Annotated in this window: 54 protein-coding genes and 2 pseudogenes (1 of these 56 cut by a window edge); 24 read left to right on the plus strand and 32 right to left on the minus strand. The window is 75.2% G+C overall.

Annotated features, from left to right (window positions below; genetic code table 11):
* The first annotated feature begins 61 nt into the window (after positions 1-61).
* The gene (locus tag BLT39_RS03335) at positions 62-1042 is read left to right on the plus strand and encodes a glucosyl-3-phosphoglycerate synthase (protein ID WP_091058480.1); all 981 of its coding nucleotides are present in this window, start codon (positions 62-64) and stop codon (positions 1040-1042) included.
* A 112-nt stretch (positions 1043-1154) separates the two neighbouring features.
* On the opposite strand, the gene BLT39_RS03340 is transcribed toward BLT39_RS03335, so the two are convergent.
* The gene (locus tag BLT39_RS03340) at positions 1155-1826 is read right to left on the minus strand and encodes an HAD family hydrolase (RefSeq protein ID WP_091059409.1); all 672 of its coding nucleotides are present in this window, start codon (positions 1824-1826) and stop codon (positions 1155-1157) included.
* Between the two features lie 81 nt (positions 1827-1907).
* Between BLT39_RS03340 and BLT39_RS03345 the strand changes: the two genes are divergently transcribed.
* Together BLT39_RS03345 and BLT39_RS22675 are read left to right on the plus strand one after the other, a co-directional pair.
* Positions 1908-2357: a DUF5946 family protein gene (locus BLT39_RS03345; RefSeq protein ID WP_091058485.1), complete on the plus strand. Its 450-nt coding sequence runs from the start codon at positions 1908-1910 to the stop codon at positions 2355-2357.
* A gap of 41 nt (positions 2358-2398) precedes the next feature.
* Positions 2399-3172 carry a TetR family transcriptional regulator gene (locus BLT39_RS22675; RefSeq protein WP_207507540.1) on the plus strand — a complete coding sequence of 258 codons (774 nt, stop codon included), beginning with the start codon at positions 2399-2401 and terminating at the stop codon, positions 3170-3172.
* Here BLT39_RS22675 and BLT39_RS03355 read toward each other — a convergent pair.
* The 3 genes from BLT39_RS03355 to BLT39_RS03365 form a co-directional block, all read right to left on the minus strand.
* Complete coding sequence (locus BLT39_RS03355; RefSeq protein ID WP_242658121.1) at positions 3156-3764, minus strand: TetR-like C-terminal domain-containing protein; 609 nt, start codon at positions 3762-3764, stop codon at positions 3156-3158. The two genes, BLT39_RS22675 and BLT39_RS03355, sit on opposite strands and share 17 nt — an antisense overlap.
* 116 nt (positions 3765-3880) lie before the next feature.
* Positions 3881-4771 (minus strand): 1,4-dihydroxy-2-naphthoyl-CoA synthase, encoded by an 891-nt coding sequence (locus BLT39_RS03360; protein WP_091058493.1) that lies wholly within the window; start codon positions 4769-4771, stop codon positions 3881-3883.
* A 10-nt stretch (positions 4772-4781) separates the two neighbouring features.
* Positions 4782-6608 carry a thiamine pyrophosphate-requiring protein gene (locus tag BLT39_RS03365; protein WP_091058497.1) on the minus strand — a complete coding sequence of 609 codons (1827 nt, stop codon included), beginning with the start codon at positions 6606-6608 and terminating at the stop codon, positions 4782-4784.
* A 78-nt stretch (positions 6609-6686) separates the two neighbouring features.
* Between BLT39_RS03365 and BLT39_RS03370 the strand changes: the two genes are divergently transcribed.
* Positions 6687-7463: an endonuclease/exonuclease/phosphatase family protein gene (locus BLT39_RS03370; RefSeq protein ID WP_242658122.1), complete on the plus strand. Its 777-nt coding sequence runs from the start codon at positions 6687-6689 to the stop codon at positions 7461-7463.
* Here the strand turns inward: BLT39_RS03370 and BLT39_RS03375 are convergent.
* Positions 7447-8136, minus strand: coding sequence for a Pr6Pr family membrane protein (locus BLT39_RS03375; protein WP_091058502.1), 690 nt, complete (start codon positions 8134-8136; stop codon positions 7447-7449). The genes BLT39_RS03370 and BLT39_RS03375 overlap by 17 nt on opposite strands.
* Before the next feature lie 906 nt (positions 8137-9042).
* Entirely contained in the window at positions 9043-9510 is a 468-nt protein-coding gene (locus BLT39_RS03380; protein WP_207507542.1) for an NUDIX domain-containing protein, read from the minus strand.
* A 196-nt stretch (positions 9511-9706) separates the two neighbouring features.
* On the opposite strand from BLT39_RS03380, the gene BLT39_RS03385 reads away from it, so the two are divergent.
* Positions 9707-10807 (plus strand): type IV toxin-antitoxin system AbiEi family antitoxin domain-containing protein, encoded by a 1101-nt coding sequence (locus tag BLT39_RS03385; protein WP_091058510.1) that lies wholly within the window; start codon positions 9707-9709, stop codon positions 10805-10807.
* 86 nt (positions 10808-10893) lie between these two features.
* Here the strand turns inward: BLT39_RS03385 and BLT39_RS03390 are convergent, their stop codons facing one another.
* A complete protein-coding gene (locus tag BLT39_RS03390) occupies positions 10894-11376 on the minus strand; it encodes a CoA-binding protein (RefSeq protein WP_091058514.1) in 483 nt (160 codons plus the stop codon).
* Positions 11373-12659 carry an O-acetylhomoserine aminocarboxypropyltransferase/cysteine synthase family protein gene (locus BLT39_RS03395; protein ID WP_091058516.1) on the minus strand — a complete coding sequence of 429 codons (1287 nt, stop codon included), beginning with the start codon at positions 12657-12659 and terminating at the stop codon, positions 11373-11375. The genes BLT39_RS03390 and BLT39_RS03395 overlap by 4 nt, the downstream gene beginning before the upstream one ends.
* 75 nt (positions 12660-12734) lie before the next feature.
* Between BLT39_RS03395 and BLT39_RS03400 the strand changes: the two genes are divergently transcribed.
* A complete protein-coding gene (locus tag BLT39_RS03400) occupies positions 12735-13088 on the plus strand; it encodes a VOC family protein (RefSeq protein ID WP_165640122.1) in 354 nt (117 codons plus the stop codon).
* A gap of 44 nt (positions 13089-13132) precedes the next feature.
* On the plus strand, positions 13133-13432 hold the full coding sequence (locus tag BLT39_RS03405; RefSeq protein ID WP_091058519.1) for an NIPSNAP family protein: 300 nt from the start codon (positions 13133-13135) through the stop codon (positions 13430-13432).
* On the opposite strand, the gene BLT39_RS03410 is transcribed toward BLT39_RS03405, so the two are convergent.
* Positions 13404-14552: a hypothetical protein gene (locus BLT39_RS03410; protein ID WP_091058522.1), complete on the minus strand. Its 1149-nt coding sequence runs from the start codon at positions 14550-14552 to the stop codon at positions 13404-13406. The two genes, BLT39_RS03405 and BLT39_RS03410, sit on opposite strands and share 29 nt — an antisense overlap.
* Before the next feature lie 174 nt (positions 14553-14726).
* On the opposite strand from BLT39_RS03410, the gene BLT39_RS03415 reads away from it, so the two are divergent.
* Complete coding sequence (locus BLT39_RS03415; protein ID WP_242658123.1) at positions 14727-16292, plus strand: GGDEF domain-containing protein; 1566 nt, start codon at positions 14727-14729, stop codon at positions 16290-16292.
* Here the strand turns inward: BLT39_RS03415 and BLT39_RS03420 are convergent.
* From BLT39_RS03420 to BLT39_RS03435, 4 genes and pseudogenes are all read right to left on the minus strand, one after another.
* Positions 16270-17001 carry an IclR family transcriptional regulator gene (locus BLT39_RS03420; protein WP_091058529.1) on the minus strand — a complete coding sequence of 244 codons (732 nt, stop codon included), beginning with the start codon at positions 16999-17001 and terminating at the stop codon, positions 16270-16272. The genes BLT39_RS03415 and BLT39_RS03420 overlap by 23 nt on opposite strands.
* A 2-nt stretch (positions 17002-17003) precedes the next feature.
* Positions 17004-17933, minus strand: a pseudogene (locus BLT39_RS03425) (PDR/VanB family oxidoreductase); the annotation flags it as partial.
* Positions 17927-18217 (minus strand): hypothetical protein, encoded by a 291-nt coding sequence (locus BLT39_RS03430; RefSeq protein ID WP_091058535.1) that lies wholly within the window; start codon positions 18215-18217, stop codon positions 17927-17929. The gene BLT39_RS03430 and the pseudogene BLT39_RS03425, both read right to left, overlap by 7 nt.
* Complete coding sequence (locus BLT39_RS03435) at positions 18214-19290, minus strand: aromatic ring-hydroxylating oxygenase subunit alpha (protein WP_091058540.1); 1077 nt, start codon at positions 19288-19290, stop codon at positions 18214-18216. Before BLT39_RS03435 ends, BLT39_RS03430 begins: the two co-directional genes overlap by 4 nt.
* Positions 19291-19565: 275 nt before the next feature.
* Between BLT39_RS03435 and BLT39_RS03440 the strand changes: the two genes are divergently transcribed.
* Positions 19566-20663 (plus strand): type IV toxin-antitoxin system AbiEi family antitoxin domain-containing protein, encoded by a 1098-nt coding sequence (locus BLT39_RS03440; RefSeq protein WP_091058543.1) that lies wholly within the window; start codon positions 19566-19568, stop codon positions 20661-20663.
* 75 nt (positions 20664-20738) lie between these two features.
* Here the strand turns inward: BLT39_RS03440 and BLT39_RS03445 are convergent, their stop codons facing one another.
* From BLT39_RS03445 to BLT39_RS23565, 8 genes and pseudogenes are all read right to left on the minus strand, one after another.
* The gene (locus BLT39_RS03445; RefSeq protein WP_207507544.1) at positions 20739-21935 is read right to left on the minus strand and encodes a cytochrome P450; all 1197 of its coding nucleotides are present in this window, start codon (positions 21933-21935) and stop codon (positions 20739-20741) included.
* Between the two features lie 10 nt (positions 21936-21945).
* Positions 21946-22878: pseudogene (locus BLT39_RS03450) on the minus strand (PDR/VanB family oxidoreductase); the annotation flags it as partial.
* Between the two features lie 51 nt (positions 22879-22929).
* Entirely contained in the window at positions 22930-23670 is a 741-nt protein-coding gene (locus tag BLT39_RS03455; protein ID WP_207507546.1) for an IclR family transcriptional regulator, read from the minus strand.
* Entirely contained in the window at positions 23667-25166 is a 1500-nt protein-coding gene (locus BLT39_RS03460) for a class I adenylate-forming enzyme family protein (protein ID WP_091058550.1), read from the minus strand. The genes BLT39_RS03455 and BLT39_RS03460 overlap by 4 nt, the downstream gene beginning before the upstream one ends.
* Before the next feature lie 3 nt (positions 25167-25169).
* A complete protein-coding gene (locus tag BLT39_RS03465) occupies positions 25170-26423 on the minus strand; it encodes an ABC transporter substrate-binding protein (protein ID WP_091058554.1) in 1254 nt (417 codons plus the stop codon).
* A complete protein-coding gene (locus BLT39_RS03470) occupies positions 26420-27541 on the minus strand; it encodes a branched-chain amino acid ABC transporter permease (RefSeq protein ID WP_091058557.1) in 1122 nt (373 codons plus the stop codon). The genes BLT39_RS03465 and BLT39_RS03470 overlap by 4 nt, the downstream gene beginning before the upstream one ends.
* Complete coding sequence (locus BLT39_RS03475; RefSeq protein WP_091058560.1) at positions 27534-28427, minus strand: branched-chain amino acid ABC transporter permease; 894 nt, start codon at positions 28425-28427, stop codon at positions 27534-27536. The genes BLT39_RS03470 and BLT39_RS03475 overlap by 8 nt, the downstream gene beginning before the upstream one ends.
* Positions 28424-29986, minus strand: a complete 1563-nt coding sequence (locus tag BLT39_RS23565; RefSeq protein ID WP_091058563.1) for an ATP-binding cassette domain-containing protein — start codon at positions 29984-29986, stop codon at positions 28424-28426. The genes BLT39_RS03475 and BLT39_RS23565 overlap by 4 nt, the downstream gene beginning before the upstream one ends.
* 145 nt (positions 29987-30131) lie before the next feature.
* Between BLT39_RS23565 and BLT39_RS03485 the strand changes: the two genes are divergently transcribed.
* Positions 30132-30956: a PaaX family transcriptional regulator gene (locus BLT39_RS03485; protein WP_091058565.1), complete on the plus strand. Its 825-nt coding sequence runs from the start codon at positions 30132-30134 to the stop codon at positions 30954-30956.
* 118 nt (positions 30957-31074) lie between these two features.
* Here BLT39_RS03485 and BLT39_RS03490 read toward each other — a convergent pair whose 3' ends face one another.
* Positions 31075-31503, minus strand: coding sequence for a MarR family winged helix-turn-helix transcriptional regulator (locus BLT39_RS03490; RefSeq protein ID WP_207507547.1), 429 nt, complete (start codon positions 31501-31503; stop codon positions 31075-31077).
* A 76-nt stretch (positions 31504-31579) separates the two neighbouring features.
* On the opposite strand from BLT39_RS03490, the gene BLT39_RS03495 reads away from it, so the two are divergent.
* The 7 genes from BLT39_RS03495 to BLT39_RS03525 are packed head-to-tail and all read left to right on the plus strand — an operon-like array spanning position 31580 to position 38075.
* A complete protein-coding gene (locus tag BLT39_RS03495; protein WP_207507549.1) occupies positions 31580-32485 on the plus strand; it encodes a 3-oxoacyl-ACP reductase family protein in 906 nt (301 codons plus the stop codon).
* 13 nt (positions 32486-32498) lie between these two features.
* Positions 32499-33362 carry an amidohydrolase family protein gene (locus BLT39_RS03500; protein WP_091059427.1) on the plus strand — a complete coding sequence of 288 codons (864 nt, stop codon included), beginning with the start codon at positions 32499-32501 and terminating at the stop codon, positions 33360-33362.
* A complete protein-coding gene (locus BLT39_RS03505; RefSeq protein WP_091058570.1) occupies positions 33359-34903 on the plus strand; it encodes an acyl-CoA synthetase in 1545 nt (514 codons plus the stop codon). The genes BLT39_RS03500 and BLT39_RS03505 overlap by 4 nt, the downstream gene beginning before the upstream one ends.
* Entirely contained in the window at positions 34900-35367 is a 468-nt protein-coding gene (locus tag BLT39_RS03510; RefSeq protein WP_091058574.1) for a MaoC family dehydratase, read from the plus strand. Before BLT39_RS03505 ends, BLT39_RS03510 begins: the two co-directional genes overlap by 4 nt.
* 53 nt (positions 35368-35420) lie before the next feature.
* On the plus strand, positions 35421-35984 hold the full coding sequence (locus BLT39_RS03515; RefSeq protein WP_091058577.1) for an LOG family protein: 564 nt from the start codon (positions 35421-35423) through the stop codon (positions 35982-35984).
* A gap of 36 nt (positions 35985-36020) precedes the next feature.
* Positions 36021-36935, plus strand: a complete 915-nt coding sequence (locus BLT39_RS03520; protein ID WP_091058581.1) for an alpha/beta fold hydrolase — start codon at positions 36021-36023, stop codon at positions 36933-36935.
* 18 nt (positions 36936-36953) lie between these two features.
* The gene (locus tag BLT39_RS03525) at positions 36954-38075 is read left to right on the plus strand and encodes an NAD(P)/FAD-dependent oxidoreductase (RefSeq protein ID WP_091058585.1); all 1122 of its coding nucleotides are present in this window, start codon (positions 36954-36956) and stop codon (positions 38073-38075) included.
* Positions 38076-38085: 10 nt separating this feature from the next.
* Here BLT39_RS03525 and BLT39_RS03530 read toward each other — a convergent pair whose 3' ends face one another.
* The gene (locus tag BLT39_RS03530; protein ID WP_242658124.1) at positions 38086-39186 is read right to left on the minus strand and encodes a GGDEF domain-containing protein; all 1101 of its coding nucleotides are present in this window, start codon (positions 39184-39186) and stop codon (positions 38086-38088) included.
* Between the two features lie 217 nt (positions 39187-39403).
* On the opposite strand from BLT39_RS03530, the gene BLT39_RS03535 reads away from it, so the two are divergent.
* Entirely contained in the window at positions 39404-41311 is a 1908-nt protein-coding gene (locus tag BLT39_RS03535; RefSeq protein WP_242658125.1) for a helicase-related protein, read from the plus strand.
* A gap of 5 nt (positions 41312-41316) precedes the next feature.
* Here BLT39_RS03535 and BLT39_RS03540 read toward each other — a convergent pair whose 3' ends face one another.
* From BLT39_RS03540 to BLT39_RS03570, 7 genes are all read right to left on the minus strand, one after another.
* Positions 41317-41988 carry a hypothetical protein gene (locus BLT39_RS03540; RefSeq protein ID WP_091058595.1) on the minus strand — a complete coding sequence of 224 codons (672 nt, stop codon included), beginning with the start codon at positions 41986-41988 and terminating at the stop codon, positions 41317-41319.
* A gap of 38 nt (positions 41989-42026) precedes the next feature.
* The gene (locus BLT39_RS03545) at positions 42027-42743 is read right to left on the minus strand and encodes a dienelactone hydrolase family protein (RefSeq protein WP_207507551.1); all 717 of its coding nucleotides are present in this window, start codon (positions 42741-42743) and stop codon (positions 42027-42029) included.
* A gap of 67 nt (positions 42744-42810) precedes the next feature.
* Positions 42811-43776 (minus strand): glycine betaine ABC transporter substrate-binding protein, encoded by a 966-nt coding sequence (locus tag BLT39_RS03550; protein ID WP_242658126.1) that lies wholly within the window; start codon positions 43774-43776, stop codon positions 42811-42813.
* Positions 43777-43778: 2 nt separating this feature from the next.
* Positions 43779-44555, minus strand: a complete 777-nt coding sequence (locus BLT39_RS03555; RefSeq protein WP_091058605.1) for an ABC transporter permease — start codon at positions 44553-44555, stop codon at positions 43779-43781.
* Positions 44552-45715, minus strand: coding sequence for an ABC transporter ATP-binding protein (locus BLT39_RS23235; RefSeq protein WP_091058610.1), 1164 nt, complete (start codon positions 45713-45715; stop codon positions 44552-44554). Before BLT39_RS23235 ends, BLT39_RS03555 begins: the two co-directional genes overlap by 4 nt.
* Complete coding sequence (locus BLT39_RS03565; protein ID WP_242658127.1) at positions 45708-46361, minus strand: ABC transporter permease; 654 nt, start codon at positions 46359-46361, stop codon at positions 45708-45710. The genes BLT39_RS23235 and BLT39_RS03565 overlap by 8 nt, the downstream gene beginning before the upstream one ends.
* A gap of 102 nt (positions 46362-46463) precedes the next feature.
* Positions 46464-46715 carry a hypothetical protein gene (locus BLT39_RS03570; RefSeq protein WP_091058612.1) on the minus strand — a complete coding sequence of 84 codons (252 nt, stop codon included), beginning with the start codon at positions 46713-46715 and terminating at the stop codon, positions 46464-46466.
* Between the two features lie 297 nt (positions 46716-47012).
* On the opposite strand from BLT39_RS03570, the gene BLT39_RS03575 reads away from it, so the two are divergent.
* From BLT39_RS03575 to BLT39_RS03595, 5 genes are all read left to right on the plus strand, one after another.
* A complete protein-coding gene (locus BLT39_RS03575; protein ID WP_131801400.1) occupies positions 47013-48776 on the plus strand; it encodes a S8 family serine peptidase in 1764 nt (587 codons plus the stop codon).
* Between the two features lie 109 nt (positions 48777-48885).
* Positions 48886-51393, plus strand: coding sequence for a putative bifunctional diguanylate cyclase/phosphodiesterase (locus tag BLT39_RS03580; RefSeq protein WP_165640124.1), 2508 nt, complete (start codon positions 48886-48888; stop codon positions 51391-51393).
* Positions 51394-51611: 218 nt separating this feature from the next.
* Positions 51612-52442, plus strand: a complete 831-nt coding sequence (locus BLT39_RS03585; RefSeq protein ID WP_091058621.1) for a DUF2382 domain-containing protein — start codon at positions 51612-51614, stop codon at positions 52440-52442.
* Between the two features lie 114 nt (positions 52443-52556).
* Complete coding sequence (locus BLT39_RS03590; RefSeq protein ID WP_091058624.1) at positions 52557-53291, plus strand: mechanosensitive ion channel family protein; 735 nt, start codon at positions 52557-52559, stop codon at positions 53289-53291.
* A gap of 128 nt (positions 53292-53419) precedes the next feature.
* Complete coding sequence (locus BLT39_RS03595) at positions 53420-54298, plus strand: TetR/AcrR family transcriptional regulator (protein WP_091058628.1); 879 nt, start codon at positions 53420-53422, stop codon at positions 54296-54298.
* Positions 54299-54325: 27 nt separating this feature from the next.
* Here the strand turns inward: BLT39_RS03595 and BLT39_RS03600 are convergent, their stop codons facing one another.
* The gene (locus BLT39_RS03600; RefSeq protein ID WP_091058631.1) at positions 54326-55075 is read right to left on the minus strand and encodes an SDR family oxidoreductase; all 750 of its coding nucleotides are present in this window, start codon (positions 55073-55075) and stop codon (positions 54326-54328) included.
* Positions 55072-56277: an acetyl-CoA C-acyltransferase gene (locus BLT39_RS03605; RefSeq protein ID WP_091058634.1), complete on the minus strand. Its 1206-nt coding sequence runs from the start codon at positions 56275-56277 to the stop codon at positions 55072-55074. The genes BLT39_RS03600 and BLT39_RS03605 overlap by 4 nt, the downstream gene beginning before the upstream one ends.
* Before the next feature lie 88 nt (positions 56278-56365).
* Here BLT39_RS03605 and BLT39_RS03610 point away from each other — a divergent pair, with 88 nt between their 5' ends.
* Positions 56366-56452, plus strand: the 5' end (the start) of a protein-coding gene (locus BLT39_RS03610; protein WP_165640125.1) for a TetR/AcrR family transcriptional regulator. The gene runs 558 nt beyond the window's last position; 87 of the gene's 645 nt are visible here — the first part of the coding sequence; its start codon is at positions 56366-56368; the stop codon falls past the right edge of the window.

Consider the following 56452-nt stretch of genomic DNA (forward strand, 5'->3'; position numbering starts at 1 on the left):
TCACGTGAACCCGGTCCCACCAGCGCGACACGACGCGCATGCGTGGCCGACAGTGGTGCCCATGCGACCCGACGCCCGCGCCTGGTTCGAGCACCGCACCACGTCGGCCACCTCGGTGGCCGAGATCGACGCCGACGCCCTGCTGACCGCCAAGCGTGCCGGCGGGCACCGGGTCAGCGTCGTGCTGCCCGCACGCAACGAGGCCGCCACCGTCGGGGGCCTGGTCACCGACCTGGTCGCCCGCTGGGTGGACGACGTCCCGCTGGTCGACGAGCTGGTCGTCATGGACTCCGACTCCACCGACGACACCGCCGCGGTCGCGCGGGCCGCCGGCGCCACCGTGGTGGCCACCGCCGACGTGCTGCCCGCGCTCGGCTCGCGCCCCGGCAAGGGCGAGGCGCTGTGGAAGTCGCTGGCCGCCACCACCGGCGACCTGGTCGTGTTCATGGACTCCGACCTGCTCAACGACACCGCGCACTACGTCCCCGGCCTGCTCACCCCGCTGCTCACCGAGCCCCGCGTGTCCTACGTCAAGGGCTGCTACACCCGCCCGCTCACCGTCGACGGCCAGGTCCGCCCGGCCGGCGGCGGACGGGTCACCGAGCTCACCGCCCGCCCGCTGCTCAACGCGCTGTGGCCCGAGCTGGCCGGCTTCGTGCAGCCCCTCGGCGGGGAGTACGCCGGACGGCGCTCGGCGCTGGAGCAGGTGCCCTTCGTGTCCGGCTACGGCGTGGAGGTGGGCCTGCTGGTCGACCTGCTGCAGGTGTGCGGGCTCCCCGGGCTGGCCCAGGTCGACCTCGGCACCCGCGTGCACTCGCACCAGACCGACGAGGCGCTGGGCGTGATGGCCGGGCAGATCGTGTCCACCGTGCTGTCCCGGGCCTCGCGCGGCAGCAGCGACCGGCACCGCAGCGCCCCCGGCGGGCTGCTCACCCAGTTCGCCCACGACGGCGAGGGCTTCGTCCCCACCAGCGTGCCGGTGGCGGTGGACCAGCGCCCGCCGATGGTCGCCGTCCGGGAGTACGTGGAGCGCGCCGCCTAGCTCCCCGCCGCTGCCCCCGCCCGTGCGCAGCGTTGATCAGGGGAGTTGATCGACGTCCGTCCTGGTTCACCGGATCTCGTGAGCCAGGACGGAGTTGGATCAACCTCCCTGATCAACGCTGGCGGCCCAGCGGGGTGGAGTCGAGGGCGGCGGTGAGGTCGGCGGGGGTGTCGTAGAGCTCCACGGCGCCCGCCGCGCGCAGCTCGTCGTCCCCGAACCCGCCGGACCGGACGACGTAGGCGGGCATCCCCGCCCGCTTCGCCGCCTCCACGTCGTAGACCGAGTCGCCGACGACGACGGCCGGTGCGTCCTCGGGCTCGCCGAGCTTGGTCAGCGCGGTCCGCAGCAGGTCCGGCGCGGGCTTGGAGGCCTCGACGTCGTCGCTGGTGGTCCAGGCCTCGGCCAGGTTCCGGGCGTCCAGGAGGTCCAGGTAGTGGTCGACCTGGTCGGACTTGCCCGAGCTGGCCAGCACCAGGCGGTGCCCGGCCTCCCGGACGGCGACGAGCAGGTCCCGGGCGCCGGGCAGCGGGGACAGCTCGCCGAGCAGGGGCTGCACCTCCTGCTCCCACCGGTCGCGGGCGGCGTCGCCGAGCCGCTCCTCCAGCTCGTCGCCCCCCACCGCGGCGACCAGCTGGTCCCCGCCCATGCCGATCAGCCGGTGCAGCCGCCACACCGGCACGGTCTCCCCGAGCGACCGGAAAGCCCGGTACCAGGCCAGGGCGTGGTGGTAGTTGGAGTCGACGAGGGTGCCGTCGACGTCGAGGACGGCGATGCGCGGAGCCATCCGCACCCGGTGCCCGGACACCCCGGTGGCGTAACCCCCTGCCTCCAGCGCGGCACCGGTCCGTGCGGAAGGATGACCGAGGTGACCCCCGCCAGCCCCACCGACGGGTCCTCCACCCTCCCGCAGCCGCCCACCGTGGTGTCGCGGTGCCCCGGGTGCGGCGCCGTGCTGGCCGCCGTCCCCGGCCTGGAGGTCCGGCACGGGGGTGCCTCCCCCAGCTGCACCCGGCTGTTCGACGTCACGGTCCGGGGACTGCGCGACGAGGCGCCCAGCGACGTGCGCGCCGCCGGGCTGGTCGAGCTCGCGACGGCTGCCTACGACGCCCAGCACGGCGGCGGGCCGGACGCCCTCGCGCGGCTGCGGGCCCAGCTCGGGGAGGGCGCCCGCCGCCCCGTGCTCGACGCCCCGCCCACGCAGTGGCGCTCCACGGTGGCCGACATCGCCGCCGACCTGGACGTGGTCGACCTGCCGGTGCTGCTCCGCTCCTGGGCGCAGGCGGTGTCGGCGGACTGGGCCGGCGACCGGGCCTGACGCCGCACCGTGTGACCGCTCCCACTTTAGGATCACAAGCCATGGGGGACGCACCCGTCGACCGCCGGGCACGGAAGAAGGCGCGCACGCACGACGAGCTGCGGGTCGTGGCCCAGCGGCTGTTCGCCGAGCGGGGCTTCGACGCGGTGACCGTGGCCGACGTGGCCGATGCCGCCGACGTGGCCGTGCAGACCGTCTTCAACCACTACCCGACCAAGGAGGACCTCTACTTCGCCGGCCGCGCGCCGTGGGTGGCCGGCCCCGCCCGGGCCGTGGCGCACCGCGCCCCCGGCACCGGGGCGGTGGCCACCGCGCACGCGTGGATCAGCCGGCACGTGCTCGCCGTCCCCGGGCTGCTGCGCCGTCCCGACGGCGGTGCGTTCGCCGCCGCCACCATCGCCACCCCGGCCCTCCGCGTGCACCAGCGCGAACTGCTGCGCGACGGCGAGGACCGGCTGGCCCGGGCGCTGCGGGAGACCTGGGTGGCCCAGCTCGGGGACCTGGCCGACCTGCGGCTGGTGGCCGCGCTGACCAGCGCCCTGCTGCTGACCAGCGGTCGGGTCGCCCTGGCCGAGCAGGTGGCGGTCATCCGCGAGGCCGACCAGGGGTTGCGCGGCACCCGCGCGGTGGCCGAGGAGGCCCGGCGGCGCAGCCGACCGGCCCTGGACGCGGTGGGCACCGGGTTCGCCCAGCTGACCGACCGGCCCGACACCCCGGCGGCGTTCCGGCGGGTGGCCGAGCTCGAGCGCGGTCTGCCCGCCGACCTGCGGGTGGCCCGCCGGACCGACCCGGGGACGGTCAGACGGGAGCCGTGACCGCCGGCAGCAGGACGGAGTCGACCAGCGCGGCCACCTCGGCCTCGGGCAGCGGCGTGGAGAACGCGGTGTAGCGCTCCCACCACAGGGCCTGCACCAGGGTGCGCAGCAGGGCCAGCCGCTCGGGGTCGACCGGCTCGCCGCGGGCACCGGCGCGCCGGGCCAGCTCGTCCAGGACGGCGCCGAGCGGCTGCACCACCGCGGTGTCCAGCCCGGCCCGCAGCTCGTCGTCGTGCCGGGCCGCGCCGACCAGACCGGCAGCGGCGCGCTCCTCGCGGGACAGCTCCTGGGTCCACGGCTGCAGCAGCGCCACCAGGTCCCCGCGCAGCGAGCCGGTGTCCTCGGGGCAGACGACCAGGTCGAAGCCGCTGACCGCGTGCCGCACCAGCGCCGACATCGTGGGCCAGCGCCGGTAGATGCCGGCCTTGCCGGCCCGGGCGCGGGCGGCGACCCGGTCGCTGTTGAGCCGGCCCCAGCCCTCGTCGGCCAGGATGTCGACGGCGACCGCCACCAGCTGCTCGGACAGCTCGGGGCTCAGCGGCCGGCCCGGGGATCGGTGCGGGGCGCTGGCGGGCAGGTCGGTGCTCGTCACGGGGTCCATCGTGCACGACTGAGTGGAGTCACCACAACGACCGACACCGTCCAGCGTCTGCGCGTCACACGTAACACGGTAAGCCACTACGGCCCGTGAGCGTCCGGAAGATCAGGTCAGACGTGCCAGGGGAAACGCGAGAAGTCGGCGGGCCGCTTCTCCAGGAAGGAGTCGCGGCCCTCGACGGCCTCCTCGGCCATGTAGGCCAGCCGGGTGGTCTCGCCGGCGAACAGCTGCTGGCCGACCAGGCCGTCGTCGACCAGGTTGAAGGAGTACTTCAGCATCCGCTGCGCGGTGGGGCTCTTGGTCACGATCGTGCGCGCCCACTCCAGCGCCCGGGTCTCCAGCTCCGCGTGCGGGACGACGGCGTTGACCATGCCCATCCGGTGCGCGTCGGCCGCGGAGTACTCGCTGCCCAGGAAGAAGATCTCGCGGGCGAACTTCTGCCCCACCTGGCGGGCCAGGTAGGCCGAGCCGTAGCCCCCGTCGAAGCTGCCCACGTCGGCGTCGGTCTGCTTGAACCGGGCGTGCTCCTCGCTGGCCAGCGTCAGGTCGGCCACCACGTGCAGGCTGTGCCCGCCGCCGGCCGCCCACCCGGGGACGACGCACACCACGACCTTGGGCATGAAGCGGATCAGCCGCTGCACCTCCAGGATGTGCAGCCGCCCGGCCACCCCGGCACCGGCCTCGTAGCCGTACCGGCCACGCACCCGCTGGTCACCGCCGGAGCAGAACGCCCAGCCGCCGTCCCGCGGGCTGGGGCCGTTGCCGGTGAGCAGCACGCAGCCCACCGAGGTGTCCAGCCGGGCGTGCTCGAGGACCTGCAGCAGCTGGTCGACCGTCTGCGGCCGGAAGGCGTTGCGCACCTCGGGCCGGTCGAACGCGACGCGCACGACGCCGGCGTCGACGGCCCGGTGGTAGGTGAGGTCGGTCAGGCCCTCGAAGCCGGGCACCTGCTCCCACGCCGCGGGGTCGAAGGTCTCCGAGACGCCGTCCAGTGCACTCACGGGCCGGACGCTACCCGCCGGTGATCGCGTCCTTGGCCCGGTGCCACAGGCCCTTCGCCGGTGCCCCCACCGCCTCGCGCAACCCGTCGGCGATGACCAGCGGGGCGCTCGGGTCGCCCTTCAGCTGGGACTTCGCGGTGTTCACCACCTGCTCCAGGGTCAGGTGCGGCGGGATGAGCGGCACGTTCGCGTCGACCACGGCGTCCACCACGAACGGTCGGTCGGCCGCCAGCGCCTCCTCCCACAGCCCGGCCACCTCGCCGGGCTCGCTGATCCGCCGTCCGCCCAGGCCGAGCAGGTGCGCCCAGTCCGCGTAGGGCACGTCGGGCAGGTCCTGGCTCTCCGCGAAGGGGACGTCGCCGACCATCGCCCGCATCTCCCAGGTCACGAACGACAGGTCGCGGTTGTTCAGCACCAGGACGACGAAGGTCGGGTCGGCCCAGGTGCGCCAGTACCGGCTGACCGTGATGAGCTCGTTGACGCCGTTCATCTGCATGGCGCCGTCGCCGACGAGGGCGAACACCGGCCGGTCGGGGTGGGCGTTCTTCGCGGCGATGGCGTAGGGCAGCGCCCCGCCCATCGACAGCAGCGTGCCGCTCAGGCTGGCCAGCATGCCGGGGCGCAGGTCGACGTCCCGGGCGAAGTGGCTGGTCGCCGTCCCGCAGTCGACGGCCAGCATCGCGTCGTCGGGCAACCGGTCCGACAGCTCCCGGACGACGAACTCCGGGTTCAGCTCGTGGGTCTTCGCGGCGACCCGGGCGGCGGACTGCTCCCGCCAGGCGTGCGTCCACTGCCCCACCTGCTCGCGCCAGCTGCCGTCGCGGTCGGTGCGCAGCAGGGGCAGCAGCGCGGCCAGCGTCTCCTGGGCGTCACCGACCAGGTTGACCTCGGTGTCGTAGCGCAGCCCGCAGTTGGCGCCGTCGATGTCGATCTGCACCGCCCGCGCCTGCCCGGGGGCGGGGTAGAAGTCCGAGTACGGCATGGTCGACCCGACGATCAGCAGGCCGTCGCACTCGCGCATGAGGTCCCAGCTGGCCCGGGTGCCCAGCAGGCCGATCGCGCCGGTCACCCAGGGCAGCCGGTCGTCCAGCACGGCCTTGCCCAGCAGCGCCTTGGCCACCCCGGCGTCGAGCCGGTCGGCCACCGCGGTCAGCTCGCTGGTCGCACCCAGGCAGCCGGCCCCGGCGAGGATCGCCACCTTCTCGCAGCCGTCGAGCAGGGCGGCCGCCTCGCGCAGCGCGGCCGCCGGCGGCACGGTCGCGGTCGTGCTGGGGACGGCGCTGGTGTGGGCGTAGCCGTGGGCGTCCGGCGGCTCCAGGACGGCGTCCTCGACGAGCACGTCGCTGGGCAGCACCACGGCGGTGACCGTGCGGTGGGCCAGCGCGATCCGGGCCGCGCGGTCGACGACGTGCCGCACCTGGCTGGGCTCGCTCACCTGGGCGACGTAGGCCCCGGCGACGTCCTTGACCAGGTTGAGCAGGTCGACCTCCTGGTAGTAGCCGCTGCCCTGGGCGTTGCGCGCGGTGTGCCCGAGCAGCGCCACCACCGGGACGTGGTCGAGCTTGGCGTCGTAGAGGCCGTTGAGCGCGTGCACCGCACCCGGGCCGCTGGTGACCACCGCGCAGCCGATCGGCGAGCCGCCGTACTTGACGTCGGCGCAGGCCGCGAAGGCCGCGGTCTCCTCGTGCCGGACCTGCACGAACTCCGCGTCGCCGGCGTCCACCGCCCTGCGGAGGGCGCTCATCACCCCGCCGATCCCGTCGCCGGGGTAGCCGTAGAAGCGCCGCACGCCCCACTCCCCCAGCCGTGCCACCACGTGCTCGCCGACCGTCGTCATGCCCGGGCCCTACCCCGCTCGCCGCCGCGCAGACGCGACCGGCGTGCCGGACCTGCGCGGAACCTGCACCCTGTGCCGGTGCGCGTCGGCTCCCTCAACCTGGCCTCGGGACGGGACGCGTCCGGCCGCTCGGTCGAGGCCGCGACGCTCACCTCCGTCGTCGCGGAGCTGGGCGTCGACGTCCTCGCGCTGCAGGAGGTCGACGTCGACCAGCCGCGCTCGCACGGGGTGCACCAGCCCGCGGTGGTCGCCGAGGCGCTGGGGGCGGCCGACTGGCGGTTCGCCCCCACCCTGGCCGGCACGCCGGACCCCTTCGCGTCCTGGTCCCGGCTGCACCCGGTGCTCGACCAGGGCGCGCTGACCGGCCCGCACTACGGGATCGCGCTGGTCTCGCGGCTGCCGGTGCGCCGCTGGCACGTGCTGCACCTGGACCCGGGTCCGCTCAAGCTGCCGCTGGTCGCGCCCGACCCGCGCACCGGCGCCCGGAAGCTGTGGTGGTTCCCCGACGAGCCGCGGGCCGCCGTCGCCGCCGAGCTCGACGGGCTCACCGTCGTCGGCACCCACCTGTCCTTCTCCGCGCCCAGCGCGGCCCGGCAGCTGCGCCGGGTGCACCGCTGGGTCGCCGACCTGCCCGGGCCGGTCGTCGTCGCCGGGGACCTCAACCTGGGCGGGTCGCTGTCGGCGCTGGTCACCGGCGGCCGGCGGCTGGTCGCCGAGCGCACCTGGCCGGCGCCGGACCCCAAGGTGCAGTTCGACCACGTGCTGTCCCTGCACGGCGCCCGGGGCAGCGACCCGGAGGTCCGTCAGCTGCCGTTCGGGGACCACCGGCTGGTCGCGGTCACCGTCGGTCGGTGACCGGTGCCCCCGGGTCGGTGACCGCCGGCCGCGGGTCGGTGGCCGGCAGCCGCCGGTCCAGCAGGCGGAACAGCGACAGCAGGACCAGCGCCAGGACGGCGACGAGCCCGGTGTTGCGCAGCGCGACCGCGTAGCCCAGCTCGCCGACGTCCAGGAACGGGTAGGGGTACCAGCCGCTGACCGCGCCGTGGACCAGGGTGTAGGCGATCCAGGCCAGCGGCCAGACCATCGCCCAGCCGACCGTCGCCCACGTGGCCCGCGGGCGCGGGCCGAGCACCAGCCAGCCGAGCAGGGCCAGCGGCGGGGCGACGTAGTGCAGGCCCGCGTTGGTGACCGCGCCCAGGCCCGTGGGGTGCTGCAGCGGCGCCAGCACGACCGCGTAGACCAGCCCGGTGACGGTGATGCCCAGCAGCGCGGTCAGCCGCAGCGGCCGCCACCACCGCCCGTCGTGCTGCGGGTCGCGCACCAGCGGCAGCACCGACAACAGCACGAGCACGTTGCTCTGGATCGTGAAGTAGCTCCAGAACCGGACGACCCGGGTGCCGGTGCCCGGGTCCTCGGTCGGCACCAGCAGGTTCGCCCCGCTCAGCGACCGGCCGAACTCGGTGAGCACCGAGAGGACGACGACGGCGGCGAGGACACCCCAGAGGACCCGGGCGGCACGGTTGGTCACACGGCGATCATGCCGGAACGGAACGCCCGCGTGTCGCCAGCGAACTGCCAGGTCGGGCCCCTACGGTCAGCCCGCCCGCCGGGTGCCCGGCAGGTCGTGGAGGGGGTTGACCATGGCGCAGCAGGCGGACGGCGTGCGGAGGACCTCCGACTGGCCCGAGGACGCCGCGGTGGAAGCCGCCGCCCAGTGGGCCTCGGCCGTGCACCGTGCACCCGGGTCCCTCGCGAAGGTGCGCACCGCGCTGGGCGACGCCGCGGCCCGGGCCGGCCTGGCCGCCACGCTGCGGGTGCTGCGCAGCCTGCCCGTCGTCGACCTGCCGCTGGGCCGGGGCGCGACCGGCACCGAGCTGCGCCGCTGGTTCGGCGGTGACGCCCGGGTCGCCGTCTGGGACCGCGGCCCGGTCGCGGTGCTGCAGCTGCCCGCCACCACGGCGGAGTACCTGTCCGGGCGGCCGCGCCAGGCGCTGCGCACCAACGTGACGCGGGCGAGGAAGGCCGGGCTGACCTGCACCCTGGTCACCACGGACGCCGAGCGCCGCGCCTCCGTCGACGTCGTGGCCCGGCTGCGCCACCAGGACCCGGCGGCGATGGTGCTGGAGCTCGGCCTGGACGGCGTGTGCACGCGGATCCTGGTGGCCCGCACGGCCGAGGGCGAGGCGGTGGGCCTGGCCGAGCTGGTGCTCGACGGGCAGGTCGGCGGTCTGGCCACCCTGGTGACCGCCCCGGGCAACCCGGCCGGCGCGGCGCTGCGCTCGCTGCTGCACCTGGCCGTGGTCGAGCACCTGCTCGCCGAGGACGTGCGGACCCTGGTGGTCTCCGGCTCGATGCTGCTCACCGCGGCCGGCACCCGCTACCACCAGCGGCGCACCGGCTTCGTGCCCGCGCGGGTGCGGCTGGTGGAGACCGCTCAGCCGATCAGCGCCCGCAGCGAGGGCAGGCTGGCGGCCAGCCCGGGGTGGAGCACCACGCCCGGGTCGGCCAGCGGCAGCCAGGCGACCTCGGTGCTCTCCCGGTTGAGCACCAGGCCCGAGGGGTCCAGGTCGCCGGTCGGGACCGCCAGCACGGTGGTGTAGCTCCAGCCGCCGTGGTCGTCGACCGACTGCGCCCCCAGGGCGAGCTGGCCCGGCAGCAGGCCGAGCTCCTCCCGCGCCTCGCGCAGCGCGCCGTCGGCGGGGGTCTCGCCGAGGTCCAGCGCGCCGCCCGGCGTGCCCCACGTGCCGCCGTGGTGGCTCCACTCCACCCGGTGCTGCAGCAGCGCCTCGGTGCCCCCCGGTCCGGGCCGGTGCACCAGCAGTCCCGCGGCGCCGACCAGCCCCCAGTGCCGGTGGCCCAGGGCGCAGGTGGTCCACCCGTCGGTCGGTGAGGTGTGCGGCACGCCCCCATCCTCCCCCGCCCGGGGTCCCGCGGGGGTGGGAGGCGATCGTGCACGGTGGGAGGTGGTCGAGACGGCCTCCCACCGTCGGCGACGAACTCCCACCCCGCTGGCCAGCCAGCCCTCCACAGCCGCGCCCGCTGTCCACAGATCGCCCGGACAGGCCCCGCTGGCGCGTCCGGTCGGCGACCGTGGCGGCATGTCCCTCGTCCTGCCCCTCGAGACCCGCGAGGTCGCCCGCCAGCGGCTCGGCCTGCTGACCCGCCGGGGGCTCCTCGACCGCGGCATGACCGATCGCGAGATCGCGGCCGCCGTCCGCCGGGGCGAACTGCGCCGGGTCCGTCCGGGCTCCTACGTCTCCGCGGCCGACTGGGCCGAGGTGGAGCGCACCCGGCGCATCCCGGGCCTGCACGCGCTGGCGGTGTCCGAGTCCGTCGGCGCCGGGACGATGCCCCTCGCCGCCGACACCGCCGCCTGGGTGTGGGCGCTGCCGCGGCCACCGCGCGCACGGGACGGCGGCGACCCGGTGCACCTGGTCAACCCGTCGGGGCCGGGCGCGCGTGGCCGGGACTGGGTCCTCCACCGGGCCGCGGTCCCACCGGAGGACGTCACCACGCGCGGCGCCTACCTGCTCACCTCCGCTTCCCGGACCGTCGTCGACCTGGCACGACGATGGCGTGAGGTCGACGCCGTCGCCGCCGTGGACGCTGCGCTGCTGCGAGGCCTGACCACCACCGAGGACCTCCTGGCCGTGCTCGACCAGCACGCGACCGTGGCCGGGACGCCCGCCGTCCGGCGAGTCCTGGAGCTGGCCGACGGGCGGGCGGAGAGCTGGTTGGAGACGTGCGGCCGTCTCGCGTTCGCGGCCGGCGGGCTCCCACCCTTCCTGCCCCAGGTCGAGATCCTGCTGGACGGCGAGCTGCTCAAGGTCGTCGATGGCTGGTACCCGGAGGCAGCGCTGGCGGTCGAGTTCGACGGGCGCGCCAAGTACCTCGCGGCCACCCCGACCGACGTGTGGGAGGAGAAGCGCGTCGAGGACCTGCTCCGGTCCTTCGGCATCCGGTTCATCCGGGTCACCTACGAGATGCTCACCCGTGGGTGGTCGGCGCTGCGGGACCGCGTGCTGCGGGAGCTCGGCCGACCGGGTCCCTCCGCACGGGCGTTCGGCGAACGGCCGCGACGGGCCGGGAAGGTCCGGGGTGGGGTGGGTGCCGACGACGGGTGGCTGTGGCGGGCCTCCGACGCCGTCGGTGGTCCGGGCGGGCCCACGGGTCTCGTCGGCCCGGGGGGTGGGGGGTGATCGCCCACGGTGGGAGGCCGGTGCACCGACCTCCCACCGTCAGGGATGACCTCCCACCCCGCCTCGAGCCGCGGCCGCGGGCGGAGCTAGCGGCGCAGGGGGCGGCGGCGGGAGGTGATGACGCCGGTGTCGAAGCCGGCCAGGTGCAGGCCGCCGTGGAAGCGGGCGTGCTCGATCTTCAGGCAGCGGTCCATGACGACGTCCAGGCCCGCCGCCTCGCCCTTCACGGCCAGCGCGTCGTCGGACAGCCCCAGCTGCAGCCAGAAGGTGCGCGCCCCGACCGCGATGGTCTCGTCCAGCACCCCGGGCAGGTCGGCCGGCCGGCGGAAGACGTCGACCAGGTCGGGGACGCCGGGGCACTCCGCCAGCGAGGGGTACACCGGCCGGCCCAGGATCTCCGAGACCCGCGGGTTGACGAACCAGACCTCGAAGTCGGTGCTGGCCAGCAGGTAGGTGGCGACGAAGTAGGAGGCCCGGGACGGGTTGTCCGAGGCGCCCACCACCGCGACGGTGCGGGTGCGGTCGAGGATCTCCTGCCGCTGGCCCGCGGTGGGTCCGGGGCGGGTCACTTGGTCGCCGCCGTCAGCGCCTGGTCGAGGTCCCAGAGGATGTCCTCGACGTCCTCCAGGCCGACCGAGATGCGCACCAGGTCCGCCGACACCCCGCCGGTCTCCAGCTGCTCGGCCGACAGCTGCCCGTGGGTGGTCGACCCGGGGTGGATGACCAGGGTGCGGGCGTCGCCGATGTTGGCCAGGTGGCTGCACAGCTGCACGGCCTCGATGAACCGGCGCCCGCCCTCGCGGCCGCCGACCACGCCGAAGCTGAACACCGCACCCGGGCCCTCGGGCAGGTACCGCTCGGCCAGGGCGTGGGAGGGGTGCGAGGGCAGGCCGGAGTACCGCACCCAGGCCACCCGGTCGTCGGCCTCCAGCCACTCGGCGACCCGCCGGGCGTTGGCCACGTGCTCGCGCATCCGCTGCGGCAGCGTCTCCACCCCCTGCAGCAGCAGGAAGGCGCTGTGCGGGGACAGCGACGCCCCGATGTCGCGCAGCTGCTCGCTGCGCAGCTTGGTCAGGAAGCCGTACTCGGCGAAGTTGCCCCACCAGGACAGCCCGCCGTAGGAGGCCGTCGGCTCGGTCATCTGCGGGAACCGGCCGTTGGCCCACGGGAAGGTCCCGGCGTCGACCACCACGCCGCCGATCGTCGTCCCGTGGCCGCCGATGAACTTGGTGGCCGAGTGGATGACGATGTCCGCGCCGTGCTCGATGGGCCGGCACAGGTAGGGCGTGGCGGTGGTCGCGTCGACCACCAGCGGGATGCCCGCGGCGTGCGCCACGTCGGCCAGGCCGCGGATGTCGCTGACCTCGCTGCCGGGGTTGGCCACCACCTCGGCGAACAGCAGCTTGGTGCGGTCGGTGATCGCCGCGGCGTAGTCGGCCGGGTCGGTCCCCCGCACGAAGGTGGTGGACACCCCGAAGCGGCGCAGGGTGACGTCGAGCTGGGTGATGGTGCCGCCGTACAGGTTCGCCGACGCGACGATCTCGTCACCCGCCCCGGCCAGCGAGGCGAAGGTCAGGAACTCCGCCGACTGGCCCGACGACGTCGCGACCGCGCCCAGCCCGCCCTCCAGCGACGCCATCCGCTCCTCGAAGGCGGCCACGGTCGGGTTGCCGATCCGGGTGTAGACGTTACCGTACTTCTGCAGCGCGAACAGGGCCGCGGCGTCGTCCGCGCTCTCGAAGACGTAGCTCGTGGTCTGGAAGATCGGCACCGCGCGGGCACCGGTCACCGGGTCGGGCTGCCCGCCGGCGTGCAGCGCACGCGTGCGGAAACCCCAGTTGCGGTCGGCCATGCACCCAGTGAACCCGACGGTTGCGACCCCCACCCGGCGGGGCAGGTGCACCGGACGCGACGAGAGGAGCAGGTCATGGCCAGCGGAGTGGCGAGCGTGTGGGTGCCGGTCGACGACATGGAGCGCGCCCGCGCCTTCTACCGGGACACCCTCGGGCTCAGCGAGGGCAAGGTCACCGACGAGTGGAGCGAGTTCGACGCGGGCGGGCTGATGATCGGCCTCAACGCCCGCGAGGGGACGGCGCGGCACGCCGACGGCGGCGCCGTCATCACCTTCCAGCCCGACGGCGGCATCGACGGGGAGGTCGAGCGGCTGCGCGGCGCCGGGGTGGAGTTCACCGGCGGGATCAGCGACCACCCGTGGGGCCGGATCGCCCCATTCAAGGACTCCGAGGGCAACGACCTGCAGTTCTACGCACCGCCCGCCTGACCTGGTCCGCCGGGGCCCGCCCGGGCCCCGGCAGACTCGGCGGCGTGACCACCACCGTGCAGCTGCGCCGCTACGCCGTCGAACCGGGCCGGATGGCCGACTTCGTGGCCTGGTTCCCCGCGATCGTGCCCGTCCGGGAGCAGTACGGGTTCCGGGTGCTCGAGGCCTGGGTCGACGAGGCCAACGACGCCTTCGTCTGGTCGGTCGCCCTGGACGGCGACGAGGACCGCTTCCGCGAGGTCGAGGCGGTCTACAACGCCTCCCCGGAGCGGGCCGCCGCGTTCGAGACCTTCCCCCGGGTCATCACCAGCCAGCTCAACGCGTTCGTGCGCCCGGCGCGCTGACCTCCCGCTCGCCGTCCGGGGCCTCGCCCAGGACGTCGCGGCGGAACCGCCAGAGCAGACCGAGGGCGACGAGCTCGGTCACCGCGGCCCCCGACGCCACCCACTGGTCGGTGTAGAACAGCAGCACGTCGACCAGGGTGAGCGCCACGAGCAGGGCACCCTGGCCGAGCTCGACGCCGCGGCGGTCCCGGCCGCGCACCAGCTGCGCCGCCGCGACCAGCAGCACCACCCCGACCCCCACGTCGAGCACCACCCGGGCCAGCAGCAGCGCCGTCCCCAGGCCGTCCTCGATGCCCACCCGGGCGTAGTCGTTCGCGGCGTCGGCCAGGCCGGTCGTGCTGCCGTCGAGCAGGTCCAGTCCGATGAGGACCACGACGGCGAGGTCGGCGACCGCGGCGGCGCCGAGCAGGGCGAGCGCCCCCGCGGTGACCCGGCGCAGCCGGGTGCCGGACAGGTGCCGGGTGGTCCAGCGGTCGGCCCGGGTGACCAGCCGCCGCACCCGGCCCGGCTCGGTCACCCCGCCGTCCAGGGCGCCGCTGCGGGTGAGCTCGAGCAGGTCGCCGGCCAGCCGGGCGATGCGTTCGTGGTCCGAGCGGGCGGCCGCGGCCAGCCGGCGGTCCAGCTCGTGCCGGTCGGCCCGCGACAGGTCGCGGTCCACCACGTCGCCGAGCAGCTCCAGCGCCGCGTGCATCTCCGAGGCCGGCGAGGGGTCCCGGCGCCCACGCACCCGCAGGTACAGCCACAGCGCGAGCACGAAGACGGCGTAGGCGACCGGCGCGGCGGCGGGGAAGAAGTAGTCGTTGTCGACGGTGATGAACTTGCCGACCTCGTCGACGAACAGCCCGGCGCCGATGCCGGTGGCCCACGCCGCGACGAGCAGCGCCGAGCGGTGGGCCAGCGCGAGCGGGAGCAGGCCACCGACGAACAGCAGCAGCCCGCCCCACACCGCGTGCGCGATGTGCAGGGTGTCCCCGCCGACGGTCGGGTAGCCGGTCAGCTCCAGGTAGAGCCGGGTGAGCACCACCGAGCCGCCGAAGCCCAGCAGCACCACGAACAGGTAGCGGTCGGCGTCCAGCCGCCGCACCAGGTGGTCCAGGCGGCGGCGCAGTGCGGAGATCACACCGGCACCTGCCCGGCGGGTTCCCGGATCAACCCCGGACGGTGCAAGGTATCGACACCCACCCGTCCGGGTGGTGGCCGACGGCCCGGGCTCAACGCCCGGCCCCCTCCCGACGATGGTGACGACGTGGACCCCGGGCCCCTGCGACCAGCGAACGGGTCGTCCCGTGCCGCCGTGCAGGCAGCCGTGGACGAGCTCGAGGCCCTGTCGCGCTTCGACACCGACCTGGACGGCGTCGCGGCCTCCGCCGAGGGCGCCGCGATCGCCGCCCGCACGCTGGACCTGACCGAGCTCGCGCTGCGCGCCGACCTGGTCGCTGCCGACGTGCGCCGCCGCCGCGGCCACCTGGCCGACGCGGGGTCGACCGCCCAGGCCGTGCAGCGCTGGGCCACCGAGCACCAGGCCCGGTTCCTGCTCGCCCGCTCCCACCACCTGCTCGCCGCCGTCTTCCAGGAGCTGGGCGACCTGTCCCAGGCGCTGGAGCACGCCGTGCACTCGGTCGACCTGCTCGACGCCGACGTGCCGGTCGAGCTGCGGATCGACCACCGCAAGCGGCTGGCCGACTGCCTGGGCCTGCAGGGCGACGCCGGCGCGCAGGACCGCTACGCCGAGGTCCTCGTCCTCGCCGAGCAGCTCGGCGACGTCGGCCGGCTCTCCCAGATCCTCAACAACAGCGCCTACACCGCCTCGCTGGCCGGGCTGCACGAGACCGCGCAGGCCGCCGTCGCCCGGCTGCAGGCCCTCAGCGCCGAGCACGGCCTGACCACCGACCTGGCCACCACCGACACCGTCGGCCGGGTGCTCATGGGGCTGGGCCGGCTCGACGACGCCGAGGAGGCACTGCGCCCCGGCCTGGACCCGGCCGTGCTCGACGGCTCGCGGGACGGCGACGCCGGCGCGGACTTCCTGCTCACCCACGCCGAGGTGCAGCGCGCCCGCGGCCGGCTGGACGAGGCCCGCGCCTCGCTGCAGGAGTGCATCCGCCGCTGCGAGGAGCACGGGCTGACCTCCATCCGCATCCGCGCCCGCCGCGAGGAAGCCGCGCTGCACGCCGACGCCGGCGACTTCGAGGCCGCCTACGCCGAGCACGTGCGCTACGCCGACGCGGCGCTGGCCCTGCAGTCCGAGCAGCGCGACGCGCGCGCCCGCACGCTGCAGGCCATGTACGAGGCCACCGAGGCCCGCCAGCAGAGCCGCCGCTACCGGGAGCTGTCCCTGCGCGACGCGCTCACCGGGCTGTACAACCGCCGGCACCTGGACGAGCAGCTCCCCGGGCTGCTGGCCGCGGCCGCCGGCCGGCGCCCGGTGTCGGTCGGGCTGGTCGACCTCGACCACTTCAAGCGGATCAACGACACCTGCTCCCACGAGGTCGGCGACGAGGTGCTGCGCCAGGTCGCCCGGGTGCTGGAGGCGGTGGCCTCCACCGTCGGCGAGGAGGCCTTCGCGGCCCGCATGGGCGGCGAGGAGTTCCTGCTGGTCATGCCCGGCACCGACATCGACCGCGCGACCGCGGTGCTGGAGCAGCTGCGGCACGGCATCGCGCACAAGCAGTGGGACCACCTGGTCGGCGCGCTGCCGGTCACGGTCAGCATCGGCGCCGCGGTCAGCCCCGACCCGCTGCCGCTGGACACCCCCGAGCTGCTCGGCCGCGCCGACGCCCGCCTCTACGTCGCCAAGCGCACCGGCCGCGACCGGGTGATCGGGCCGCGCGACGCGCTCACTCCCCGAGCGACCGGCTGATCCCCCGCGCGGCGGCCATCACGCCGTTGGCGTAGGGCCGGACGACGGCCGCCGAGTCCCCGCGCACCACGATCGACAGGGCCGCCACCACCGCGCCCCCCTGCCGCACGGGCGCGGCCACCGACACCGCGTCGTCGGTGACCTGCCGGTCGCTGACCGCGTGCCCCGTCCGGCGCACCTCGGCCAGCACCCGGCGCAGCCGCACCGGGTCGGTGACGGTGTGCGGGGTGTACCGCTCCAGCGGGCCGGCCAGCACGGCGTCCTGCACCTGCGCGGGGGCGTGCGCGAGCAGGACCAGGCCCACCCCGGTCGGGGGGAGGGCGAACCGGCCGCCGACCTGGGTGAGCACGGTGACCGCGCCGCGGGCGGCGAACCGCTCCACGAACAGCACCTCGTGCCCCTCGCGCACGGCCAGCTGCACGTTCTCGTGGGTGACCTCGTACAGGTCCTCCATGAACGGCAGCGCCGCCTCCCGCAGGCCCGGCCCGCGCGGGGCCAGCGCGCCCAGCTCCCAGATCCGCAGGCCGACGCGGTAGCCGCCGTCCCCGTCGCGCTCCAGCCCGCCCCACGACGCGAGCTCGGCGACCAGCCGGTGCGCGGTGGACAGCGGGACGCCGGCCGCGCGGGCGATCTCGGACAGGGTCAGCCGCGGCCGCTCCCGGGTGAACGCGTTGAGGACGGCGAGCAGCTTGCCGTTCGCCGTCCGCATGCCTACAACTCCAGCACGAGCCTCGGGCAGGCCGCGCGGGAGACGCAGACGAACATGACGTCGTTGGCGGCCTGCTCGGCGGGGGTGAGCAGCGAGTCGCGGTGGTCGACCTCGCCCTCGAGCACCCCGGTCTCGCAGGTGCCGCAGGTGCCCTCCTCGCAGGAGCTGAGCATCTCCACGCCGTGGTCGCGCAGCACCGCCATGATGCTGCGGTCCGGCGGCACGGTCAGGGTCGTGCCCGACAGCGACAGCTCGACCTCGAACGAGTCGCTGCGCACCGGGTCGCCGACGTCCTTGGGCGTGAACCGCTCCAGGTGCAGCACCTCGGGCGCGACCCGCTCCTCGACCGCGGCCAGCAGCGGCTCGGGGCCGCAGCAGTAGACCAGCGTGCCGGGGGCCAGGTCGCCGAGCACCGCGTCGAGGTCGATGAGGCCGACCTCGTCCTGCGGGTGCAGGGTGTGGCCCTCCAGCTCCTCCAGGAACGCCATCGACCGGCGGCTGCGCCCGCCGTAGTGCACCTCGGCGACCCCGCCGGCCGCCCGCACCGCGGCCACCATCGGCAGGATCGGGGTGATGCCGATGCCGCCGGCGACGAACACGTACCGCGGCGCCCCGACCAGCTCGAAGTGGTTGCGGGGGCCCCGCACCCGCACCTCGTCGCCCTCGTGCAGCCGGTCGTGCACGTGCGCCGACCCGCCGCGGCCGGCCGGCTCGCGCAGTACGCCGATGCGGTACCGCGACCGGTCGCCCGGGTCCCCGCACAGCGAGTACTGCCGGACCAGGTCGTCGGTGAGCACCAGGTCGACGTGCGCGCCCGGGGTCCACGCGGGCAGGTCGGCGCCGGCGGGGTCGGTCAGCTCCAGGACGACGACGCCCTCGGCCCCGTCGGTGCGGGAGGCGACGACGAGCTGCAGGTCCTGCTCGCTCACCGCAGCGGGGTCCGCGGACCGGCCGCCTGCTCGGGGCGCAGCACCCGGTGCGGCGGGGGCACGTGGTCGACCGGGGCACCGGAGTCGGGCTCGGCCACCCGGGCGGGGTGGTCGGGGTGGGCCAGCAGCCACTCCCACATGCCGATCGGGTCGCCCCCCTCGGCGCGGGCGCCGCACGAGCACTCCCCCAGCAGCCGGTCGCTGCCGGGCAGCCACGCCACCCGGGTGACGCGGTCGCCGTCCAGCACCCGGGTCGGGACGACGGTCTCCCGCACCGGGGGGCTCACTGGGACGCCAGGGTCGCCGGGGAGTCGGGGACCTGCTCGGCGCCCGCGGCGGCCTGCGCGGCGATGATCCGGCGGGCGGCGAGGCCGCCGGTGTCGATGTTGATCGACAGCTCCTGGTAGCCGTCGGGCTCGCCGGCCAGCACCCGCTCCAGCGCGTCGAGGGCGACGACGTCCTGCAGCACGACGGTGCGGTTGCTCTCCCGCAGGAAGTCGCTGACGCCCTCGTCCTCCAGCGCGAAGTCCCGGGCCACGGCCCAGAAGTCGTGCGTGGAGTGCTCGGTCTCCGGGGTGATGGCGTAGACGACCTCGACGTGGAAGCCGCCGGGGTCGCTGCCGTCCTCGTCCGGCAGCACGCCCACCGGGGCCACCCGGCTGTGCAGCAGGTACAGGCACGGCGGGTGGAACTCGATGTCCTGCCAGCGCACGATGCGGCCGTCGATGCCGGTGGACTTCGCGTAGAAGGGCGGGCAGTCGGCGTCGTCCATGTGCCGGGAGACGTAGACGACCTGCGCGGCCTCGTCGACCTCGGTGGTGATGGGGGTGTTCGCGACCTCGGGGGTCCCGATGTAGCCGCCGTGCAGGTAGGTCTCGTGGCTCAGGTCCATGAGGTTGTCCACCAGCAGGCTCGCCCGGGCGGCCAGCGGCTCCATGCCGCTCACCGTCGTGTAGCCCTCGGCGTCCAGCCACGGCGCGCGCGGGATGGTCACCGAGTCGCTGCGGTCGTCGTCGCCGATGAACACCCAGACGAAGCTGTCCTGCTCGACCACCGGGTAGCTCTTCAGCCGCGCGGTGCGGGGCACCCGGGTCTGGCCGGGGACGGCGACGCACTTCCCGTCCGCGTCGTAGGTGAAGCCGTGGTAGCCGCAGACCACGGTGTCGCCGACCAGGTGGGAGGGCTTCTCCGAGAGCGGGAACCGGCGGTGCACGCAGCGGTCGCTCATCGCGGTGACGGTGCCGTCCTCGCGCCGCCAGAACAGGATCGACTCCCCGCAGATGGTCCGGCCGAAGACGTCCCGGCCGATCTCGCGCCCGTAGGCGGCGACGTACCACTGGTTGCGGACGATCGAGGTCATGCGGTCCCTCCCGGGGCGTCGGCGGTGACGTGGACCATGGTGAGCCGGGTCACCAGGTGGTGGAACACCGCTTCCACGATGCGGAAGGTCAGCGGCGCGTCGCCGCGGGGTGGGTCAACCCGGCGCGCCGCCCGTTGCGTCGTGCCGTGACCTGGGCGGAGGGACGCCGGGCCGGGTGGACCCGCAGCACGACCGGTCATCCACAGCCGAAGCGGCCGTCCACAGATCTCCCGGCGCCGGCCCGCTTCTCCGTCGTCCGGGCCACCCTCCCCCGCATGAGCACGCTCATTCCCACCGCCGTCGACGGCGGAGCCCGGTCGCGCCTGGGCGTCATCACCACGGCGGACCTGCACGCCACCGGGGTGACCGCGAAGGAGGTGCGCACCGCCGTCCGATCCCGCGCGTGGGTCCGGCTGCGCACCGGGGTCTTCGTCTCGGTCATCGACCTCGCCGAGGTGGAGAGCACCGACCGCCGCCACGGGCTCGACGCGCTCGCCGTCCTCGCCTCCCTCGACCGACCCACCGCGGTGCTGGCCGGCGAGTCGGCCGCGTGGGTGTGGGGTCTACCCCAGCCGGTCGGGGCGACCGCGACGGTGCAGCTGGTCGACCCCCACCGCTACCGCTCCGGTCGCGGCTGGCGGATGACCCGGGCGGCGCTCCCGCCGGGGGACGTCGTCCGGCGTGGCGCCTACCCGCTCACCTCCCCCGCCCGCACCGTGGTGGACCTGGCCCGCACGCGCCAGGAGGTCGACGGGGTCGCGGCCATCGACGCCGCCCTGCTCCGCGGGCTGGTCACGCCGGCCGAGCTGGCCGCGGTGCTGGCCGCGCAGGTGAACGTGCCGGGGATCCCGCGGGCGGTGCGGGCGGTCGCCCTCGCCGACGGCCGGGCGGAGTCGTGGCTGGAGACCAGGACCCGGCTGGAATGGGATGCCGCCGGTCTCCGGCCGTTCGTCCCCCAGGTCGAGCTGTGGCAGGACGGCGAGTACGTCGTCGTCGACGGGTGGGACGACCAGGCCGCGCTCGCCGTGATGGCCGACGGGCGGCTGAAGTACAGGGACGGCGCCTTCGGCCGCACCGCCGAGCAGGAGGTGTGGCGGGAGAAGCGGGCCGAGGACCGGCTGCGGGCGGCCGGCGTCCGGTTCGTCCGGCTGGCCCTGCCCGACTTCGCTCCGCGCCCGTGGCGGGACCACACCACGCGGATCCGGGCGGTGCAGGCAGTGCCCGGTCCGGCCGTGCGCACCTTCCGAGCGGTGCCGCGCTCGAGCGGGCGGGTCCGGGTCCCGGTCACGGTGGACGACGGCTGGCTGTTCCGTGCCGACGACCGGGTGGGCGGCTCACCCCGGGCCGGCTCGACCCACCGCGGCGCCCGTTGACCCACGTCACGGCACGGACCAGCGGGCGCCCGGACGGGTTGACCCACGCTGCGGCACGGGCCGAGGTGCGGCGCCTCAGCAGGTCAGGCGCAGCGGCAGGGACTCCCACGAGCGCAGGGTGTTGTTCAGGTGCCGCACCGGCTCCCCGGCGAGCTCCAGCGACGTGACCCGGGCCAGCAGCGCGGTGAGCAGGGACTCCGCCTCCAGCCGGGCGACGTGCTGGCCCACGCACTGGTGGATGCCCATGCCGAACCCGACGTGGCCCGACGGGTCGCGGGTGAGGTCGAAGGCGTCCGGGTCGGCCCACCGCCTCGGGTCGCGGTTGGCCGCGGCGAAGAAGACCAGCACCTTCTCCCCCGCCGGCACGACGGCGTCGCCCACGGGCACGTCCCGCACGGTGGTCCGGAAGAACGCCTGGACCGGGGACTCCCAGCGCACCGCCTCGTCGAAGGCGACCCGCACCAGCTCGGGCCGCTCGCGCAGCAGCTGCCAGGCGCCGGGGGTGACCGCGAGGGCGTGCAGCACCGCGCCGATGCCGTGCACGGTGGTGTCCACCCCGGCGGTGAGCAGCGAGCGCACCACCAGCGGGGCCTGGGCGGGGGTGAGCTCGCCGCGGTCGGCGGCGGCCCAGATGTCGGCGCCGAAGCCCACGGGCGCCAGGTTCTCCCGCTCACACTGCTGCGCGACCCAGCCGGCGTGCTCGGGCATCGCGGCGTTGCCGGCCAGCACCAGCGGGTTGTCGGTGGGCCCGAAGGCGTTGAACGCGTGGTCGCCGTAGGGCAGCAGGTGCTCCCGGCCCTCGCGCGCCAGGCCCACGGCGTCGGGGAACACCCGCAGCGGGAAGGCCGCGGCCAGCGCGGGGACGGCGTCCAGCTCGACCGTGCCCTGCCCGAGGACGTCGGAGACCAGCGCCTGCGCGTCGGCCAGCCAGTCGCCCCGCAGCGTGCGCAGCGCCCGGGGGCCCAGCACCTTCGCCAGCACGGCGCGCGGGGCGTCGTGGTGCGGCGGGTCGGCCTCCAGCAGCAGCGACGGCGGCCGCCAGGGCGTCTCCGTGCGGAAGTTGGTCAGCCCCACCCCGGCCGAGGACTCGAAGGACTGCCAGTCGCTGAGCGCGGCGTGCACCTCGGCGTAGCGGGCGATGGCCCAGGTGCCGTACCGCGGCAGCCGCACCAGCGGGCCCGCGTCGCGCAGCGCGGCCTGGGCGGGCAGCGGGTCGCGCAGCACCTCGGGGTCGAACGGGTCGAGGTCCAGGGTGGGCAGCACGGCGGTCACGGCGTTCCCCTCACAGGTCCAGCACCAGGCGGTCGCCGCGGGAGCGGGACACGCAGACGAGCAGGCAGTCCCCGGCGGCGCGTTCGGCCTCGTCGAGGACGGAGTCCCGGTGGTCGGGGTCGCCGGCCAGCACGGTGGTCTCGCAGGTGCCGCAGGTGCCCTGCCGGCACGAGGACAGGACGTCGGCCCCGGCGGCGCGCACCGCCTCCAGCACGCTGACCTCGGGGGCCACGACGACCTCGGCGCCGGTGCGGTCCAGCACCACGGTGAACGGCTCGTCGCGCACCGGGGCGCCCTGCGCGCGGGGGGTGAACCGCTCGGTGCGCAGCAGCCCCGGCGGGCAGGTGGCCTCCACCGCGTCCAGCAGCGGGGCGGGGCCGCAGCAGTACACCCGGGTGCCGTCGTCCAGGCCGGTGAGCAGGTCGGCCAGCGGCAGCAGGCCGCGCTCGTCCTGCGGCCAGACGGTGACCCTCGGGTCGTCCAGCTCGTCGAGGAACGCCATCGAGGCGCGGGACCGGCCGCCGTACACCAGCCGCCAGTCCGCGCCGAGGCGGCGGGCCGCGTCGACCATCGGCAGCAGCGGGGTGATGCCGATGCCGCCGGCGAGGAAGAGGTACCGGGGTGCGGGCACCAGGCGGAACTGGTTGCGCGGCCCGCCCAGGCCGACCAGGTCGCCGACCGCCAGCTCGTCGTGCACCCACGCCGACCCGCCCCGGCCGGCGGGCTCGCGCAGCACGGCGACCCGGTAGGCGAAGGGGTCCCAGCGGTCGCCGCACAGCGAGTACTGCCGGGTGTCGCCGGTGGGCAGCACCAGGTCCACGTGCGAGCCCGGCGTCCAGTCGGGCAGCCGGGCGCCGTCCGGGTCGACCAGGGTCAGCGCGACGACGCCGTCGGCGAGCCGCTCCTTGGCGGCGACGCGGACCGTCGAGCGGGTGGCGGTGGTCATGCCGGGATCGTGGCGGCCGGGGAGTGACCCGGGCCATGCCGTTCTCGCTCAGCGAGAAGGGAGCTGGCGCCCGATCCCCCGCGCGGCGGCCCGCAGGGCCGGCACCTGGGCGCGGGCGTCGGCGTCGTTGGGCACGATCACCGCCAGCGCGGCCACCACGGCACCGGCCGGGTCCCGCACCGGGACGGCGATCCCGCACGCGTCGGGGTGGATGTGGCCCGGGCAGAACGCCACGCCCTCGCGGCGCACCTGGTCCAGCGCCGACCGCAGCCGGGCGCCGTCGGCGATGGTGGCCGGGGTGAAGGTGCGCAGCGGCCCGGCCAGCGTGCGCCCCTGCAGGTCCCGGGAGGCGTGCGCGAGCAGCACCAGGCCCGAGGACGACGCGTGCAGCGGCAGCCGGCCGGCGATCCGGGTGTAGTTGACGACTGCGCCGGGTGCCGACAGCCGCTCCAGGAACAGCACCTCGTCGCCGTCGAGCACGCCGAGCTGGGTGTGCTGGCCGACCACCGCGTGCAGGTCCTCCATCAGCGGCATGGCCACCTCGCGCAGCGACAGCGCCGGCGAGGCCCGGGCGCCCAGCTCCCACAGCCGCAGGCCCAGGCCCACCCGGCGGTCGCTCTCCCGGCGCAGCAGGCCGAGCTCGACCAGCTCGGCGACCAGCCGGGACACCGTCGCCACGTGCAGGCCCGACCGCCGGGCGATCTCGGAGACCCCGAGCACGGTCTCCCCCGGCCGGAACGCGTCGACCACGGACACCGCCCGGGCGACGGTCGACCGGGCCCGGGTCACCGCTCCGCGGCGGCGGTGCGCAGCAGGGCCCGCTGCACCTTCCCCGACGGCGTCATGGGCAGATCGTCCACCAGGTGCCACCGGCGCGGGACCTTGAACGGCGAGAGCCGCTCCCGGCACCAGGCCTCCAGCTCACGGGGGTCGACGTCGGCACCGGCCGGGACGACGAAGGCGACGACCAGCTCGCCCCAGCGCTCGTCGGGCCGGCCCACCACCGCGGCGCGGGCCACCCCGGGGTGCTCGACCAGGGTCTCCTCGACCTCCACCGGCGACACGTTCTCGCCGCCGGTCTTGACCATGTCCTTGAGCCGGCCGATCACCTGGCAGGCGCCGGCCGGGGAGGTGACGGCCAGGTCGCCGGTGTGCAGCCAGCCCTCGGCGTCGATCGCGGCGGCGGTGGCCACCGGGTCGTCGAGGTAGCCGTCGGTGATCCGGGCCCCGCGCACCCACAGCTCGCCGGCCTCGCCGACCGGCACCGGGGCGCCGTCGGGTGCCGCGATCCGGACCTCGGTGCCGGCCACCGGGCCGCCGACCGTGCCGCGGCGGACCTCGTCGGGGTCGTCGGGGCCGCTCATCAGCGCGCACCCGCAGGTCTCGGTCATGCCGAACGTGGTGGCCAGCCGCGCGCCGAACGCGGCCTCGACCCGGTCGACGAACGCGGGCGTCACGGTCATCCCGCCGGTGAACAGCACGGCGAGGTCGGGCAGGTCGGGCACGCCCTCGGCGACCATGAGGTCCAGCAGCGTGGGTGCGGCCGACAGCATCGTGACCCGGTGCGCGGTGAGGACGTCGAGGACCGCGGCCGGGGTGAAGGGCAGCACCACGTGGTCGGCCCGGGCCTCCAGCGCGCCCACCACGCCGAGCACGTTGCCGGCGGTGTGGAACAGCGGCATCGGGTTGCACCACACCCGCCCGGCCGAGGGCCCGAGCCGGTCGGCGAACGCGGCCCCGGTGGCGACCATCCCGGCGTGGGTGATGCGCACACCCTTGGCCCGGCCGGTGGTGCCGGAGGTGAACTGCACCTGGGCCAGCGAGCCGGGGTCGACGACCGGCAGCTCGACGGGGTCGGCCAGCAGCGAGCGCCAGTCGGTGACCACGGGCAGCCCGGTCATCGCCGTCCCCGGGTCCGCGACGGCCAGCGTCGCCCCGGACAGGGTGAGCGCGTGCTCGACCTCGGCCGGGCGGGACCGCGGGTTGACCGGCACCAGGGTCTGGCCGGCCAGCGCCACGCCGAGCTGCACCAGCACGGGCGCGGGGCCGTTGGCCAGGCAGGTGGCCACCCGCGCCCCGGGGCCGACCGCGGCGAGCAGGCCCGCGGCCAGCGACTCCGCGTCGGCGAGCAGCTGGGCCGCCGTCCAGCGCTCGCCGGTCGCGGGGGTGGACAGCAGCACGTCGTCCGGCCCCCGCTCGACGGCCCGGCGGAGGACGTCACCGAGGACGCCGTCCGCCGGGCCGGTCGCCGGCGCCCGCAGCTCGCTGGTCACGAGTGCGGGCACCGGTCAGCCCCCGTAGGAGAAGGACTCGGCGCTGGGCCCGCTGACCTGGTCCAGCAGCTCCAGGCCGGCCTCGGCGTCCGCGCTCACCTTGGAGACGAAGACCGTGGTGGTCGGGGACTGCCCGACCTGCGAGTAGTCCAGGCCGTCGGGCAGCACGCCCTCGGTGTCGACCTCGCCGCCGTCGCGGAAGGCGGCGACGACGCCCTCCGGCGTGAGGTCACCGGACTCGCAGGCCCCCTCCAGCGCCTGGCGGAGCAGCTCGGCCTGCACGTAGGCCAGCGGCACCTCCCAGCCGGTCGCGCCGGTCGGGTCGGCCGAGGCGTAGAGCTCGTTGGCGGCCTGCACACCGGGCGAGTCGGGGTTGTCGTAGGGCGAGACGCTGGTCATCGAGTAGGCGTTCGCCAGCAGCGCGTCCGCGGCCGGGGTGGTCAGCAGCGAGGGGTTGAAGGTCGGGTTCATGCCGATGATCGGGACGTCGGCGCCCTGGGAGGACAGCACGCCGGCCAGCGAGGCGAGCTGGGTGGGCGCGGCGGCCAGCACGACGCCGGCGACGTCGGCCTGGGCCAGCGCGGAGGCCTGCGCGGACAGGTCGGTGGTGGCCGGGGTGATCTCCTGGGCCAGGATCTGCAGGCCGCGCTCCTCGGCGGCGTGCTCGGCACCGGCGAGGGCGTCGCCGCCGTAGTCGCCGGTGAAGTAGACGACGCCGACCGTCGAGCCCTCGGGGACGTCGAGCTCGTCGACCATGTAGTCGATGGCGTTGGCGGCCTGGATGGCGTTGGAGGCGCCGGGCAGCTGGTTGTTCTCGTACGCCAGCGCCGACCCGGCCCAGCCGACGCCGCCGACGTAGACCGAGTCCTGCTCGGCCAGCGGCAGCACCGCCGCGCTGGTCGGGCCGCCGAGCACCTGCTGCAGCGCGACGACGTCGGGGGCCATGGAGCGGTAGAGGGTCACCGCGCGCTGGGGGTCGTAGCCGTGGTCCTGCACGTCGACGGTCACGTCGCGGTCGCAGATGCCGCCGTCGGCGTTCACCTGGTCCCAGTAGGCCTGGGTCTCGGTCACCTGCACCGCGGCGCCGGCGGCGAAGGGCCCGGAGAGGTCGGTGATCATCCCGATGGTGATGCCGTCCGCCGTCACCCCGTTGCCGGTCCGGACGTCGTCGCCGCCTCCTCCGCCGGAGGCGGTCGGGGCGGTGGTGCTGCAGGCCGCCAGCGCCAGGGCGGCGGCGGCGAGCGTGGCTGCGCGGACGCGGTGCTTCATCGGGTGGTCTCCTTCGACCGGGAGGGCTCCTCGGCGACCGGGCGGTCGACGGGGGGAACAGGGGTGGATCCGGTGAACCGCTCGCGGAGCCGGCGGGCACCGCCCGCGAGCCCGCCGCGGAGGAACACGAGGACGGCGATGATCGCCAGCCCGTAGACGATCCGGGACGCGGTGGAGGGGTCCAGGCCGCCCGAGCCGGGCGCGGCGAGGAAGGGCAGGGCCGAGCTGTACTGGGCCAGCACCAGCGGCAGCGAGGTGACGAAGACCGCCCCGACGGCGGCGCCGGCCACCGAGCCGAGCCCGCCGAGCACGATCATCACCAGGTAGTCCACCGACGCGGTCAGGCTGAACACGTCGGGGGCGACCCGGCCGTAGGCCAGCGCCAGCATCGCGCCGGCCACCCCGGCGTAGGCCGAGGAGACGACGAACGCCGACCGCTTGGCCCCGGCGACGCCCACGCCCATCGCGGCCGCGGCGGTCTCGGAGTCCCGGACGTTGGCCCAGGCCCGGCCGGTGCGCCCGTTGCGCATGTTGGACGCCAGCCAGATGGCGACCACCGCGAGCAGCACGAACAGGTACCAGAGCCGGTGCAGGCCCTCGAACTCCACGCCCGCGACGGCCAGGTAGTCCGGGTCGCGGTTGCTGAAGCTGAACCCGGGGACGGCGAAGGGCTCCACCGAGCGGCCGACGAACCCACCGGTCCACTGGTCGAGGTTGACCAGCAGGTGCCGGACGACGAAGACCAGCCCCAGCGTCGCCAGGCCCAGGTAGATGCCGCGCAGCCGGCCGGCGATCGGGGAGAACGCCGCGCCCACCCCGGCGGCGACCAGCGCGGCCAGCACCAGGCCCAGCAGCGGCGGCAGACCGAGACCCTCGACGGTGGTCGTGGACTCGCCGGTGGTGAAGGCGTAGACGTAGGCGCCGATCGCGGCGAAGGCGGCGTGGCCCAGGGACAGCTGCCCGGCCACCCCGACCAGCAGGGTCAGCCCGACCGCGCCGATGGCGGTGGCCATGACGAACAGGCCGGTCTGCAGCCAGAAGTCGGTGAGGACGAACGGCAGCGCCAGCGCCACCAGCAGCAGCACCAGACCGACGAGCTTCCTCGGGGCGTCAGACACGGACGGCCTCCTTGCTGCCCAGCAGGCCCGAGGGCCGCACGAGCAGGACGACGATCATCACGACGTAGGGCGCGACCTCGCCGAACCCCGAGCCCAGGAAGGGCTCCAGCTCGGCCTCGTAGCCGGTGACCAGCGCGCTGGTCAGCCCGATGAGCAGGCCGCCGACCACCGCGCCGGGCACCGAGTCGAACCCGCCCAGCACCCAGGCCGGGATGGCCGCGAACGCGCTCAGCGCCACGGTCGGTGCGACGCCGGGGGCGGGGAAGGAGGTGAGGAAGATGCCGGCGACCGCGGCGAGGATGCCGGCCAGCGCCCACCCGGTGGCCGCCGTCCGGGAGAGCCGGATGCCCATGAGGGAGGCGGTGGGGCCGTCGGCGGCCGCGGCCCGCATGCCCACGCCCAGGTCGGTGCGGGAGAACAGGTACCAGAGCGCGCCGAACGCGACGACGGTGACGCCGGCGGCGAGCACCCGGCCGGTGGGCAGCGTGACGTCGCCCAGCCGCACCACCGAGGCGCCCCACGGTGCGCCCAGGGTGAGCACCTGGTTGCCGATCCGGCGGGTGAGCTCGGTCAGCAGCACGATGTCCACGCCGAGCATGAGGATCGCCGCCGTGCCCGGGTTGGGGTCGGCGAGGTTGCGCACCAGCAGCGCGTTGATCGCGACGCCGACGACGGCGGCACCGGCCAGGCCCACGAGCACCGCGGGCCAGAACCCGATGGTGTCGTGCAGGACGGCGACCAGGTAGGCGCCCAGCAGCACCACCGAGCCGTGCGCGAAGTTCAGCACGCCGGTGGAGGTGAAGACGATGGCGAAGCCGGCGGCGATGAGGCTGAGCACCAGGCCGTAGGACAGCCCGTTGAGCACCTGCTCGAGGAAGTAGCTCATGCCGCGGCCGCTCCCAGGTAGGCGCGGAGCACCTCGGGGTCACGCTGCACCTGCGCCGGCGTCCCCTCGGCGATCTTCTTGCCGAAGTCCAGGACCGTGACCTGCTCGGCCAGGCCCATGACGAAGGGCATGTCGTGCTCGACCAGCACGATCGACAGGCCGAGGTCGCGGCGGACCTGGCGGATGGTCTCGGCCATGTCCTGGCTCTCCCCGTGGGTCATGCCGGCGACCGGCTCGTCGAGCAGCAGCAACGAGGGCCGGGCGGCCAGCGCGCGGCCCATCTCGACCCGCTTGCGGTCGCCGTAGGCCAGCGTGTGCACCGGGGTGCGCAGCAGGTGCGCGATGCCCAGCAGCTCGGCGATGCCGGCGACGGTCTCCCGGTGCTCGCGCTCCTCGCGGCGCGCGCCGGGCAGCCGGAGCGCGCCGGGCAGCAGGCCGCGGCGCATCAGCCGGTGCCGGCCGACCAGCAGGTTGTCCTCGACGGTGTCCTCGAGGGCGAGGGAGATGTTCTGGAAGGTGCGCGCCACGCCGAGGCCGGCCACCTTGTCCGAGCGCAGCGCGGTGAGCTCGGCGTCGCCGTAGTGCACGGCGCCCTCGGTGGCCCGGTAGGCCCCGCCCAGGACGTTGACCAGGGTGGACTTGCCGGCGCCGTTGGGGCCGATGAGGGCGTGCACGGTGCCCGGCTCGACGGTGAAGGAGACCTCGCTCAACGCGGTGATGCCGCCGAACCGGACGGTCAGGCCCTCGACCCGCAGCTGCTGCGGCGGCTCGGCGGTGGGGATCGCGGGCTCGGCCTCGACCACCGAGGTGGCCACCACCGGGACGGCGACGCCCAGGTAGCGCTCCTGCACCTCGTCGCTGGCGGCGAGCTCGGCCGCCGTCCCCGCCGCGGTGACCCGGCCGGTCTCCAGCACGTAGGCGGCGTCGGCGACCCGCAGGCCCATGACCGCGTTCTGCTCGATGAGCAGCACCGCGGTGCCCTGCTGGTTGATCTCGGTGACGATCTCGCCGATCTGGTCGACCAGCAGCGGCGCCAGGCCGAGGGAGGGCTCGTCGAGCAGCAGCAGCTGCGGGCTGACCATCAGCGCGCGGCCCATGGCGAGCATCTGCTGCTGGCCACCGGAGAGCAGGCCGCCGGGCTGGTCGCGCCGCTCGGCCAGGATCGGGAAGAGGTCGAACACCCGGTCCCGGGCCTCGGCGCGGGCCTTCGCGTCCTTGACGGTGTAGCCGCCGGCGCGGAGGTTCTCGGCGACGGTCAGGTCGCGGAAGATCCGCCGTCCCTCGGGCACCTGCACCAGGCCGCGGCGGACGACGTCGGCGGCGTCGGTGCCGGCCAGGTCCTCACCGGCGAAGCGGACGGTGCCGCCGGTGACGGTGCCGCCGTAGGGCTGCAGGGAGCGGGAGACCGCGCGCAGCAGGGAGGTCTTGCCGGCGCCGTTGGAGCCGAGCACGGCCACGACCTGGCCGGGCTCGACGACGAGGGAGACGTCCGACAGCGCGGTGATCGTGCCGTCGTAGACGACGTCGAGGTGCTCGACGGACAGCAGCGGGGGCGACATGGGCGTCCTCTGTGGGCGAGCCGTGGCGGGACCAGGTGGTCCAGGTCACGGGAAAGCTAGAGAAGTCGTAGACGTGCGTCAAGAACCTGTCTAGCTTTTCGGTGCCCGGTGCGGGTGTGCTGGGATTCACCGACCGAGGAGGCGCATGGACGGGCCCGAGGACGGCGCCCCGGCGCACCGTCCGCAGACGCTGCTGCTCAACTTCCTGGGCTCCCTGGTGCTCGACGCCGACCTGCCGCCGCTGCCGTCGTCGGTGCTGCTCGACGTCCTCGCCGACCTCGAGGTGGGCGAGGCGGCCGCCCGCGCGACGCTGCAGCGGATGACCCAGCGCGGCCTCCTCGAGCGGGGCCAGGTCGGCCGGACGGCGGAGTACTCCCTCACCCCGCGGGTGCTCGACGTGCTGCGCCGGGCCGACCGCCGGGTCAGCTCGCCCACGCCCTTCGAGCACCCCGCCGGGGAGTGGACGCTGCTGAGCTACTCGGTCCCCGAGACCCGGCGCGACCTGCGGCACCGGGTGCGGGCGGCGCTGACCTGGGCCGGGTTCGGCGGCGTGCGCGACGGGCTGTGGCTGGCGCCCGGGACGGTCGACGTCGCCGCGGTGCTGGCGCCGCTGTCCGACGCCGCAGGGCTGGCCGACGCCTTCTCCGCCCGGCCGCTGCCCGGCACCGACGTCGCCGCCCTGGTGCACCGGGCGTGGGACGTGCCGGCCGTGCACGACGCGCACACCTGGTTCGTGCGCACCTGGCGGCGCCCGCCGCGGGTGGCCGGGTCGATGGCCCAGTTCACGCTGCTGGGCGCGGACTGGCTGCACCTGCTGCAGACCGACCCCGGCCTGCCCGGCGAGCACCTGGGCCCGGACTGGCCCGCAGCCGCCAGCACCGCGGTCTACCGGCGCGCCCGCGAGGCCCTGGCCCCGGCCGCCCGCGCCGCCCTGGAGCGCTCCCTGCGCGCCGCCGGCCGCGTCGCCTGAGCCGCCCCCTCGGTCAGCGTTGATCAGGGAGGTTGATCCAACCCCGTCCTGGTTCACCAGATCTCGTGCACCAGGACGGAGTTGGATCAACTCCCCTGATCAACGCTGGGCCCGGGGGTTAGCCGGCGGCGGTCCAGATGCGGGTGAGGACGTCGCGCAACCGGTCGCGCTCGGCGTCGGCCAGCAGCCCCAGCGGCGCCTCCACCGCGGCGGTGGCATCGCGCTCGGCGTCCTCGCGCAGCGCCCGGCCGGTGTCGGTGGCCAGCACCAGCCGGGTGCGCCGGTCGGCCTCCGAGGGTCGGCGCTCCACCAGCCCGCGGCCGGCCAGCTCGTCGACCAGCAGCACCACCTGGGAGGGGTCCAGGCCCAGGACGTCGGCCAGCTCGCGCTGGGTGATGCCCTCGGCGGCGTCGCAGGCCAGCACCAGCACCGAGTACTGGCGCACCCGCAGCCCGTGCCCGGCGAGCGCGGCGTTGGTGGTGCGCACGACCGCACCGCTGGCCCGGGAGAGCAGGAATCCCAGGTCGTCGGTCAGCGGGTGACCCATGAGCACCTCCATCGTTGACAACCTCCACGATACCGACCTACGGTCCGGCCACCACCCCCTGTCACGAGGAGAACCCGTGGACCTGACCGGCAAGGTCGCCGTCGTCACCGGATCGGGCCGAGGCCTCGGCCTGGCCTACGCCCAGGAACTGGCCCGCCGCGGCGCCGCCGTCGTCGTCAACGACGTGGACGCCGAGGTGGCGCAGGCCGCCGTCGACAGCATCGGCGGCTCGGGCGGGACGGCGGTCGCGGAGGTCGTCCCGGTCGGCACCAGCGAGGCCGCGCAGGCCCTGGTCGACCGCGCCGTGTCGGAGTTCGGCCGCCTCGACGTGCTGGTCAACAACGCCGGCATCCTGCGCGACACCACGCTGTGGAAGATGACCGACGAGCAGTTCGACGCCGTCGTCACCACCCACCTGCGCGGCACCTTCACCTGCACCCGCGCCGCGGCGATCCGGATGCGCGAGCAGGGCGAGGGCGGCCGCATCATCGCCATCGGCTCCCCCACCGGGCAGGTCGGCAACTTCGGCCAGACCAACTACGCCGCGGCCAAGGCCGGCATCGTCGGCATGGTGCGCACGTGGGCGATGGAGCTGGCCCGCGCGCAGATCACCGTCAACGCCGTCGTCCCGGTCGCGGCCACCGCGATGACCGAGACCGTGCCCTTCCTGAAGCCGTACGTCGACGCGCTGGAGAACGGCGACCCGCTGCCGCCCTACGCCCGCAAGCAGCTGGGCTTCGGCTCGGCGGCCGACGTCGCCGGGCTCATCGCCTTCCTGGCCTCCGACGAGGCCGCCGCCATCACCGGCCAGGCCATCGGGGTGGGCGGTGACCGGCTGGCGCTGTGGACCCACCCCACCGAGACCGTGGTCGAGTTCGCCGACGGCACCGGCTGGTCGGCCGAGGCCATCGCCGAGATCTGGCCGAAGGCGTTCGAGGGGTCGAAGCAGACCGTCGGCCAGCAGTTCGAGCCGGAGAGCTGACATGGCCCTGCAGCTGGACCTGGAGAACCTGGTCGCCATCGACGTGCACACCCACGTGCACGCCGACACCCACGGCCACAAGGCGCTCGACGACGAGCTCAACGCGGCCGCCGCGAGGTACTTCAAGGGCGACCCCTACGACCCGACCGTCCCCGACATCGCCGCGGACTACCGGGCCAGGAACATGGCCGCGGTCGTGTTCACCGTCGACATCGAGCACGCCACCGGCCACCCGGCGCTGTCCAACGAGGAGATCGCCGACCTCGCGGCGCAGCACCCCGACGTGCTCATCCCGTTCGGCTCGGTCGACCCCGCCCGCGGCACGAAGGGCATCGCGCTGGCCCGCAAGCTCGTGCAGGAGCACGGCGTCCGGGGGTTCAAGTTCCACCCGTCGATCCAGGCGTTCGAGCCGAACGACCGGGCGGTCTACCCGCTGTACGAGGAGCTGCAGAGCCTCGGCGTCCCGGCGCTGTTCCACACCGGGCAGACCGGCATCGGCGCGGGCCTGCCGGGCGGGCGCGGCATCAAGCTGCGCTACTCCGACCCGATGCTGCTCGACGACGTCGCGGCCGACTTCCCGGACCTGACGATCATCATGGCCCACCCCTCGGTGCCCTGGCAGGACCAGGCGATCTCCATCGCCACGCACAAGGCCAACGTCTACATCGACCTCTCGGGCTGGTCGCCGAAGTACTTCCCGCCGCAGCTGGTCAAGGCGGCCAACGGCCTGCTCAAGCGCAAGGTGCTCTTCGGGTCGGACTACCCGCTGCTCAAGCCCGACCGCTGGATGGCCGACTTCGAGACCCTGGAGATCAAGCCCGAGGTCAAGCCGCTGATCTTCAAGGAGAACGCGATCCGCGCCCTGGGGCTGCGGTGAGGAACGCCGGGATCGGCTCCTGGCCCGAGCGCCGGCTGCGGATCTCCCCCGACAAGCCGGCCCTGTGGTTCGAGGGGAGGACGGCGACGCACGGCGAGTTCGCCCTCGACGTCCGGCGGGCGGCGTCGGTGCTGGCCGAGCTGGGTGTGGGCAAGGGCGACCGGGTCGCCTGGTTCGGCGCCAACCACCCCGTCGCGCTGCACACCCTCTACGCCTGCGGCCAGCTCGGCGCGGTCTGGGTGCCGGTCAACGCCCGGCTGTCGGCCGCCGAGGCGCGCTACGTGCTGGAGCACTCCGGGACGACGCTCGTCGTCCACGGCGCCGAGCACGCGGGGACGGCGGAGGCGCTGCGCGCCGAGCTGCCCCAGGTCCGCGCGTGGCTGTCCGCCGAGCCGGCCGAGGGGGCCGACGACTGGCAGGCCCGGGTGGCCGCGGCGCAGCCGGTCGCCCGCGACGAGGAGGTCACCCACGACGACCCCTGCCTGATCATGTACACCTCCGGGACGACCGGCCGGCCCAAGGGCGCGCTGCTCACCCACGGCAACATGACCTGGGCCTGCCTCAACCAGGTGCTCGGGTTCGACTTCACCCCCGACGAGCGCACCCTGGGCCTGGCGCCGCTGTTCCACATCGGCGGGCTGAACGGGACGCTCAACCCCACGCTGCTGCGCGGCGGCTGCGTCGTGCTGGTCCGCGGCTTCGACCCGGCCGGCACGCTGCAGGTCATCGCCGAGCAGCGGGTGACGTCGTTCTTCGCCGTCGCCACCATGCTCGACGCGATGAGCAAGCAGCCCGGGTTCACGACCCTGGACCTCTCCGCGCTGCGCACCATCGGCGCGGCCGGCGCCCCGCTGCCGCTGCCGGTGCTGCGCACCTGGCTGGACCGCGGCGTGACCGTGCAGCAGGCCTACGGCATGACCGAGTCCGCACCGGCCGGCACCGTGCTGGACAGCGCCGACGCGGTCGCCAAGGTCGGCTCGGCGGGCAAGCCGCAGTTCTTCGTCGACGTCCGGGTGGTGCGGCCCGACGGCACCGAGTGCGCGCCGGGCGAGGTCGGCGAGGTGGTGCTCTCGGGCGCCAACATCATGGCCGGCTACTGGCAGGCCCCGGAGGCGACCGCCGAGGTCGTCCGCGACGGCTGGTACCACTCCGGCGACGCGGGCTCGGTCGACGAGGACGGCTACCTCACCATCCGCGACCGCTACAAGGACATGATCATCTCCGGCGGGGAGAACGTGTACCCGGCCGAGGTGGAGTCGGCGCTGCGCGAGCTGCCGCAGGTGGGCGAGGCGGCCGTCATCGGCGTCCCGCACGAGCACTGGGGCGAGGTGGGCCTCGCCGTCCTGGTGCCCGCCCCGGGGTTCGACCCGGCCACCGACCCCGACGGCGAGGGCGTGCGCACCGCGCTGCGGGATCGCCTCGCCGGGTTCAAGGTGCCCAAGGAGGTGCGGTGGGCGGCCGAGCTGCCCAAGACCGCGACCGGCAAGATCCGCAAGCCAGACCTACGGCACACGTACGTGCTCACCGAGGAGGACGCATGACCACCACCGCCACCATCGCCGAGATGCCCGGCCTCAAGGGCACCGAGCTCGGCACCAGCGACTGGTACGACATCACCCAGGAGGCGGTGAACCAGTTCGCCGAGGCCACCGGTGACGACCAGTGGATCCACGTCGACGTCGAGCGCGCCAAGGCCGAGAGCCCCTTCGGCGGGCCGATCGCGCACGGGTTCATGACGCTGTCGCTGCTGGTGCCGCTGGCCACCGCGACGTACACGATCAGCGACGCGGTGATGGGCGTGAACTACGGCCTGAACAAGGTGCGCTTCCCCGCGCCGGTGCCGGTGGGTTCGCGGGTGCGCGCCACCACCACCCTCAAGGACGTCGAGGAGGTGCCCGGCGGCGTGCAGAACACCATCGCGGTGGTGGTCGAGCGCGAGGGCGGCGACAAGCCGGTCTGCATCGCCGAGTGGGTCACCCGCGCCTACGGCAAGCCCGCCGGCTGATCCCCCTGCCACCCCGGCGGGTCGGTCCCCGCCGGGGTGGCAACCTCAGCGGCATGCGCATCGCCGTCTTCACCGGGTCGCAGGCCGGTCCGCCCTCGCACCAGCACGCCGCCGCCACGTTCGCCGAGTCCCTGGCCCGGGCCGGCGTCGGCATCGTCTACGGCGGCGGGCACGTCGGGCTGATGGGCACCGTGGCCGACGCCGCGCTCGCGGCCGGCGGCGAGGTGGTCGGCGTCATCCCGCAGCACCTGGTCGACGACGAGCTGGCCCACCCCGGCCTCTCGGACCTGCGGGTCGTGCAGACGATGCACGAGCGCAAGGCCGCGATGGCCGACCTCGCCGACGCCTTCGTCGCGCTGCCCGGCGCCGCCGGCACCCTCGAGGAGCTCTTCGAGGCCTGGACCTGGGGCATGCTCGGCCTGCACGCCAAGCCCACCCTGCTGCTGGACGTCGACGGCTTCTGGCAGCCGATGCTCACCCAGCTGCGCCGGATGGTCGACGACGGCTACCTCGACGGCCGCCGGCTGGACGCCCTGGGCGTGGTGCACACCGCCGACGCCCTGCTGGAGTTCGTCGCCGCCTACCGCCACCCCGAGCGGAAGTGGACGAAGGCCTGACACACGCCGGCAACACCGCCCTGGTGCACTGGGGGCGTGGGCAGGCGGCTGGCCCGCCAGGTGCGGGTGGTGCACGGGCACACGCGCGCCTTCGTGACCGCCGGCTCCGGCCCCGCCGTCCTGCTGCTGCACGGCATCGGCAACAGCGCCCAGACCTGGGCCGGGGTGATCGACCGGCTCGCCGAGCACCACACCGTCATCGCCCCCGACCTGCTCGGCCACGGCGACTCGGACAAGCCGCGGGGTGACTACTCGGTGGCCGGCTACGCCAACGGCATGCGGGACCTGCTCAGCGTGCTGGACGTCGAGCAGGCCACCGTCGTGGGCCACTCGCTGGGCGGCGGCATCGCCCAGCAGTTCGCCTACCAGTTCCCCGAGCGCTGCCAGCGCCTCGTCCTCGTGTCCAGCGGCGGCCTGGGGCCGGAGCTGTCGCTGGGCCTGCGGCTGGCCACCCTGCCCGGCGCCGACCTCGTGCTCGACCTGCTCACCGACGCGCCCTGGCCGCTGCGCGCCGGGCTGGCCGCGCTGCGGCGGGCGGGGTCCGCGGTCGGCTGGCAGCAGGCGGAGGACCTCGCGGAGGCCGGCGAGGCCCTGCTCGACCTGCGCGACGCCGAGGCCCGGACGGCGTTCCTGCGGACGCTGCGCAGCGTCGCCGACGTGCACGGCCAGGCAGTGACCTCGCTGGACCGGCTGTACCTGGCCGCGGCCCTGCCCACCCTCGTCGTGTGGGGCACCCGCGACCGGATCATCCCGGTGGAGCACGCCTCCGCGGTCGCCCGGGTGGCCCCCGGCGCCCGGGTCGAGCTGGTGGAGGGCGCCGGGCACTGGCCGCACCTCACCGACCCCGACCGGTTCGCCGCCGTGCTGCTGGACTTCCTGGCCACCACGGCGCCCGCCAGCCACGACCGGGACACCTGGCGGTCGGTGCTGGCCCAGCCCGCCCCGCTCTGACCGCCTACCGTCACTGGGGTGCAGGCCTTCGACGTCGTCGTGGTCGGGGGCGGTCCGGCCGGTGCCGCCGCGGCGCTGGCCGCCCGCCGGCACGGCGCCTCGGTGCTGGTGGTGGACCGGGCCGACTTCCCGCGGGACAAGGTGTGCGGCGACGGGGTCGCCCCGGAGGCGCTCGACGTCCTCGCCGCGCTCGGCGCCGACGTCGAGGCGATCACCGACGGGTTCCCCGCCGTCCCCCGGCTGCGGCTGACCTCGCCGTCGGGCCGGACCGTCGAGCGGACGATGCACCGGCCGGCCGTCGTCGTCCCCCGGGCGGTGCTCGACGGCCGGGTACTGGCCGCCGCCCTCGCCGCCGGGGCGCGGTTCCGGCGGCACACGGTCCGCCGGCTCTCGCCCGGCCCGGACGGGGTGGACGTCGACGGCGAGCTGACCGCCGGGGTGGTCGTCGGGGCGGACGGCGCCGAGTCCGTCGTCCGGCGGGCGCTGGGCGTCGCGGCGAACCGGCCGGACCGGCTGGCCGTGGCGATCCGCGGGTACGCCCGCGCCGGGGACCCCGGCGTGCAGGTCATCACCACCACCGACCAGCGGTGGCCGGCCTACGCGTGGTCGTTCCCGGTGGGCGACGGCCGGGCCAACGTCGGGTACGGCGAGCTGGTCAGCGGCGGGGCCACCCGGGCCGGGCTGCTGGAGGGCCTGCACCGGCTGCTGCCCGGGGTGGCGCCCGAGGGCCTGCGGGCGCACCGGCTGCCGCTGTCCACCGGGCGGCCGCGGCAGCCCGACGGCCGGGTGCTGCTGGCCGGGGACGCCGCCTCGCTGATCAACCCGATGACCGGTGAGGGCATCTTCTACGCGGTGCTCTCCGGTGCGCTGGCCGGCGCCGCGGCGGCGCACGGCGCGGGTGCAGGAGCCGTGCTGCGGGCCGCCCTGGCCGACCGGCTGGGCACCCACCTGCGGCACACCTCGGCGGCGTCCCGGCTCAGCAGCCGGCCGTGGCTGATGGACGCCGCGTTCGGGGCGGCGACGGCCGACCAGCGGGTGTTCGACGACGTGGTGGCCCTCGGCCTGGCCGACGGCCGGCTCACCGCCCGCACGCTGCTCGGGGCGGTCAGCACGCTGCGCCGGCGCACCCGGCCCGCGTGACCGCTGGGGGTCACGCGGCCCGCGGCGGGAGCGGGGGCAGCGGACGGTTGCGGGGCAGGACCCGGTCGGCCAACGGGTCGGCCAGCGGGGGCCGGGTGCCCAGCGCCAACCGCGCCGGCCGGGCACCGGCGGCGACGGCGCACCCGTCGCGCCCGGCCCGCTTGACCACGTAGAGCGCGGAGTCCGCCGCCGAGTACAGGGCGCGGACGTCGCGGGCGTGCTCCGGGGCGTGCGCGACGCCGACGCTGACGGTCAGCCGCAGCTCGGTGCCGTCGGGCAGCACGAGGGGCGCAGCCCGGACGGCGGCGACGAGCTCGGCGGCCCGCGCCCCGGCCACGCCCACCGGGCAGCCGGGCAGCAGCACGGCCAGCTCGTCGCCCCCGAGCCGGCTCACCACGGCGTCGGTGCTGCGCACGGCGGCGGTCAGCACCGCGCCCACGTGCCGCAGCGCGGCGTCGCCGACCGGGTGGCCGTGCTGGTCGTTGACGGCCTTGAAGTGGTCGAGGTCGACCAGCACCAGGGCGGTGCCGGTGCGGGGGAAGCGGCTCAGCGAGTCGGTCATGCTGTCGTCGAGCACCCGGCGCGTCGCCAGGCCGGTGACCCCGTCGACGGTGGCCACGCGCTCGAGCTCGGCCACCAGCTGCCGGGAGGTGTCGACGTGGTGGGTCATCGCCGCGGCCAGCATGAGCAGGGAGGCGCAGACCAGCCCGGCGTCCAGCGCCCGCAGCCCGGTCCAGGTGCCCACGACCGCGAGCACGGTGACCGAGGCGGCGCAGCTGAGGACGGTCACGGCGAGGGCGGCGGCGCGGCGCAGCTGGCTGACCGCGAAGACCACCGGCAGCCCCATCAGCGAGACCCCCGCGTTCAGCTGGCCGAGCAGCAGGCCCCACATCGAGGAGCAGGCCAGCACCGCGACCAGCGCGGCCAGCGGCACGGACAGGTCGCTGGCCGCGCTGCCGCGCGGGGCCAGCAGGCACAGCGCGGCGTTGGCCGCGAACAGGGCGAGCACCACCCACCCGAACACCGGGGCCGGCACCCCGAGGTGGGGCAGCGCGACCATCATGGCCAGCAGCAGCACGAAGGCGGTGCCCAGCAGCACGGCGGCGACCACCGGGCCGCCCCCCGCCAACCGCGGACGCAGCCACTCGGGGGCCTGGCGGTCGACTCGCGGGGATCGATGGTCGGGCACGCCTGGTCATCGGCCCGTCGGGGACGTCGCTGCTGCCGCACCGCGAGGCGGTCACCCGGAAGGATGGGCCCGACCGCCCGGCACAGATCCCGCCCCCGCGGTGTTGCACCCGGCAGCGATCCCCGACCCGAAGGACACCGTGTCGTCCCCCTCCCCCACCGCCCGCCGCCGGGTGCGCACCCCCGGCGCCCCGCTCAGCCGCGAGGAGCAGCGCGCCCAGCAGACCTGGGTCGACGGCGCCGAGCCGGAGCTGCCCGTGCGCGCCACCCCGCCGCAGCGGGTGGTGTTCCACCTCGGCCCGACCAACTCCGGCAAGACCTACGAGTCGCTGCAGGCGCTGGCCGCGGTCGGCTCGGGCGTCTACGCCGCGCCGCTGCGGCAGCTCGCGCACGAGGCCTACGCCAAGCTCTCCGCCGTCCTGCCCGCGGGCACCGTGGGCCTGTCGACCGGCGAGGAGGAGATCGACCCGGGCGCACCGATCGTGTGCTGCACCGTGGAGAAGGCGCCGCCGGCCGGTGAGCTGCTGGTGCTCGACGAGTCGCACTGGGTCGCCGACCCCGACCGCGGGCACCACTGGGCCCGGCTGCTGCTCACCGGCGAGTACCGCGAGATGCACCTGATCTCCGCCGCCGAGGCGCTGCTGCTGCTCAAGCCGCTGGTGGCCGACGCGGTGGAGACCGAGGTGGTCAACCACCGGCGGCTGTCGCGGCTGGACGTGCTGCCCGCCCCGGTCAAGCCCCAGCAGGTGCGTCCGCAGACGCTGGTCGTCGCGTTCTCCCGCAGGACCGTCTACGCCGTCGCCGCGCAGCTGGACCGGCACCGCACCGGCAAGGTCGGCGTCCTCTACGGGGCGCTGCCGCCGGCCACCCGGCGCGACGTCATCGCCCGGTTCACCCGCGGCGAGCTCGAGGTGCTGGTCACCACCGACGTCATCGGCCACGGCATCAACGTCCCGGCCACCACGGTGCTGTTCGCCGAGACGCAGAAGTTCGACGGCACCGAGCTGCGCCCGCTGCGCACGTGGGAGGCCGCCCAGATCGCCGGGCGCGCCGGCCGGTACGGGCTGACCGGCCACGGGTCGGTCGGCGTGCTCGGCGGTGTGCCGGGCCTGCGGCCGGTGGCCTCGCTGGTCGTCGCGGGCGCGTCCGTCGCCCGGGGCGACACCACGAGCGACCTGCCCAACCGGCTGCCGCGGCTGCGCCCGGAGCTCGACGACCTGGGCGCCTTCGAGCCGGTCGACCTGCCCGAGGCGCTGATGCGCTGGTCGGTGTGGGCCCGCACGGCCACCCGGGCGCAGGCCATGACGCCCGACGACGTCAGCGGCCTGGTGCTGCGGGTGCACGCGCTGCTGCCGATGATGCGCGGGCCGCTGGCCGCGGACGTGTTCACCGTGTGGCGGCTGGTCAACCTGGCCATCGACCACGACCCGCCGCGCAAGGTGCGCTGGCTGGCCCTGGCCCGGGCGGCGCTGCGGCACCGCGCCGGCCTGGACGTGCCGCGCGAGCTGGTGCTGCCCCCGGTGCCGCGCGGCACCACCGTGCAGGAGTACGAGCTGGTCGCGGCGCAGGCGCGGGAGGCGCAGACCCTGCTGCGCTCGTTCCCGGGCGTGGGCGGGCTCGTGGCCGAGGACGCCGCCGTGGTCGAGGAGCGCTGCGCCGCCCGGATCACCGAGCTGCTGCCGGAGGCGATCGGGCTGTCCTCGGCGTCCCGGTGCGTGTCCTGCGGGGTGGGCATCGCGCCCTGGTTCACCACCTGCCGCGACTGCGGCACCCGCCCGCCGTCGCGCGGCTCGGCGGACCGCAGGCCGGGCCGGTCCTCGTCGGGCGGCGCGTCGTCCGGCCGGGGTGCCCCCTCGGCCGGCCGGGGTGCCGGCGGGCGGACGCCGCGCCGGTCCGACGTCGGGGCCGGTGGCCGGTCCGACCCGCAGGCCCACGACCGGTCCGCCCGCGGCCGGGGCTCGGACGGCGGCCCGCCGCGCACGGACTCCGCCCGCCCGAAGCACCGCCGGCGCGGCCGGTCGGGGGGCGGGCCGACCGGGGCCCGCTGAGCCGGTCAGCCGGTGGGGTCGTCGTCCCCGCCGTGCCCGCCGCCGTCGCGGCCGCCGTGGTCGTCGGCCGACGTCGGGGCGGCCGTGGGTGCCGTGGGTGCGGAGGTCGTCGGCGCGCCGGTGCGGCCCGAGTCGTCCCGGCCGCCGCGGCCGGAGGTGCTGCTCGGCGCGGCCGGGGTGGGCACCGGGGCGACCGCGACGGGCGGGGCGGGGGCCGGGGCGTGGTCGGAGCCGTGCCGGTCCTGGTGCCCGCCGTCGTCGCCGGACTCCGGCTCCGACTCGTGCCCGGCGCCGTCGTCGGCCCCGTGGGTGTTCTGCGGTGCTGCGTCGTCGTCGCCCGCGGGGTGCTCGACCCCGTCCGTGCCGGACGTCGGCGCGGTGCCGGGGACGGCGTCGTCGGGTGCCGAGGTCGGCGCGGTGGGAGGCGTTGTGGTGCTGGGCGCCGCGTCGTCGGACCGGTGCCCGGTGTCGCCGGCCGTGGCCGGGTGCTCGGCGTGCGGCAGGTGGACCGGGCTGACGGAGGAGACGAGGTCGGCCACCCCGTCCTGCACGGGCGCCGGCAGCGTGCCGGTGGCGGCCGCGCCGGTGACGGCGACGAGCCCGATGCCGACCCCGGCGCCGAGCTTGGCGATCAGGGGCGCGGAGAGGGCCTTGGCGAGCAGGACGGGCAGCGGCATGCGCTCCTCATCGGCACCGACGATGAGAACGTGAACGGTCATGCACGGTCGGGCGCCCGCAGGTGGGTGTCGAAGAAGGCGAGGATGCGCCGCTTGGCGTCGGCGGCGGCGTCGTGGTCGTAGCCCACGCCCGCGACCTTCATCAGCGGGGTGAGCGGTGACGCCGCAGCGAGCCGGTTGAGGAACCCGTGCCGTGCCTGCGGGTACTCGTGCACGTCGGCGGCGATGCCGGCCGCGTCGGCCGCGGCCTGCACCTTGGCCGCGGCGCCGGGGAGGCTGGTGTCCTTGCCGCCGAAGCTGGCCACCACGGGGCACGCACCGGCCAGCACGTCGGCGACGTCGTCGGGCACCTGGCCGTAGTTGACGCCCGCGGCCGACCACCCGGGCCGCCCGGCCAGCAGCAGGGCGAACCCGCCGCCCATGCAGTAGCCGATGACCCCGACCCGCCCGGTGCAGCGCGGGTCCTGCGCCAGCGCGGCACGGGCGGCCTCGAGCTGGTCGAAGGCGGGGCCGTGCCGCTGCGACAGCTGGGCGAAGGTGCCCTTGAGGCAGCGCACCGCCGAGCGGCCGGCGTACAGGTCGGGCATGAGGACGACGTAGCCGGCGGCGGCCAGCCAGTCGGCCTGCTCGTGCATGTCGTCCCCGGGGCCGAACGCGTCGTGCACCAGGACGACGCCGGGCCACGGCCCGGGCCGGTCGGAGGTCGGCACGGGGACGGCGAGGTACCCGCCGTGGGTGGTGGTCGCGGTGGTCACCGCCACCCCCTGCCCCGGCGGCCGCCGTCCCATGCCGCGGACCGGCCTCGGGCGACGGGCGCTCGCCTCAGGACACCAGGCCCTCGCCGCGCATCCAGTCCAGCGCGACGTCCACCGGCTCCTCGCCGTCCACGTCGACCCGCCGGTTCAGCTCGATCATCACGTCGTCGGTGATCAGCGGGGTGATCTCGGCGAACACGTCGGCCAGCTCGGGGTGCGCCTCCAGCGTGGGCGTGGAGATCACCGGGGCCACGTTGTAGGCGGGGAAGAACTGCCGGTCGTCCTCGAGCACGGTCAGGTCCAGGGACTCGATCCGGCCGTCGGTGGTGAAGACCTCGCCGAAGTTGCAGGCGCCCTGGTCGGTGGCGGTGTAGACCGCGCCGGTGTCCAGCGTGGAGACGGCGTCGCGGGGGACGCCGTCCGGGCTGCCCAGCGGCAGGTCGTAGGCCTCCAGCATGGGCACGAAGCCGTCGTTGCGGCTGGCGAACTCCGCCTCCACGCAGAACGTGCGCTCCTCGACCGGCAGCGCCGCGATGTCGCTGAGCCGGCTCACCCCGAGGTCGGCGGCGGCTTCGCTGCGGATGGCGAAGGCGTAGGTGTTGTTCATCTCCGCCGGCGGCAGCCAGGTCAGGTCGTTGGCCAGGTCGGCCGCGCGCACCGCCTCGTACTGCGCGGTGCGGTCGGGGATGCCCTCGGCCTCGCCGAGGTAGGTCAGCCAGGCGGTGCCGGTGTACTCCCAGTTCATGTCGATCTCGCCGTTGACCGCGCCGGTGCGCACCGGCACCGACCCCGGGATGTTCGTGCGGTCGAGCACGTCGAACCCGGCGGTCTGCAGCGCGATGACGGCGATCTTGCCCAGGATCAGCTGCTCGGTGAAGTTCTTGCTGCCCACGACCAGCTCGACGCCCTCGCTGCCGGCGACCGGCTGGATGGCGGCGGGCCCGGCGTCGGGCGTGTACTGGTTGGCGGCCTGCAGCCCGCAGCCGGCCAGCAGCACGGGCGCGGTGAGCAGGGCGACGGCGGTGCGGCGCACGGTCACAGCCCCTTCGGCCGGGCCAGGGTCTCCACGACCCGCCCGACCCAGTCGACGGCCAGCGCCAGCAGCGCGACCAGGAGGGCGCCGCTGTAGAGCAGCGAGTCCAGGTTCAGGTTGATGCCGGTGGTGATGAGCAGCCCGAGCCCGCCGCCGTCGATGAACGTGGCCAGCGTCGCCGTCCCCACGAGCAGGACCAGGGCGGTGCGGACGCCCGACAGCATCACCGGCACCGCCAGCGGCAGCTCCACCCGCAGCAGCACGGCCAGCGCGCTCATGCCCATGCCCCGGCCGGCCTCGACCAGCCGGGCGTCGACGCCCTGCAGGCCGACCATGGTGTTCCGCAGGACGGGCAGCACGGAGTACAGGACCAGCGCGACGACGGCCGACCGGAAGCCGAAGCCCAGCCAGGTCGCCAGCAGGACGAACAGCCCGATGGCCGGCGCCGCCTGGCCGGTGTTGGCCACGCCGAGCACCAGCGGGCTGGCCCGCCGGAACGGGCCGCGGGTGAGCAGCACGCCCAGCGGGATGCCGACGAGCAGCACGACGACGGCGGCGACGGCGACCAGCTGGAGGTGGTCGACGACGGTGCCGGCCAGCGCGCTCCAGCCCAGCGGGCGGGCCTCGGCGTCGGTCAGCTCGGCGCCGGCGCGCCACAGCGCGAAGGCGCCGAGGGCGACCAGCACGAGCACCGGTTGCAGGACCAGCCCCCGCCAGGGGACGCCGCCGCGCCGGCCGCCGGGCTCGACGTCGACGGCGGGGTCGACCGCCGCGGTCATCCGCGCACCTCGTTGCGGGTGGACTGGATGGCCGCCATGACCTGCTCGACGACCAGTACGCCGGCCACGGTGTCCCGCCGTCCGGTGACGACCACGCCGCCCTGGCTGGCGGCCAGCATGGTGTCCAGCGCGTCGTTGAGGGTGGACCGCAGGCCGACCACGGGCAGCCGCTCGTCGCGGGTGCCGGGCACCGAGGTGGTGCGGGACAGCTCGGCGACCGAGGGCCAGGAGACCGGCCGGCCGCGGCCGTCGACGACCACCACGTACCGCTCGCCGGCGGCCTCGGCACGGGCGACGACGGCGGCGCTGTCCTCGCCGACGGCGGCGGTGACCGGGGTGTGCAGGTCGGTGTCCGAGACCCGGGTGAGGGTGAGCTGCTTGAGGGTGGCGCCGGCGCCGACGAAGTCGGCGACGTAGTCCTCGGCCGGCTCGGCCAGGATGGCCTCGGGGGTGTCGTACTGGACGACCCGCGCGCCGACGTCGAAGACCACGATCCGGTCGCCGAGCTTGACCGCCTCGTCGAAGTCGTGGGTGACGAAGACGATCGTCTTGCCCAGCTCCTCCTGGATCCGCAGCAGCTCGTCCTGCAGGCGCTGGCGGGTGATCGGGTCGACCGCGCCGAAGGGCTCGTCCATGAGCAGCACCGGCGGGTCGGCGGCCAGGGCCCGGGCGACACCGACCCGCTGCTGCTGCCCGCCGGAGAGCTCCTTGGGGTAGCGGTCGCGGTAGACCTCGGGGTCCAGGCCCACCAGGTCCAGCAGCTCGTCGGTGCGCTCGGCGATCCTCTTCCTGTCCCAGCCGAGCATGCCGGGCACCAGCCCGACGTTGGTCCCCACCGTCATGTGCGGGAACAGCCCGCCGGCCTGGATGACGTAGCCGATGCGGCGGCGCAGCTGGTCGGGGTCCTGGCCGGTGACGTCCTCGTCGCCGAGGAAGATCTTGCCGCCGCTGGGCTCGATGAGCCGGTTGAGCATCTTCAGCAGGGTGGTCTTCCCGCACCCGGAGGGCCCGACGAACATGACCGTCTCGCCGGCGGCGATCTCCAGGTCGACGGCGTCCACCGCGGGCCCCCGCTGGCCGGGGTAGCGCTTGGTGACGCCCTCCAGCCGGATGGACACCCCGCTGACGGTGCGCTGGTCGGTCAGGGTCGGCTCAGACACGGATGCCCCTCGAGGTGGTCAGGCGACCGACCACGACCAGCACCACGTCCAGGACGAGGGCCAGCAGGACGATCGCGATGGTCCCGACGAGCGTGGCGTTGAGCGCGTTGGCGCCGCCCAGCCGGGAGAGTCCGGAGAAGATGAGGCTGCCCAGGCCGGGACCGAGCACGTAGGCGGCGACGGCGGCGATGCCCATCACCATCTGGGTGGAGACCCGGACGCCGGCCAGGATCACCGGCCACGCCAGCGGCAGCTCCACCCGGCGCAGGGTGGCCCACCGGCTCATCCCGATGCCGCGGGCGCTCTCCACCAGCGACTGGTCCACGCCGGCGAGGCCGACGACGGCGTTGCGCAGCACGGGCAGCGCGGCGTAGAAGACCACGGCGACGACCGCCGGGGTGATGCCGAACCCGAAGGGCGCCAGCAGGAGGCCCAGCAGCGCGAAGGACGGGATGGTCAGCCCGATGGCCGACACCCCGTTGGCCAGGCCGGTGATGCGGGGGCTGCGGTAGGCCAGCACCGCCAGGCCGACGCCGATGACGGTGGCCAGCAGGACGCACTGCACCACCAGGCTGACGTGCTGGTAGGCCTGGAACGCGATCAGCTCGCGCCGGTCGACGAGGTACTGCCACACGGTCGAGCCCACCCCCGGTCAGACAACCGGGAACGACCCGATCCGTTCTCTTCGCCCTCCCGACGTTGTCACAGGAACCCCACTGGTCGCACATCGGGCGGGGTCACGATGCGGTCACGGCGCCTCGACCAGGTCGTCGGAGGCCACCACCACGAGGTGCCGGGAGGCCCAGTGGGCGGCGCCCGCCCCGACGGCCCAGGCGACGCCGAGGACGACCGCCGCGGCAGTGCCGAGCACGAGACCGCCCACCACGAGCGCGACGGCCCCGGCCAGCCAGAGCCCGATCCAGGTGGACGCCCGCCGCCACCGGACCGGTCGGGGTCCTGCCTGCGACAGCTCGCGCTCGATCTCGCGCAGAGCACTCATCTCCGATGGTGACAGCGGCACAGCAGCCCTCCCCGTTCAGCGGTCCGGACTGCGGAAATGCCGCATCCACCCCCAGGCTGAAACGTCCGTGGCCCACGCCACCCCGCAGGCACCCCCGGCCGGACGGATCGGGTCGACCGGGGCGACGCCGGGAGCTGACCCGCCCGGGTGACCTGGGACGACGCCTAGATGACACGCAGTGTCACTGGTGTCCTACTGAGCGCACATGCCTCACGGATGAGGCAGTCCACGACAGACGGGATCACTCGTGCACGTCCCCCCATCCCGGCGCCCCTCATGAGGCGCACGGGCCTGACACACCTCACCAGGTCGGCGGCCACCGTCGTCCTGGCCGCGGCCGTGGGCCTGTCGGCCACCGTGGTGGTGGCCGGTTCCGCGCAGGCGGCCCCCGCACCGGCGACCACCGCCACCCCGACCCCGTCGGCGGCCCCCACGGCCACGACCACCGGGGCGACCTCGACCGGGGCCCCCTCGACCGGGGCCGACCCGACCGGTGCCGCGCCCACCGAGGCCACCCCCACCGAGGCCGCCCCCACGGGGTCCACCTCGACCGGGGCCACCTCGACCGCCACCACCGGCACCGAGGCCCCGGCCGACACCTCCGACCAGCCCACCGACACCGGCCTCGGGTACGACGCCGTCCGGGACAAGGGCTCGCTCTACAACATCGCCGAGGTGACCGGCGCCCACGCCTCGTGGCGCGCCGGGTACACCGGCCGCGGTGTCGGTGTCGCGCTGATCGACACCGGGGTCTCGCCGGTCCCCGGCCTGGTGAGCGGGAACGTCGTCGACGGGGCGGACCTCTCCTTCGACAGCCAGTCGCCCGAGATGGCCCACCTGGACGCCTTCGGCCACGGCACCCACCTGGCCTCGATCATCGCCGGGCGGGACACCGCGGGGACGCCGTCGTCCTACGTCGACCCGACCCGCTTCAACGGCATCGCCCCGGACGCCACCCTGGTGGACGTCAAGGTCGGGGCCAGCGACGGCGCCGTCGACGTCAGCCAGGTCATCGCGGGCATCAACTGGGTCGTCGAGCACGCCCGCGACCCCGGGATGAACATCCGGGTGATCAACCTGTCCTACGGCACCGACTCGGTGCAGGACACCCAGGTCGACCCGATGACGTTCGCGGTGGAGAACGCCTGGCGCAACGGCATCGTCGTCGTGGTGGCCGGCGGCAACGAGGGCGAGTCCACGCTCACCCTGGCCCAGCCGGCCCGGGACCCGTTCGTCATCGCGGTCGGGGCCTCGGACACCGCCGGGACGGTGACCCGGTCCGACGACACCGTCCCCGCCTGGTCCACGCGGGGCGACAGCACCCGCGCCGTCGACGTCGTGGCCCCCGGCGTCTCCGTCATCGGGGCCCGGGTGCCCAACGGGTACGCCGACCAGGCCTTCCCGTCGTCCCGGGTCGGCAGCCGGTTCGCCCACGCCTCCGGGACGTCGCAGGCCGCCGCGGTGGTCAGCGGCGAGGTGGCCCTGCTGCTGCAGCAGTACCCCTGGATGACGCCCGACCAGGTCAAGGCGGTGGTGACCGGCTCGGCCAACGGGCTGAGCGCCATCAGCTCGCTGCGGCGCGGTTCGGGTCTGGTCGACATCTCCCAGGCCCGGCGGCTGCCGACCCTGGGGGCCATCGCGACCTCGCTGCTCCCCCGCCCGTGGGGTCGGGGCACCGGGTCGCTGGAGGCGTCGCGCGGCAGCGCGCACGTGTTCGACGGCATCTCCGAGCTCACCGGGGAGGTCGACGTCCAGGGCAACCGCTGGGACGCCGCCGCCTGGGCGCGGGCCACCGGGAACGGCACGGTCTGGGACGGCGGGCGGTGGCGCGGCACGGTCTGGACCGGCAGCTCCTGGTCCGGCCAGACCTGGCCGACCGCGGCCTGGGCCGTGGACTGGAACGGGGTGGCGTGGACGTCGGCGGACTGGTCGGCCCGCACCTGGCGGGACGGGTCGTGGACGGCGCGCACGTGGCGGGACTCGTCCTGGTCGGCGCGGACCTGGCGCAGCGTCGGGTTCTCGTCGGTGGCGTGGAGCTGATGGCCCACGCCGGGTGACCCCAGCGGGTGAGACAGGGCGGGACGGGCTCAGCAGCCCGTCCCGCCCTGCCGTTGTCCGAGGGGTGAGGGCCCCGATGAACCGACCCGCGGTGGATCGCCGTTCCGTCGTCGTCCTCGCCCAGGGCCTGGCGCTCCTGCTGATGGCCGTCGTGCTCGGCGGCCCCCTCGTCGGGACCGGCCCCCTCTCCGACCTGGTGCCCCTCCCCTGGTGGGTCCTGGCCGTCGCGTTCGCGGTCACCGAGGCGTGCGTGCTGCACGTGCAGACCGCGCGCGAGGCCCGCACCGTGTCGGTCAGCGAGCTGCCGCTGGTGCTCGGCCTGTTCTTCGCCGGCCCGGTGGACCTGGTGGTGGGCCGCCTGGTCGGCTCGGCCGCAGTCTTCGCGTGGCAACGGCGCTCACCGCTGAAGACGGGCTGGAACCTCGCCCTGATCAGCGCCCAGACCGCCCTGACCACGGCCGTGCTGCACCTGGTCCTCCATGCCGCGCCCGGGAGCGCGCCCCTGGCCTGGCTCGGGGCGTTCGCCGGCGCGTTCGCCGCCCACGCCCTCGGCAGCGTCGCGCTGGCCGCGGTCATCGCCGTCTACGAGCGCGACCTCGACCTGCGCGGGCTGCTCCGGGACATCGCGGTCGGGGACCCCACCGCGCCGGTCGTCGTCACCGTCGGGCTCGTCGTCGTCACCTCGCTGCAGGCCTCGCTCGTCTCGGCCTGGCTGCTGGTCCCGGCCCTCACCGGCCTGGTGCTCGGCTACCGCGCCTACGCCACCCTCACCGAACGGCACCTGGGCCTGGAACGGCTGCTGCGCTTCACGCAGGCGGTCAGCGACTCGCCCGAGACCGACCAGGTGCTCAGCCGGGTCCTCGGCGAGGCGAGGGAGCTGCTGCACGCCGACCGGGCCGAGGCCGTGTTCGTCGGCAACCGGGAGGGGGTCACCGCGCACGTCCGCCTCGGGACCTCCGGCCGGCTCAGCCGCAGCGAGGAGACCGTGCAGGCCGACGCCTGGGTGCTGGACCTCGTGGTGCACGAGGGCGGGTCCGTGCTGGTCCAGCGCGGCACCCGGGACGCCGACCAGCGGGACTGGCTGGACGCCCGGGCCGCCCGCGAGGCCGTCGTCGTCCCGCTGCGCGGCAGCACCGGCGTGCTCGGTGCGCTGCTGGTGCTCGACCGGCTCGGCGACGTCCGCACCTTCGACGCCGGCGACGTCGCCCTCGCCGAGAGCGTCGCCGCGCAGGCAGGCGTGGCGTTGCAGAACGGTGAGCTCGTCGACCAGCTCCGCCACGACGCCCTGCACGACGCCCTCACCGGCCTGCCCAACCGCACGCAGCTCCAGCGGGGACTGGCCGGGGCCCTGGAGAGGGTGGCCGGTGGGCGGTCGCCCGGCGCCGCGGTGATGATCCTCGACCTGAACGGGTTCAAGGAGGTCAACGACGCCCTCGGGCACCAGCAGGGCGACCAGCTGCTCGTCGTCGTCGGTCAGCGGCTGACCGACGCGGCGGGGTCGGCCGCGCTCGTGACGCGCCTGGGCGGCGACGAGTTCGCCGTCCTGGCCGAGGACGTCGCCGACGAGGACGCGGCGGTCCGGCTCGGGCGACGCCTGCTGCGGGCCCTGGAGCACCCCGTCCCGCTGGACGGCATGGAGGTCGAGGTCACCGGCTCGCTGGGCATCGCCCTCGCCCCCGCCCACGCGACGGAGCCGGCGGCCCTGCTCAAGCGCGCCGACCTCGCCGTGCACGACGCCAAGGCGTCCACGCGTGGTCTGCGGGTCTTCGACCCCACGGTGGCCACCGAGGACCCGCGCCGGCTCGCGCTGGCCACCGAGCTCCGCACCGCGGTGCACGAGGGCCACCTCGAGGTGCACGTGCAGCCCCAGGCCGAGGTGGCCACCGGTCGGGTGGTCAGCGTCGAGGCCCTGGTCCGCTGGACCCACCCGCAGCTGGGCCGGGTCGGGCCCGACGAGTTCATCCCGGTCGCCGAGCGCAGCGGACTGATCGGCCCCCTGACCACGCTGGTGCTGGACAGGTCGCTGGCCGCCGTCGCCGCCTGGCGGGCCGCCGGCACCGACCTGTCCGTGGCGGTCAACCTGTCCACCCGCAGCCTGCACGACACCGACCTCGTCGACGAGGTGCAGCGCCTGCTCCGCCGGCACGGTGTCCCCGCCGACCGGTTGACCCTCGAGGTCACCGAGGGCTCGGTGATGGCCGACCCCGCCCGGACGATCAGCGTGCTGCACCGGCTGCGCGACCTCGGCTGCCTGCTGTCCGTCGACGACTTCGGCACCGGCTACTCCTCGCTGTCCTACCTGAAGAAGCTGCCGGTGCACGAGGTCAAGATCGACCAGAGCTTCGTCACCGGCCTGCGCAGGGGCGGGGAGGACGTCGCGATCGTCCGGGCGATCGTCGACCTAGGCGGCCACCTGGGCCTGACGGTCGTCGCCGAGGGTGTGGAGGACCAGGCGACGTGGGACCTGCTCGCCGACACCGGCTGCGACCTGGTCCAGGGCTGGCACCTGGCCCGGCCCATGGCCACCGACGCCCTGCTGCCGTGGCTGCAGCAGCGCGAGCGGACCGCGCCGCACCGCCCGGCCCTGCGCGCGCTGTAGGCCGGCGCGGGCCCTCCCGCACCGACGTCCGTACGACGTAAAAGAACTTCCGCGCCGGGGGTTTTACGCCGTACGAAGGCGGGCACGCCTGGTCCGCCCGGAGAGGTTGAGATCCCAGCCCCCGGTGTCCGGACGGCTCAGCCGCCACCCCCGCATCCCCTCGTGCGCACGACCCTCCGTCGGTCGTGCCCGTGGGCTGCGCTCCCGAAGGAGAACCCGTGATCACCGAGCACGACATCGACACCGTCATCGGCTCCACCGCGGTCGACGCCGACGGCGACAAGATCGGCACCGTCTCCGAGGTCTACCTCGACGACCAGTCCGGCCGGCCCGAGTGGGCCACCGTGAAGACCGGCCTCTTCGGCACCAAGGAGACCTTCATCCCGCTGGCCCAGGCCGAGCTGTCCGGCGACGGGATCCGCTTCCCCTACGACAAGGCCACGGTCAAGGACGCCCCGACGATCGAGGCCGAGGGCCACCTGTCCCCCGCCGAGGAGTCCGAGCTCTACCGCTACTACGGCATCGCCGAGGGCACCGGCGACGACCGCGGCACCACCGGCCAGACCACCGGCACGACCGAGGGCATCACCGCCCCCCGCCCCGGCACCACCGACGACCGGCACGAGGGCGCCGTCGGGCGGGACACCTCCGGCCCCACCACCGACGACGCCATGACCCGCTCCGAGGAGCGGCTGCAGGTCGGCACCGAGGCCGTGGAGACCGGCCGCGCCCGGCTGCGCAAGCACGTCGTGACGGAGAACGTCACCCGCACCGTCCCGGTCTCCCACGAGGAGGTCCGCATCGAGCGCGAGCCCATCACCGAGGCCAACCGCGGCGACGCCCTCGCCGGCCCCGACCTGTCGGAGGAGGAGCACGAGGTCACCCTGCACGCCGAGCGCCCCGTGGTGGCCAAGGAGACCGTCCCCGTCGAGCGGGTGCGCCTGTCCACCGAGACCGTGACCGACCAGGCGCAGGTCGCCGAGCAGGTCGCGCACGAGGAGATCGAGCAGGTCGAGGGCGACGTCCGCCCCACCGACCGCACCCGCTGACCCACCCCGAGCCCCGCTCGGCAGCACCACCCCGGTCCACCTGGCCCCCGGCGTCCGCCCGGGGACCAGGTGGGTCGGGCTGCCCTGACTCACTCCAAGACCGGGAGAGCCCCCATGTCATCGCTCCGCGACTCGTTCACCACGCTGCTGGACACCATCGTGCAGTTCCTGCCCAAGCTGGTCGGGTTCCTGCTCATCCTGATCATCGGCTACTTCATCGCCAAGGCCCTGCAGAAGATCGTCGACAAGGTCCTGGAGAAGGTCGGCTTCGACCGCGCCGTCGAGCGCGGCGGCATCAAGAAGGCCCTCGCCCGCTCCCAGTACGACGCCTCGGACATCCTCGCGAAGATCGTCTTCTACGCCGTGATGCTCTTCGTGCTCTCCACCGCGTTCGGCGTCTTCGGCCGCAACCCGATCAGTGACTACCTGTCGGCGATCATCGGCTACCTGCCCAAGGTGTTCGTCGCGATCCTCATCCTGGTCATCGCCTCGGCCATCGCCGCCGGCGCCAAGCTGCTGGTCCAGAACACCCTCGGCGGGCTGTCCTACGGCCGCATCCTGGCCAACGTCGCCTCGACCGTGGTCCTCGCCCTGGGCGTCATCGCCGCGCTGGACCAGCTCGAGATCGCCCAGAACGTGGTCAACGCCGTCCTCTACGCCACCCTGGCCGCCGTCGTGGGCATCGCCGTGGTCGCGGTCGGCGGCGGCGGGATCGCCCCGATGCGCCAGCGCTGGGAGTCCACCCTGGCCAAGGTCGACGCCGAGGCGCCCGCCGCCCGCCGCGAGGTGCAGAACACCGGCTCGCCGGTCGACGCCGTCCGCGACGAGGCCCAGCGCTACACCAGCTGACCCACCCACGACGGGGCACACCGGGACCGACCCGGTGTGCCCCGTCGTGCACCCCGAGTGGGTGTCCTCACGCTTGCCCGCCCCGCCACCCGGGCAGGGCCCCGGGGCAGAGCGAGCCGGGAGGGGCCATGACGGGACCGGACGACCACGCGGACCACGCGACCGACCACGACCACGACGGCCCTCCCCTGGGCGCCCGCGACGTCGGGGCCACCGTCAGCGGCGGGATCACCGCACCCGACCACCCCGACGACCCGGACCTGCCCGAGAACCGCAACCGCCGCCCCGCGCAGAACCCGCCCGGGGTGCAGCCGCTCGCCGCCCGCGAACCCCTCACCCGGGACCGGATCGTCGAGGCCGCCGTCGACTACGTCGACACCCACGGCCTGCCGGCCCTCACCATGCGCCGGCTCGGGGCCCGCCTCGGCGTCGAGGCCATGGCGCTGTACTACCACGTCCCCAGCCGCGACGACCTGCTCGACGCCATCGTGGAACGCGTCGTCGACGAGCTGTTCGACGACGCCGAGGTCCACCTCGAGCCCGTCCGCGGCTGGCAGGACTACCTGCACCGCCTGGCCCACGGCGTGCGCCGCAGCGCCCTGGCCCACCCCGCCCTGTTCCCGCTGGTGGCCACCCGACCGCCGGCCGCGCCCTGGGTCCGGCCCCCGCTGCGCAGCCTCCGGTGGATCGACTCCTTCCTCACCGCGCTGCGCACCCACGGCTTCAGCGACGAGCAGACCGTCGTCGCCTACCGGGCCTACACCAGCTTCCTGCTCGGCCACCTGCTCCTGGAGGTCGCCCAGCGGGGGGTCGCGATCAACGCCGTCGACGACCCCCACGGTGCCCGCGACACCCTGGCCGACGACGAGCTCGCCGAGCACCGAGCCATCGTCGACCTCCGGCATCTGCTCGCCCTCGACGAGACCGTCACCGAGTTCGAGGAGTCGCTGGAGAGCCTGATCAACCGCCTCGGCGCCATGGTGACCGACGGCTCCGCGCACCTCTGACCGGCGCGACCGCCCCGCCGGGCACCCCTACATCGACAGCCCGCCGTCGACCGGGAGCACGACGCCGGTGATGTACCCGGCCTCGGCCGAGGCCAGGAACGCCACGGCGGCCGCCATCTCGTCCGGCCGGCCGAAGCGGCCCAGGGGGATGGCCGCCTCGGTCTGCGCCCGCACCTCGTCGGGGATCGACGCGATCATCCGGGTGTCGGCGTTGGGCGAGATCGCGTTGACCGTCACCCCGAACCCGGCCAGCTCCTTGGCCACGGTCTTGGTGAAGCCGATGACCCCGGCCTTGGCGGCGGCGTAGTTGGCCTGGCCGACGTTGCCGTGCAGCCCGGTGTAGGAGGTGACGTTGACGATGCGGCCGTACTGCTGGGCGCGGAAGGTCGGGATGCAGGCCTGCGTCAGGTGGAAGGTGCCGGTCAGGTGGACGGCGAGCACGGTGTCCCAGTCCTCGGCCGACAGCTTCCACACCCGCCGGTCCCGCAGCACGCCGGCGTTGTTGACCAGGACGTCGATGCGCCCGGTGTGCTCCAGCGCCGTGGCCACCACCCGGTCCACCTGCGCGCGGTCGGCGATGTCCGCGGCGACGGGGACCGCGCCGATCTCCGCGGCGGCGTGGTCGAGCACGTCCCCGTCGAGGTCGACGGCCACGACGGTGGCACCCGAGGCGACGAAGTGCGCCGCGGTGCTCAGCCCCACCCCGCGCCCGGCCCCGGTGACGACGACGGTCTGGCCGGTGAAGTCGAAGGCGAGGTTGCTGTCGGGGGCGGTCACGAGGCCACCTCGAACAGGCCGGCCGCACCCATGCCACCGCCGACGCACATGGACACCACGACCCACTGCACGCCGCGACGACGCCCCTCGACCAGCGCGTGCCCGACCAGGCGGGCACCGGTCATGCCGTAGGGGTGGCCCAGGGCGATCGCGCCGCCGTCGACGTTCATCTTCTCGGGATCGATCCCCAGGACGTCCCGGCAGTGCACCGCCTGGGACGCGAAGGCCTCGTTGAGCTCCCACAGGCCGATGTCGTCCACCGACAGCCCGTGCCGGCGCAGCAGCAGCGGGATCGCGGTGACCGGGCCGATGCCCATCTCCTCCGGCGCGCAGCCGGTGACGGCCATGCCCCGGTAGAAGCCCAGCGGGGTGATCCCGCGGCGGCTGGCGACGCCGGCCTCCATGAGCACGGCCGCGGCGGCCCCGTCGGAGAGCTGGGAGGCGTTGCCGGCGGTCACGCTCGGCACCGCGCTGGCGTCGCCGGGCGCCAGGACGGGCCGCAGGCCCGCCAGGGACTCCGCCGTCGTGGCCCGGATGCCCTCGTCGTGGGTCACCGTGACCTCCCGGGCGCTGACCTCGCCGGTCTCGCGGTCGGTCACCCGCATGGTGACCGTGAGGGGGGCGATCTCGTCGTCGAACCGACCGGCGTCGCGCGCGGCCGCGGCCCGCGTCTGGGACTGCAGGCCCATGAGGTCCTGCGCCTCCCGGGTGACCCCGTACCGCTCCGCGACCAGCTCGGCGGTGCGCAGCATCGGCCAGTAGACCCCGGGCACCTGCTCGGCGAGCCACGGGTCGACGGCGCGGTGGGTGTTGCGGTGGGACTCCTGCACCAGCGAGATCGACTCCACGCCGCCGCCGACGACGACGTCCATGCCCTCGTGCACGACCTGCCGGCCGGCGGCGGCGATCGCCATCAGCCCCGACGCGCACTGCCGGTCGACCGTGGAGCCGGGCACCGTCACGGGCAGCCCCGCCCGCAGGGCGGCCTGCCGGGCGACGTTGAAGCCCGTCGTGCCCTCCTGCATCGCGCAGCCGAGCAGCACGTCCTCGACCTCGGCCGGGTCGATGCCGGCCCGCCGGACGGCGTGCTCGACGGCGTGGCCGGCCAGCTGCTGACCGCTGGTGTAGTTGAAGGCACCCCGGTAGGCCTTGCCGACGGGGGTGCGGGCGACGGCGACGACGGCCGCCTCACGGGTGCTCATGCGGCGGCATACTACGGAGTATCACGCCGAACGGAAGGGGCCCGTCTCACTAGCCTGGGGCCTCCCCGCCCGACCGACCCGAGGACGCATGGACCACCCCGAGAAGCCCCCCGCCGACCGTCTCCGGCTGCCGGCGGCCCAGCTGCGCATCGTCGACGCGGCCGCCGAGGCGTTC

The sequence above is a fragment of the Klenkia brasiliensis genome, assembly GCF_900100695.1.
Taxonomy (GTDB): domain Bacteria; phylum Actinomycetota; class Actinomycetes; order Mycobacteriales; family Geodermatophilaceae; genus Klenkia; species Klenkia brasiliensis.

Coding starts and splice junctions, on each gene's coding strand:
- BLT39_RS03475 (WP_091058560.1), bottom strand. CDS start 28,427: ATGAGCTACTTCCTCGAGCAGGTGCTCAACGGGCTGTCCTACGGCCTG.
- BLT39_RS03605 (WP_091058634.1), bottom strand. CDS start 56,277: ATGAGCACCCGTGAGGCGGCCGTCGTCGCCGTCGCCCGCACCCCCGTC.
- BLT39_RS03555 (WP_091058605.1), bottom strand. CDS start 44,555: ATGACCGCGGCGGTCGACCCCGCCGTCGACGTCGAGCCCGGCGGCCGG.
- BLT39_RS03335 (WP_091058480.1), top strand. CDS start 62: ATGCGACCCGACGCCCGCGCCTGGTTCGAGCACCGCACCACGTCGGCC.
- BLT39_RS03435 (WP_091058540.1), bottom strand. CDS start 19,290: ATGACCTCGATCGTCCGCAACCAGTGGTACGTCGCCGCCTACGGGCGC.
- BLT39_RS03385 (WP_091058510.1), top strand. CDS start 9,707: ATGTCCCTCGTCCTGCCCCTCGAGACCCGCGAGGTCGCCCGCCAGCGG.
- BLT39_RS22675 (WP_207507540.1), top strand. CDS start 2,399: ATGGGGGACGCACCCGTCGACCGCCGGGCACGGAAGAAGGCGCGCACG.
- BLT39_RS03540 (WP_091058595.1), bottom strand. CDS start 41,988: ATGCCGCTGCCCGTCCTGCTCGCCAAGGCCCTCTCCGCGCCCCTGATC.
- BLT39_RS03465 (WP_091058554.1), bottom strand. CDS start 26,423: ATGAAGCACCGCGTCCGCGCAGCCACGCTCGCCGCCGCCGCCCTGGCG.
- BLT39_RS03420 (WP_091058529.1), bottom strand. CDS start 17,001: ATGCGGACGGCGAACGGCAAGCTGCTCGCCGTCCTCAACGCGTTCACC.
- BLT39_RS03595 (WP_091058628.1), top strand. CDS start 53,420: ATGACGGGACCGGACGACCACGCGGACCACGCGACCGACCACGACCAC.
- BLT39_RS03590 (WP_091058624.1), top strand. CDS start 52,557: ATGTCATCGCTCCGCGACTCGTTCACCACGCTGCTGGACACCATCGTG.
- BLT39_RS03510 (WP_091058574.1), top strand. CDS start 34,900: ATGACCACCACCGCCACCATCGCCGAGATGCCCGGCCTCAAGGGCACC.
- BLT39_RS03575 (WP_131801400.1), top strand. CDS start 47,013: ATGAGGCGCACGGGCCTGACACACCTCACCAGGTCGGCGGCCACCGTC.
- BLT39_RS03400 (WP_165640122.1), top strand. CDS start 12,735: ATGGCCAGCGGAGTGGCGAGCGTGTGGGTGCCGGTCGACGACATGGAG.
- BLT39_RS23565 (WP_091058563.1), bottom strand. CDS start 29,986: ATGTCGCCCCCGCTGCTGTCCGTCGAGCACCTCGACGTCGTCTACGAC.
- BLT39_RS03570 (WP_091058612.1), bottom strand. CDS start 46,715: ATGAGTGCTCTGCGCGAGATCGAGCGCGAGCTGTCGCAGGCAGGACCC.
- BLT39_RS03365 (WP_091058497.1), bottom strand. CDS start 6,608: ATGACGACGGTCGGCGAGCACGTGGTGGCACGGCTGGGGGAGTGGGGC.
- BLT39_RS03340 (WP_091059409.1), bottom strand. CDS start 1,826: ATGGCTCCGCGCATCGCCGTCCTCGACGTCGACGGCACCCTCGTCGAC.
- BLT39_RS03490 (WP_207507547.1), bottom strand. CDS start 31,503: ATGGGTCACCCGCTGACCGACGACCTGGGATTCCTGCTCTCCCGGGCC.
- BLT39_RS03515 (WP_091058577.1), top strand. CDS start 35,421: ATGCGCATCGCCGTCTTCACCGGGTCGCAGGCCGGTCCGCCCTCGCAC.
- BLT39_RS03485 (WP_091058565.1), top strand. CDS start 30,132: ATGGACGGGCCCGAGGACGGCGCCCCGGCGCACCGTCCGCAGACGCTG.
- BLT39_RS03440 (WP_091058543.1), top strand. CDS start 19,566: ATGAGCACGCTCATTCCCACCGCCGTCGACGGCGGAGCCCGGTCGCGC.
- BLT39_RS03395 (WP_091058516.1), bottom strand. CDS start 12,659: ATGGCCGACCGCAACTGGGGTTTCCGCACGCGTGCGCTGCACGCCGGC.